Here is a 57,448-nt window from a genome sequence, read left to right as displayed (position 1 = left end):
GACCGACCGCCTGTGGGCATGTCGATGAGGATCTTGCCCACCCGCTGCCCGGCGTCGTGCATGGTGGCGAAGGCGGTGGCGAGTTCGCGCACCCCGAACCGGTGGGTGATGAGGCCGCGCACGGTGTCCGGGTGGCGGGCGATGAGTTCGAGGGCCTGCGGAATCAGACCCTGGCTGTTGCGGCTTCCCAGCAGGTCGATCTCCTTGAACGGCAGCAGATTGAGCGGGAAAGCGGTGGGGCGCACGGAGATGCCGACCTGGACCACCCGCCCGGCGGGGGCCACGGCGGTGACGGCGTTGGTCAGGGACGCCGGCACACCGGTGGCCTCGAGCACGAGCTGCGGCCCGTCGGCGGCGGTGTCGGGCAGCGCCGCGTCGAGCTCGTCCGTGGGGAAGGGCGCGGCGGGGTCGATGAGCAGGGTGTGGTGAGCGCCGAAGTCGCGCGCCAGCTCGAGCCGTCCCGGGATGGTGTCGGCGGTGATCACCGTGCACCCGAGATCCCGGAGGGCCAGGGTGGCGAGCAGGCCGATCGGCCCCGCGCCGAGCACGAGCACGGTCTCCCCCGCGGCGGCGCGACCACGGGAGACGGCCTGGAGGGAGATCGACACCGGCTCGGCGATGGCGCCGAGCTCGGACGGCATCCCCGCGGGGAGCCGGTGCAACCGAACGGCGGAGACGGCGAGGAACTCGGCGAGGCCGCCGTCGCAGTAGCAGCCGAACACCACGAGGCGGCCGCACACGTTGCCACGTCCCTCGCGGCAGGCTCCGCACTCCCCGCAGGGGATGAGGGGATCGACCGCCACCCGGTCGCCGGCGACCAGGGTGTCGACCCCGGGCCCCACCGCGACGACGGTACCCGCGAGCTCGTGACCCTGCACGAGCGGCAACTCGGAGGCGTAGTCGTCCTCGAAGATGTGCAGGTCGGTGCCGCACAGGGCGACGTGGTCGATCCGGACCAGGGCCTCCCCGGTCCCCGCAGTGGGCCGGGCGACCTCGACGTAGTCGAGGGTGTTGGCGGCGACGGTCCGGACGGCCAGCATGGTGCCGTTGCCGGTGACCGTGGTGGTGCCGGTGCTCGTCGCGCCGGTGCTGACGGTCGGGGTGCTCATCGGGCGGCCGCCGATCCGGTCTGCACGGTCTCGACCACGGTCTCGGCGAGGCGGGCCGCCCCGAACTTCGGAGCCCAGGACCGGGTCGTCCGCTCCACGTAGCCTTGCCGCGCGAAGGGGTCGCCCGCCATGGTCGCGTCGACGTCGTCGACGGAGTCGCCGCGGACGACGAGCAGCGCGCCGGGCTCCGGACCGGTGGCGTCGGTGGGCCCGGAGACGACCAGCCGGCCCTCGTCGAACAGCCGCTGGAGGAAGGCGAGGTGGGCCGGGCGGTGTTCGTCGCGTCCGGCGCCGGACCCGGGGGTGTAGCGGTAGGTGACGGTGAACAGTGACATGGGTGACCTCCTGTGGTCGTTGGTCGGTCGGCGCCCGGGCAGCACCGGATGGTGCGGGCACCGGGCGAGGCGTGTCAGGTGGTGGGGACGGGCTCCCCGGCCCGCTCGGGCTGGGAGCCGGCGGCCGGGTCGGTGGCGGCGAGGTCGAGCGCGGCGATGTACCCGAAGGTCATGGCCGGTCCGATGTTGACGCCGCCGGCCGGGTAGTGGCCGCCGAACACGTTCTTCTGGTCGACGCCGACGACGTGGACGCCGGGGATCGGCACCCCGTGCTCGTCGAGTAGCCGGGCGCGTTCGTCGGCGCGCAGGCCGGCGAAGGTGCCGAAGGATCCCTGGCGGACGTGGACCGCGTAGAACGGCGCCTTCTCGATCGGCGCGAGCGACGGGTTCGGGCCGACGTCAGGGTCCCCGCCATAACGATTGAACGGGGTCTGCCCGCGATGGAAGGCCGGATCCTCGCCGCGCCGAGCGTGCTCGTTGAACGCGGCGACAGTGGCCGCCAGCTGCGCTGGATCGATCCCGCACCGCTCCGCAAGTTCCTCGAGCGTGTCGGCCTTGACGAGGTATCCCGAGCGCAGGAACGGCAGCTTCGGAACCGGGCGGGGCATGGCGAAGCCGAAGGGATAGCGGGCCACGGCGCGGGCGTCGGCGATCTGCCAGGCCTCGGCCTGCTCGCCGTCCGGCGTCGCCTCGTTCATGGCGGTCACGTAGTCCCAGTACCCGTTCGCCTCGTTGACGAATCGTCTCCCGTCGCGGCGGACCCCGATAGCCCCGGGCTTCGCGCGGTCCATGATGTGCGGGAACACGCCGCTGCGCCCGTTGCGGTAGGGCACGAGGGAGACCGGGCACCAGGCCGCCGCGGAGGCGCCCGTGGCGTCCAGCACGCCGCCGACCGACCGACCGAGGGCGATGCCGGCGCCGTCGGCGGTGGCCGGCGCGAGAGTGACGTGGTCGTCGGCGTCCCGGTTGTGGGGGAAGAACTCGCGGCGCATGGCCGCGCTCGCGGAGAAGCCGCCGGTGGCGAGGACGACGCCGCGGCGGGCGCCGATCGTGCGCCGACCGCGAGGGGTCTCGACGACAACGCCGCTGACCCTGCCCGCGTCGTCTCGGGTGAGGGCGGTGACGCGGTGGCACACGCGGATGTCGACGTCGGAATCGACGGCGGATTTCACGAGCCGCCCGGTCAGGGCGACGCCGTTGACCCAGTGCTGACCCGCACCGGTGGTGAGCAGGTCGCACAGGTAGCCGAGCACGCGCCGGGCCGAGTGGACCCAGCCGTGCAGCTGGAACTTCGACGCGGCGAGGAATCCCTGCAGATCCGGGCCGGCCATGATGCCCATGCCGAGGAAGGAGGTCTCCCAATACTGGGGTGCCAGGATGCGGCGCAGGCTTCGCGGGAGGGTGCGGCCGTCCAGTGGAGCGGGACCCACCGAGCGGTGCCCGGTGCCGGCGTGCGGGAGGTCGCCGTAGATGTCGTTGATCTTCTCACCCGGGGTGAACTGCAGGACGGTGTGGTGCTGGAAGAAGGAGACCATCTCCGGGGCGCGGCGCAGGAAGGCGTCGACCCTGGTCTCGTCGTAGTCGTCCCCGACGGCGGCCCGCACATACTCCTTGACGTCATCGAGCGACTCGTCGACGCCGTCGGCGCGGGCGAACTCCGTGCGCGGCGTCCACATCCATCCCCCGGACCGGGACGTGGCACCGCCGCAGTGGCGGCCCCGTTCGAGGACGAGGACCCGCAGTCCGTGGTGCGCGGCCGTGACCGCCGTCGAGAGTCCGCCGGCCCCCGATCCGACCACGACGACGTCGAACTCCTCGTCGGTGGGTTCTCTGGGGCCGGCCATCGTGTCGGTCTTCCTCGTCGAGCTGTTCACCGTGCCAGCGTCGTGGCGCGGACCACACCGACACAAGATCTTCCGCCGATTCATTCACGATGGGTCAGATACTGTGTAATCGAAACGACATAGTCTGATATGTCGGACTGGAGCGGGAGGTCGCTGTGGAGGTGCGCTGGCTCGAGGCCTTCGTGGCCGTCGCGGAGGAGATGCACTTCGGTCGCGCGGCCACGCGCCTGCACATGGCGCAGTCGCCGCTCAGCCAGGTGATCCGTCGGCTCGAGCGGGAGATCGGAACTCCGCTCTTCGAACGGAGCACCCGCTCGGTGGCCCTGACCGGATCGGGCGAGGCGCTCCTGCCCTACGCCTACCGCACGCTCCGGACCCTGACCAACGCCGTCGACGCCGCGCGCAGCGCCGAGGGCGTGCCGACCGGCCGATTCACGCTCGGATTCTCCGGGGTGCACAACCACCACACGCTTCCCCGCATCACCCAGGCCCTCCGCCGGGACTTCCCGTCCATCGAACTGCGCCTGGCGGGCGGGGTGCGTACCTTCGACGGCATCCGATCGGTACGCAACGGCGATCTCGACGCCGCCTTCATCGGACTCGTCGGTGACGTCGACGCCCCGCTGCGCGCCCGGGAGATCTCCCGGCAGCACATCGGCTGCGTCGTGCCGGCCGATCATGCCCTGGCCGGACGGGGCCCCGTGGCGGTGGGCCGGCTCCGCGGCGAGCCCTTCGTCATGGGCCCGGTGGACGGCAACTCCTCGATGACCGTCGTGGCGCGGCAGCTGTGTCAGGCGGCGGGGTTCACGCCCGAGGTCGCCCAGACGGTCAGCGACCCCTTCCTCATCCTCTCCATGGTGGCCGCGGGGGTGGGCATCACTCTGGTGAGCTCCGAGGTGGTGCCGATCCTGCCCGCATCCGCCGTCTGGGTGGAACTGGACGGCGAGCCGGTGATCTTCCGGCACGGCGTGCTGTGGTCCGAGGAGAACGAATCGATACCGCTGCGGGCGTTCCTCCGCGTGCTGGACGACGTCTTTCCGGCGCGCCCCGATCCGGATTCCGTTCCCGCGTCCTGACCCCAGGGAGCACCGTCAGCCAGGCCGATTATGTGCCCTGACAGCATGGTCTGTGACTCACTACGTCCTGGAGTTTTCTCGATTCGTGCTCCACGCTCGATGTGTCGCCGGTCACGTCCGGCCGGCACCGTCAATCGAGAGAACCATCCCGGCCGAGCACACGACGGAGTGCGACTCCGGTACGACGCAAGGGGTATCCCCATGAACACGAGCACGGCAATGACGCCGGACGCGGTCCGCGCGGAGAAGAAGCGCCGGAACGCGCGTAACGCCGCCATCTCGGGCTTCGCCGGCAGCGCCCTGGAGTACTACGACTTCTTCATCTTCGCCACCGCCGCGGCGCTGTACCTCAGGGAGCTCTACTTCCCCGGTGCCGGTCCGGCCGGTCAGCTCTTCTCGCTGGCCACCATCGGCGTCGCCTACATCACCCGCCCCCTCGGCGCGCTGCTGTGGGGTCATCTCGGCGATGTGATCGGGCGCAAGAAGGTCTTGATCATGGTGCTGGTGCTCATGGGCGTCTCCACCTTCGTGGTCGGCCTAATCCCCACGTACGACGCCATCGGCGTCTGGGCGCCGATCATCATCATCGTGCTGCGCCTGGCGCAGGGGCTCTCGGCCGGAGGCGAGTCGCCCGGCTCGGCGTCGCTGTCGATGGAGCATGCGCCCGACCACCGGCGCGGCTTCTTCTCGAGCTGGACGATGGCCGGCATCACCTTCGGCATCGTGCTCTCCTCCGCGGTCTTCATCCCGCTCCAGGCGCTGCCCGAGGAGGCGCAGCTGAGCTGGGGCTGGCGCATCCCGTTCCTGATCTCGGCCGTCGTCACGGTCCTGGCGCTGATCCTGCGCCGCACCCTGGACGAGCCGGAGGTGTTCACCGACACCAAGGAACTGAACCTCGTCGTCAAGGTGCCGGTGGTCGAACTCGTCCGCCGCCACCCCCGCACCCTGCTGCTGGTCACGGGGATGAGCCTGTTCACCATGGTGAACACGATGATCAACGTCTTCACCCTGTCCTACGGCACGGCCGTCTCCGGGATCCCGCGGGACGAGATGCTGGCGTTCATCAGCGTGGCCAACCTCGTGGCCGTCGCGGCCCTCCCGTTCTGGGGCCACCTCTCCGACCGCCTGGGACGACGGCCGGTGTTCATCACCGGGGCCGTGGCCCAGATCGTCCTGATCTTCGCGTTCCTCTGGGCCCTGGCCAACGGCGATCCCGGCAACACGTGGCCCGTGTGGGTGCTGGGCATCCTCCTCGTCGCCGGCGCCTACTCGGCGAGCAACGCCGTCTACCCCGCCTACTTCCCGGAGCAGTTCCCGGCCAACGTGCGCTACTCCGGCATGGCCATCTGCCTCATGCTCGGCCTGCTGCTGGCGGGCTTCACGCCCGCCATCGCCGAGGGCATCTCGGGTGCCGAGCACAACTGGGTGGGCGTGGCCGTCTTCTCGGCGATCTGCGTCGCCGTCTCCGGGCTGTGCGCGGCCCTGAGCCGGGAGACCGCCGGGACGCCGACCGCCGAGCTGGGTCTCGGCACCGGCCGCGGCGGCCGCACCATCACGCCGGCGTCCACGGACTCCGCGTTCGCCGCGACCACCCGCCGGGAGGCATGAACCCATGACCCACCCACGACTGCGCATCGGGATCATCGGATGCGGTGCGATCGCCGGCAACCACGTCACGGCCTACCGCGCCCAGCCGGACGTCGACGTCGTCGCCTGCCTCGACGCCGACGCCGGCCGGGCGACGACCTTCGCCACCGACCACGGCATCGCGACGGGCACCGCCGACCTCGAGGAACTCTTCGCCGCGGGGCTGGACGCGGTGAGCGTGTGCACGCCGCACCCGACCCACGAGGCGCTGGTGCTCGCAGCCGCCGCGCACGGCGTGCACGTGCTGTGCGAGAAGCCCCTCGCCGTCGACGCGGCGGCGGCCGAGCGCATGGTGACGGCCTGCCGGGCCGCCGGCGTGCGCCTGGGCGCCGTGTTCCAGCGGCGCTGGTGGCCCGCGGCCCGCCGCATCCGGGACGCCCTCGACGACGGGACCCTCGGCACGCCCGTCCTCGGCCGGGTCGAGGTCCTGCTGCACCGGGACGCCGCCTACTACACGGCCACGCCGTGGCGCGGCACGTGGGCGACCGACGGCGGCGGGGTACTCATCTCCCAGGCCATCCACTACCTCGACCTGCTGCAGTGGTACCTCGGCGACGTCGCCTGGGTGATGGCCGCCGCGGACACCTACCGGCACGGCGAGTACATTGAGGTGGAGGACACCCTCGTGGCGACGCTGCGGTTCACCAGCGGCGCGGTTGGCCAGATCGTGGCCACCACCGCGATGACCCCGGGACTCGGCGAGCGCGTGACGGTCACCGGGGCCGGTGGCGCGACCGTCGGGCTGCTCGAGTACCCGGAAGGCACGCCCGCGATCAACGACGTGTGGGCGGTGCCCGGTGCCGAACAGCTGGATCCGCCGACGGCGGTCCAGCCGGACGTGGACCTGGCCACCATCAACGCCGCACTGGTGCCCTTCCACACGGTGCAGATCGCCGACTTCGTCGAGGCGATCCGGGAAGGTCGGGACCCCGGGGTCACCGGGGAGGACGCCCTGCGCTCGCTGCGCACCCTGACCGCGATCTACGCGTCGGTCCGCAGCGGGCGGCCCGAACGGCCCGACGCCGTCTCGTCCCTCGACGCCGCGTCCACCGCCGTCGCCGAGCGAGCCGTCCGATGAGGGAGATCGGCATCGCCCACCTCAGCCTCCTGCACCTGGACCCGGCGGACCTGGTGACCGTGGCCGCCACGGCCGGGTACGACTTCGTCGGCATCCGGGTCCGTGGGGCCACGCCCGCCGAGGACATCCCCGACCAGTCCCCCGGCTCGGCCGCCTCCCGCGCCGCCGTGGCCCGGTTGGACGAGACCGGCCTGCGGGTGCGGGACATCGAGTTCCTCTCCCTCGACGGGAGCACGGGACGCGAGGCATGGCTGCCCATGCTCGAGGCAGGGGCAGCGTACGGAGCCGACACCCTCAACGTCGCCGGCCAGGATCCCGACCGGGAGCGCCTCGTGGACACCCTGGCGACCCTGGTCGAGGACGCCGCGGGGTACGGCATCGTCCCCGCTCTCGAGGCGATCAGCTACAACGTGATCGCCACGGCCGACGACGCATCTCGGGTCGCGACGCGGGCCGGTGCCCGGGTGATGCTCGACCCGCTCCACCTGGTGCGCGGCGGCAGTTCGATCGCCGATGTCGCCGCCCTCGACCGGAGCCTCATCCCGGTGCTGCAGCTGTGCGACGGGCCGGCAGCCGTGCCGGCCTCCCTGGCGGTGCCCACGCCGCTGCCCCGCGGCATGACCGCCGACGGCGAGCCGCGGAAGGTCGAGTCCCGGGCGCTGCGGCTCGCGCCCGGCACCGGCGAGTTCCCGCTGCGGGAGCTGCTGCGGGCGGTCCCGACGGACACGCCGCTCAGCCTGGAGGTGCCGGACTTCTCGCGGGCGGCCCGGCTCGGTGCCCTCGGCTATGCGGAGCACCTGCTCGCCGCCACGCGCGACCTGCTGGCGAGGAACCCCGAGGAGACCGTCACGCGCTGACGAGTGTCCCCAGCGCACCCGTCAGCCGAAGCCGGTGGCCCGGCCGAGCAGGGCGAAACCGACGAACGCCCCGACGTCGAGCAGGGCGTGGGCGACGATGAGCGGCATCACGCGCCGCACCCGCAGGTAGACGGCGACGAACACGAGGCCCATCACCACGTTGCCGAGAAACGGCCCGAAGCCCTGGTAGAGGTGGTAACTGCCGCGCAGCAGCGCGCTGACCACCAGGATGGCCGGCGTCGACCACCCGAGTTGGCGCCACCGCAGGGTCAGGTACCCCACGACGACGATCTCCTCGAGCAGGGCGTGCCGGATGCCCGAGAGGACGAGCACGGGCACCGTCCACCAGTACGTCCCGAGCGCGGCGGGCACCAGCGCCGTCGTGATCCCGAGCGCCCGGCCGACGGCGTAGAGGGCGAGCGACCCACCGGCCATGACGGCGAACAGCGCCACGCCCTGCCCGGTGTCCACCCAGGGCCGCGTTCCGTCGACCCCCAGGCGGCGCAGCGGCCGGAACCCCGAGCCCGCGAGCAGGAACAGCACGAGCACCACCGGGACCAGGGAGAACCCGATGCCGAGCAGCTGGTAGGTCAGGTCCAGGTACTCCCGGTCGCTGCGGGTCGGGTTCAGGGTCGTGGTCTGCCCGCCGAGCGGCCCCCTGGTCAGCTTGTCGATGAGCTGGACGACGGCGTAGACGGCCGACTGGCCCAGCGACAGCCCCAGCACGATGAGGATCTCGGCACGAAGCCGCCGGCGGCCGGAGCCGGTGGCGATCTCCGCCGCCTCGGGGCGGCCGGTGTCGGTGGAGTCAGCGGGCACGCCCACACCCTAGACGACCGGCGCCTCCTAGGATCGAGTCATGACCGACCACCCCGCTCTCCCCTCGTCCGCCCCGGCCGCCGACCTGCCCGCGGCGCCCGTCGCCCGGAAGGTCCCGGTGGAGCGCACCCACCACGGCGACACCCTCGTCGACGACTACGAGTGGCTGCGGGAGAAATCCGACCCCGAGGTGCTCGCGCACCTGACCGCGGAGAACGCCTACACCGACGCCGTCACGGCCGGTCAGCAGGAGCTGCGCGAGCGGATCTTCGACGAGATCAAGCGCCGCACCCAGGAGACCGACCTGTCCGTGCCCTCCCGCCGGCACGGCTGGTGGTACTACAGCCGCACCGTCGAGGGTGGCCAGCACGCCGTGCACTGCCGGGTGGCCGCGGAGGGCGACGGGTCCGAGCTGGCCCACTGGGAGCCGCCGGTGATCGAGCCCGGCGTGCCGCTGACCGGGGAGCAGGTGCTCCTCGACGGCAACGCGGAGGCGGAGGGCGTGCCGTTCTTCTCCCTCGGCAGCTTCGCCGTCAGCGAGGACGGCACCCTGCTGGCGTACGGGGTGGACAGCGCCGGCGACGAGCGGTTCACCATCAGGATCAAGGACCTGCGCACCGGTGAGCTGCTGCCCGACGTCATCGAGGACACCTTCTACGACGCCCAGTTCCACCCCGACGGGCGCAGCCTCTACTACACCGTCGTCGACGCCACCTGGCGCCCCCACGAACTGCGCCGGCACGTGCTCGGCACCCCGGCGACCGACGACGTCGTCGTCGCCCGCGAGGACGATCCCGGCATGTGGCTGGGCGCGGAGGTCTCCGCCAACCGGCGGTGGCTCGTCGTCACGTCCGGCAACTCGGAGTACAGCGAGGCCCGGCTGCAGCGCCTCGACGGGACGACCACCGCGGACGGCGGCTTCCAGGTGGTCATCGACCGGGCCGACCGGGTGCTGTACGACGTCGAGCCCGTGCTGCTGGACGGGCAGGACCGGTTCGTCCTGCTGCACAACCGGCAGGCGATCAACTCCGCCGTCGCCCTGATGGACCCCGCCGACGCCGGCAAGCCGGTCGCCGAGCAGACCTGGACGCCCGTCATCGAGCACCGCAGCACCGTGCGCCTGAGCGGCATCGCGTCCAACCGCACCCACCTCTTCGTCGCCGCCCGGCGGGAGACGACCGAGCGGGTGCAGGTGCTCGAGCTGGCCGGCCTGGGCACCGCCGAGCAGCGGCCCGAGACGGAGCCGCGGTTCGACGAGGAGCTGTACTCGGCGTCCCTGGTGGGCGCCGAGTACGACGCGCCGGTCGCCCGGCTGACCTACACGTCGTTCCTCACCCCGCCGCGGGTCTACGACTACTTCCCGGCCCTGGACGGTGCCACCGACGACGCCGGCGCCTCCGCCACCCTCGCGCTGGCCCTGCGCAAGGAGACGCCCGTCCTCGGCGGGTACGATCCCACCGCCTACCGGGCGGAGCGGGCGTGGGCGACCGCGCGCGACGGCGTGCAGATCCCCGTCTCCATCGTGCGGCGGGCCGACGTGGAGCCCGGCGGCCGGCACCCGGTGATCCAGTACGGGTACGGCAGCTACGAGATCAGCATCGACCCCGCGTTCTCGGTGGCCCGGCTCTCGCTGCTGGATCGCGGGGTCGTGTTCGTGGTCGCGCACGTGCGCGGCGGCGGCGAACTCGGCCGGGCCTGGTACGAGGACGGCAAGAAGCTCGCCAAGCGCCACTCCTTCACCGACTTCGTCGACGTCACCGACTACCTGGTCGAGTCCGGGTGGGCGGACCCGGCGCGGATCGTGGCGACCGGCGGATCAGCGGGCGGGCTGCTGATGGGCGCGGTAGCGAACCTGGCGCCGCGGACGTACCGGGCCATCGTCGCCGTCGTGCCGTTCGTCGACGCGTTGACCACCATCCTCGACCCGGAGCTGCCGCTCTCGGCGCTGGAGTGGGAGGAGTGGGGCAACCCGATCACCGACCCGGAGGTGTACGCGTACATGCGCGGCTACTCCCCCTACGAGAACGTCGCGCCGGTGGCCTACCCGCGGATCGCGGCGATCACGAGCCTGAACGACACCCGCGTGTTCTACGTCGAGCCGGCCAAGTGGGTGGCCCGGCTGCGGGAGGTCGGCACCGGCACCGAGCCGATCGTGCTCAAGACCGAGATGGACGGCGGCCACGGCGGCGCCAGCGGACGGTACGAGAAGTGGAAGGACACCGCCTTCCAGTACGCGTTCATGCTGGACGCGCTCGGCGTCGTCTGAGCGGCGCTCTCAGTGCACCGCCGGCGTGCGGCCGAGGTCGGCGGACGGCCGGGTCGGCATCCGGCGCACGGGTGAGAGCGCGGCGAGGATCGCCTCGGCGCTCGGCTCGTCGTCCCGGCCCGCTGCCGTCGCGTCCGCGGTCTCGCCGCGCTCCGTCCCCTGGCGCTCGAGGATCATCCCCGCCGCCAGGTCGGCGAGCGCGGGGGCGGTGTGCACGACGCCGTCCCCCTGACCGGCGAGCCAGAAGAAGCCGTCGGCCTCGCCGTCGTACCCCACCACCGGCAGCCCGTCGCGGCCGCGGGTGCGCACGGCGGTCCAGGCCCGGTCCAGGTCCCCGAGCGGGTGGCCGGTCAGCGTCGCCGCGGCGCGGCGCAGGTTCTCGACCGCGGCGGGACTCGGCGGGACGAACCCGGCGTTGCCCGGGGAACCGGCGACCGAGGCGACGAGCAGGCCGTCGCCGTCGGGCCGGATCATGACGCCGTCGCGCACGAAGAGCGGCGTGTCCGGGTCGATCGGGGCGTCGAGCGCGAACACCGCGGCGGTGTGGCGGTGCGGCTGGAGGCCCTGGATCTCGACGGCGGCCACGACGGCGATCGGGTCCGCCCAGGCGCCCGCCGCGTTCACCACGGTGCGGGCGGTGATTCCCTCCTGCCCGGCGCCGATCACCCAGCCGTCGCCGGTGCGGGCCGCGGTGTGGACGTCCGCGACGGGGATGATCTCGGTGCCGGCGTCCAGGGCCAGGTCACGGTAGCGGTCCTGCAGGACGCCGGCGTCGATCTCGAGCGCCTCGTCCGTCGCTGCCGCCACGGTGGTGTCCCGCGCGCCGGCCTGCCGCAGCACGCCGGCTGCGTCCTCGGCGACCGTCAGGCCGCCGGCCGCGGCGAGGTCGCGCACCTGCTGGTCGGCACCGGCGAACACGCGCCGGCGGGGGCGTGCCGCCTCCCCGGCCGGGCCGGCGATCAGGGCGGCCGAGCGGCGCTGCAGGGCACGGAGCACGGGCGGGTCGATGGTCGGCTCCAACTGCCGGGCGGCCCGCGCGGACTGCCGGTAGGCGACGGCGGGCTCCGCCTCGACGATGACGACCTCCGTGTGCGGGGCGAGCGCCGCCGCCAGGGACAGGCCGGTGATCCCGCTGCCGATGATCAAGACGTCGGTGTCCATGCGCCGATCGTGTCACAGGTCGCGCGCCGGGGACACACCCGCGGCGCGGGGCCGCGCTTGTGCCGGTGCGACCCGCTGGGAAGACTGAGCCCATGACCGTCGCTCCCTCGTCCCCCTCGTCCTCCTCCCCCGGGTCCGCCTCGTCCGACCGGGTCGCGCTCGTCGTCGGCGCCTCGCGCGGCCTCGGCCTGCTGATGGCCCGCGACCTGCTCGAGCAGGGTTACCGGGTCGTCATCGCGGCGCGCAACGACCAGACCCTGCGCGCCGCGGCGGCCGATCTCGACCCCTCCGGCGCGCGGGTCCTGCACCGGGTGGCCGACGCCGGGGATCCCGAGTCGATCGCCGATCTGGTCGCGTTCGCCGAGCGGCAGGGCTCGCTCGACGTCGTCGTCCACGTCGCCGGGATCATCCAGGTCGGCCCGCTCGCGGCCATGAACCGCGGGCACTTCCGGGAGGCGATCGACATCATGACGTGGGGGCCGATCAACGTGGCCCTGGCCGCGGTGCCCGGGATGCGGGCGCGGGGCCATGGCCGGATCGGCATCGTCACGTCCCTGGGCGGCAAGGTCAGCGCCCCGCACCTCGTGCCGTACTCGACCGCGAAGTTCGGGGCGGTGGGGTTCACGCAGGGGCTGGCGGCGGAGCTGGCGGGTACCGGGGTCACGGCGACGACGCTCGTGCCCGGACTGATGCGCACGGGCTCGCACCTGCAGGCGCAGTTCGTCGGCGACGTCGCGAAGGAATACCGGTGGTTCGCGCTCAGCGCGACGCTGCCGTTCATCGCCATGACCGCCGAGCGGGCCGCCCACAAGATGGTCGCCGCGACGCTGGCCGGCAAGCCCGTGGCCGCGATCGGCGTCTCGGCGCAGGCGGCGACCCGGTTCGGCGGCCTGGCGCCGTCGATCACCGTGCGCGGCATGGGCATCTTCGCGCGGCTGCTACCGCGCACCGCGGACAGCGGGCCGCACGTCCGCTCCGACGACGCGACGACGGTCAAGGGCCAGGACGCCCGCCGCAGGCTCGCCTCGCCGCTGGTCAACGCGCTGACCGGCCTCGGCGACCGGGCGGCGAAGAAGAACCTGGAGCGGTAGCCGGCCGCCGGGGCGCGTTCCGGCGTCGTTCGGACGCTGACGCTGTCCACCTGATGCGGGCTCGGGAGCGGTGACCCGGTGATGCTCGGCCACCGGGACCGCTCTTGCCGTTCGGGACGGTGTAACGCGGCGCAACGGCAAGAACGGTCCCATTCGCTGTGGGGACGGCCGCGGCCGTCCGGGAACGACGCAGCTCAGCCGCAGGGGTGCCAGACCTTACCGCCCGGTTCGTAGCAGCGCGGACCGTGGTAACCCGGTTCGGGGTCGGCGGGAGCCGGATCTGGAGCCGGCACGACCTGCTGCTGTTCCGCCCACCGGGCGGCCGCCTGCTGACGTTCAGCCTCCGCCGCCTGCTGCGCCGCCGCTTCGGCCTGAGCAGCTTGTTGCGCAGCCGCCCGAGCCGCTGCCTGGCGTTCCGCCTCCTGCCGGCGCTGTGCCTGAGCGACTTGCGCCGCTTGCCTCTGCCGGGCCGCCTCGTTCGCCGACAACGTCGCCGCCGTGGACACTGCCCTCGCCCGGGAGCCCCTCGCGCGGTCGATCAGGGGCGCGAGGTCGGACGCCGCGAAGGCGGCTGCGGCGGCGAAGTACGACGACGGTTCTTCCAGCAGCGACCGAAGCGCCTCGAGCCGGGCGCTCTGCGCGGTCAACGCCTCCGCCGTAGCCGTCGCCGCCTCAGCGGTCTGTTCGCCACCCGCCGCGGTGATGGTTTGACTCAATGCCTGCTGAGCGGCCGGAACAGTGCAGGCCATCGCGGGGTCGAACAATCCACGCTTGCCCGCCGACGCCTCGCTCTGCGCCTTCTTGACGGCGTCGTACCACTTGACGTTCGGCTGGAAGGCGACCGCAACGCCGAGGCCCAGGCGCGCCAGCTCGGTGTTGACGAAGACACCGGTCGGCCCGGTGACGCCGGCCAAGGTTCGCTTGTACTTGTCCAGCCGCTCGACGTCGTAGTCCAGCGACACCGTCGAGCCCACGGGGAGAAGAGCGGTGAGCGCTCGGGTTGCTTCGGGCCCCTGGCACTGCACAGCCTTGTTCGGGTGTTTCGTCTCCGGCGTGTCCACGTTGAGCAACCTGATTCGAGTCACCTCGCCGTGGAGATTCGCGTCGAAGGTATCGCCATCGATCACGCGGACGACGGTCGCGGTGTCGCCCTCCGCGGCGGCGTCCTCCACCATGACCGCCTCGCCGGACGCAATACCGGACTCCGCCACGGGAGCCCCCTGCCCGGACGTCGGTGCGGTACATCCACTGACCAGCAGCACCGCGCTGAGGGCAAGAGCGCCCGACCATGACCTGAAGCTGAACACGCGGTGATCCCCGATCTCGGTGTGGTCCTGAGCGTGCGCGACCGTGCCGCGCCACCCTGCACTCTCGACGCGGAGCCGGCGGCCGTAAGGTCGCCGCCTCCGGGCCGCCGGTGGCGCGTCACCGGGACCGCTCTTGCCGTTCGGGACGGTATAACGCGGCGCGACGGCAAGAACGGTCCCATTCGCTATGGGGACGGCTATGTGCCGAGCGGCACCGGCGACGAGCTAGGCGCGGTGACGCGGAGCCCGGCGCGGCCGGTGGTCTCTCGACGTCGCCGCTGCGGCGTCGCCGGACGGGTTCGACGACGCGGTCCCGTCGGACGGTGTCACGGTCCCGGACGGACCGGTCGACCCGTCGCCGTTCGCCGACGTGGCGGCCGCGTGGCGCCCGCCGCTCGGCGGCGCTCCCACCGACACGAGGTTGTCGTCGGTCTGCGGCTCCTCGACCGAGCCGGCTGACGCCGGGCCCGCCGAGGCCGTGCCCGAACCAGCACCCGCCACCGCCGGCATCGGCCCCGTCATCGGGTGCTCGCGCTCCAGCTGGGCGCCCTCGACGTCGACGTCCGGCAGGATGCGGTCCAGCCAGCGCGGCAGCCACCAGGCGGACCGGCCCAGCAGGTGCATCACCGCGGGGATGAGCAGCATCCGCACGACGAAGGCGTCCACGAGGACACCGAAGGCCAGGCCGAAGCCGATGGGCCGGATGGTCGAGGACTCGGAGAAGATGAAGCCCGCGAACACCGACGTCATGATGATCGCCGCCGCCGTCACCACGGCCCGGCCGGCGTGCAGGCCCCGCTGCACCGCGACCTTCGCCGGGTGCCCGTGCGCGTACGCCTCCCGCATGCCCGAGACCAGGAACAGCTGGTAGTCCATGGCCAGGCCGAACAGGATGCCGATCTCGATGATGGGCAGGAAGCTGAGGATCGGGGCCGGGTCGTGCACCCCGAAGATCGCCCCGAGCCAGCCGAACTGGTAGATCGCGGTGATCCCGCCGAATGCCGCGAGCAGCGACAGGACGAACCCGAGCGTCGCGGTCAGGGGCACGAGGATGGATCGGAACACGAGGATGAGGATCAACAGGGACAGGCCGACCACCACGACGAGGTAGATCGGCAGCACGTCGGCGAGGTTGGCGGAGACGTCGATGTTGGCGCTCGCGTTGCCGGCGACGCCGAAGGTCGCCGTCCCACCGTCGACGCCGACCGAGAGGCCGCGCAGGTCACGGACCAGTTGTTCGGTCGCCTCGCTGTCGGGCCCGCTCTCCGGGACCACCTGGAAGGCGATCACGGTGCGGTCGTCGGACGTGCCGATCGGGGCGACGGCCGCCACGTCCGGCTTCTCGGCGATGGCCCGGCCGAGGGCGATCTGGGTGTCGGTGACGTCGGCCTGGTCCACCGCCGAGGGCAGCTCCGCGACCGCCAGCAGCGGGCCGTTCTGACCGGCTCCGAACTTCTCCTCGAGGGTCTTGTAGGCCTGGTACTGGGTGGATTCGGTGGCCTCGGAGGCGCCCGACGGCAGGCCGAGCCGCATCTGCGCGGCCGGCAGCGCGACGACGACGAGGACGGCGATGCCGGCCACCAGCGTGACGATCGCCCGCCACGTGGCCATCGGCGTCGTGGGTAACCGCGGCGCGGTCCCGTCCCGGCCGATCGCGGCGCGCTCCTTCTTCCGCAGGATCCGCATTCCCAGCAGGGACAACAGGGCCGGCGTCAGGGTGATGGCGATGACGATGGCGACCAGCACCGCGCCGGCGCCGACCGTGCCCATCAGGCCGAGGAACGGGATGCCGGTGATGTTCAGGGCGAGCAGCGCCACGATCACCGTCGAGCCGGCGAAGACGACGGCGTTGCCGGACGTGCCGTTGGCCAGGCCGATCGACTCGTGCACGGACATGCCCCGCTTGAGCTGGGACCGATGCCGGTTGAGGATGAACAACGAGTAGTCGATGCCGACGGCCAGGCCGAGCATGACGCCGAGCACCGGGGTCACCGAGATGAACTCGACCAACCCCGAGAAGGAGAGGGCCGCGAGCGAGGCGACGGCCACGCCGAGGAGGGCGCTGACCAGGGGCAGCGCGGCGCCGATCACGGTGCCGAGCATGACGAGCAGCACGATGGCGGCGATGACGACACCGATCACCTCGCCGGGCCCGAGCACACTGGGCACCCCCTGGGCGATGTCGTGCGACACCTCGACGCTCACGCCGTCGATGCCGGCGTTCGCCGCCTTGTCGCTGATGGCCTGCTTGTCCTCCTGCGGGGTTGCGAAGGTCGACTGGTCGAAGCGGACGGTGCCGACCGCGGCGCTGTCGTCCTCGGAGACGAACCGGATGTTCGTCGACAGGTCCAGCAGGGCCGCGCCCTGCTCGAGCTTCGTCTCCTGCGTCTTCAGTTTCGCGCGGTTGTCGCTGATCTCCTGCTGCCCCGCGGCGAGCTGCTGCTGCTGCGCGTCCAGCTGCGCCTGGGCGCGATCGAGCTGCGGCTGGGCCGCCGCCAGCTGACCCGCGGCTCGCGCCTGCGCCTCACGCTGATCGAGCTGGCGCTGCGCGGCGGTGAGCTGGGCCCGGCCGTCGTCGATCCGCTGCTGGCCGGCGTCGAGCTTCGTCCGGGCGTCGGCGATCTGCTTCCGGCCGTCCGTGACCTGCTTCCGGGAGTCGTCCAGCTGTTTCTGCTGGGCGAACGGATCGATGGTGTCCTTGACCCCGTCCATCGTCTTCAGGTCCGCGAACAGGGCGGTGATCTTGCGCTGCTGGTCGGCGGTGAACGCTCTGCCGTCGTCGGTGGCGACGACGATGCTGCCCGAGCCGCCGGTGGCAGCGGGGAACTTCTCCGCGAGCCGGTCCTGGACCTTCTCGGTGGCCGTGCCCGGGATCGAGATCGCCGAGGAGATGCTGCCGGAGAAGAGGGCGAACGTGCCGCCCGAGATGGCGAGCACGAGGATCCAGCTGATGATCACCAGCCAGTGCCTGCTGGCGCAGAACCGCCCGAGGCGGTAGAGGAGACCGGCCATGCCGTCCCGCTCCTTTCGTGAGTGCTGTCGTGCCCGCGAGGGGCGTGGATCGGACGAGGGGACACCGCGCGGGTTCAGGTGGCGGGCAGGTACCCGTTGCGGACGCTGCCGAGCAGCCGGGTGAGCAGGTCCTGCCAGGTGGCGCGGGCATCGGCGTCGAGGCGCCCCCCGGTGAGCTCCACCCAGTGCCGGGCGATCACGACGACGCCGCTCATCAGCGACTCGACCAGCAGTTCGGCTTCGAGCGGGTCGGCCGCGGGATGACGGCGCAGCACCTCGGCGAGCAGCCGGTCGGTGACCCGGGAGAACGCCGCGTCCGACAGTGGCGACTTGTGGTCCTTCGCGGGCGAGGAGCCGCCGAGGATCCGGAGGATGGTGGCGATGGCGGCGGGCAGGTCGGCGTCGTGCATCGCGGTGGCGATCTCGTCGAACATGGCGGACCGGCTGCCTTCCCTCAGCGGGGTGCGGGCGATGCGGGCGAGGAAGTCGTCGACGACGACGGCGAGCGCGTCCTCGCACACGGTGAGGAACAGGTCGTCCAGCGACGGGAAGTGGTTGAAGACCGTGCGGCGGGAGACGTCGGCCCGCTCGGCGAGTTCGTCGACCCCGAACACCGGGCCGCCCCGCTCGTCGATCAGCTCGCGGGCGGCGTCGACGATGGCGGAACGGCGCTCCGCCTTCTGCGCGGTGCGGCGGTCGAGTGTCGAACGGGTCACGGTCTCTACACTAGGTGCAATCTTGCACTGGATGCAAATAATCGTTTACCGAGACGATTGCCCCTGAATGGTCAAGAGATGCGGCGAGATTCGGCCGCTCAGCGGCTCGAACGCGCATCTCTTGACCACTCAGCGTCGGGCTCGGGCGTCAGACGCCGAGCTTCTCCAGCACGATCTCGCGGACGCGGCCGGCGTCGGCCTGGCCGCGGGTGGCTTTCATGACGGGGCCGATCAGCGCGCCGACGGCCTGCACCTTGCCGCTCTTGATCTTCGCGACGACATCGGGCATCGCGGCGATGGCGTCGTCGACGGCGGCACCGAGCGCGCCGTCGTCGGAGACCACGGCCAGGCCGCGGGCCTCGACGATCTGGGCGGGCGTGCCCTCGCCGTTCAGCGCGTGCTCGAGCACCTGCCGGGCGATCTTGTCGTTGATCTTCCCCTCCGTGATGAGGGCGTCCAGCTCGACGATCAGCGTCGGGGTGGCGCCGACCTCGGTGGGCTCGACGTCGCGGGTCTTCGCGACGCGGGAGATCTCCCCCATCCACCACTTGCGGGCCACCGCGGCCGAGGCGCCGACGGCGATGGTCTCCTCGATCGCCTCGAGCACCCCGGCGTTGACGACGTCGCGGAACTCGGCGTCGCTGTAGCCCCAGTCGGCCTTGAGCCGCTTGCGGCGCTCGGCGGGCGGCTCGGGCAGGGAGGCGCGCAGCTCCTCGATCCACTCGCGGCTGGTGACCACGGGGACGAGGTCCGGCTCCGGGAAGTACCGGTAGTCGTCGGCGTCGGACTTGGGCCGGCCGGACGTGGTGGACCGGGTGTCCTCATGCCAGTGCCGGGTCTCCTGCACGACCTTCTGCCCCGCGTTCAGGACGGCGGCGTGCCGGGAGATCTCGTGCCGGACGGCGTGCTCGACGGCGCGCAGCGAGTTGACGTTCTTCGTCTCCGAACGGGTGCCGAAGACGGTGGCGCCCTTGGGCATCAGGGAGACGTTGGCGTCGCAGCGGACGTTGCCGCGCTCCATCCGCGCATCCGAGATGCCGAGGCCCTTGACGATCTCGCGGACCGCGGCCACATAGGCGCGGGCGAGTTCGGGGGCGCGGGAGCCGGCGCCGACGATGGGCTTGGTGACGATCTCGATCAGCGGCACGCCGGCCCGGTTGTAGTCGACCAGGGAGTAGTCGGCGCCCTGGATGCGGCCGGCCGCGCCGCCGAGGTGGGTCAGCTTGCCGGCGTCCTCCTCCATGTGCGCCCGCTCGATCTCGACGCGGAACACCTCGCCGTCCTCGAGCTCGACGTCCAGGTACCCGTCGTGGGCGATGGGCTCGTCGTACTGGGAGGTCTGGAAGTTCTTCGGCGTGTCCGGGTAGAAGTAGTTCTTCCGGGCGAAGCGGCACGACGGCGCGATCGAGCAGTTCAGCGCCAGGCCGAGCTTGATGGCGGACTCGACGGCGGTCTTGTTGACCACCGGCAGCACGCCGGGCAGGCCCAGGTCGACCGGGGCGACGTTGGTGTTCGGCACGTCCCCGAAGGCGTTGGGGGCGGCGGAGAACATCTTCGTCTTGGTGTTCAGCTCGACGTGCACCTCGAACCCGAGGACCGGGTCGTAGGTCGCCAGCGCCTCGTCGAAGGGAACCAGGGTCTCGGTGCTCACTTCTCGCCTCCGGTCGTGGTCAGGGATGCAGCCAGGTCCGGCGCCTTGTCCAGCAGCGGCCCGCCCCAGCGCCGAACCAGCAGCCGCTCGAGCGCGGCGCCGGCCCGGTAGAGCCGCTCGTCCTCGCGGGCGGGGGCCAGCAGCTGGATGCCGGCCGGCAACCCGTCCTCGGTGGCGAGGCCGCTGGGCAGCGAGAGGCCGGGCACGCCGGCCAGGTTGGCCGGGATGGTGGCGACGTCGTTGAGGTACATGGCCAGCGGGTCGTCCGTCTTCTCCCCCAGCCGGAACGCCGTCGTCGGCGCCGTCGGGGAGATCAGGATGTCGGCCTGCTCGAACGCGGCGTCGAAGTCGCGCTGGACGAGCGTGCGCACCTTCTGGGCCGAGCCGTAGTACGCGTCGTAGTAGCCGGCGGACAGGGCGTAGGTGCCGAGGATGATCCGGCGCTTCGCCTCGTCGCCGAAGCCGGCGGCGCGGGTCGCGGCCATCACGCGCTCGATGGTGAGCGGGCCCTCCGTCGGCAGCGTCCGCAGGCCGTAGCGGACCCCGTCGAACTTGGCCAGGTTGGAGGAGACCTCGGACGGCATGATCAGGTAGTAGGCGCCGAGGGCGTACTGGAAGTGCGGGCAGGAGACCTCGACGATCTCGGCCCCGGCCTCGCGGAGGAGGTCCAGCGACTCGTGGAAGCGGTCCAGCACGCCGGCCTGGTAGCCCTCGCCCTGCAGGTCGGTGACGACACCGATCCGCAGGCCCTTCACGTCGCCGTCGGCCGCGGCCGCGGCGAACGCGGCGACCGGGTCGGCCAGCGAGGTGGAGTCGCGCGGGTCGTGGCCGCCGATCAGCTCGTGCAGCAGGGCCGCGTCCTCGACGGTGCGGGCGACGGGCCCGATCTGGTCCAGCGAGGAGGCCATCGCGATCGCGCCGTACCGGGACACGCCGCCGTAGGTCGGCTTGACGCCGACGGTGCCGGTGACCGACGCGGGCTGGCGGATGGACCCGCCGGTGTCGGTGCCCAGGGCCAGGGGCGCCTCGAACGCGGCGACGGCCGCGGCGGACCCGCCCCCGGAGCCGCCCGGGATCCGGTCCAGGTCCCACGGGTTGTGGGTGTTCCCGAACGCGGAGTGCTCGGTGGAGGAGCCCATCGCGAACTCGTCGAGGTTGGTCTTGCCGAGGATCGGCAGCTTTGCGGCGCGAATCTTCTCGATCACGGTCGCGTCGTAGGGGCTCATCCAGCCCTCGAGGATCCTCGAGCCCGCCGTCGTCGGCTGCCCGACGGTGACGATGAGGTCCTTGATGGCGATCGGGACGCCGGCGAGCCGGTGCAGCGGCTCCCCGGCGGCGCGGGCGGCGTCCACCTCAGCGGCGACGGCAAGCGCTTCGTCGGTGTTGACGTGCAGAAACGCGTGGATGGCACCGTCGACGGCGGTGATCCGGTCCAGGTGAGCCTGCGTGAGCTCGACGGAGGTGATCTCACCGGTGGCGAGCTTGTCCGCCATCTGCGCGGCGGTCAGGGTGATCAGGTCGGCGCTCACGCTCACTGCTCCTCGTCCAGGATGGCCGGGACCTTGAAGCGGCCGTCCTCCTCGTCGGGGGCGCCGGAGAGCGCCTGCTCCTGGGTCAGGGTCTCCCCCACGACGTCCTCGCGGAACACGTTGGACAGGGCGATCGGGTGGCTGGTGGCGGGAACGTCGTCGCCGGCCACCTGGGAGATGGAGGCGATCGAGTCGACGATCACCGCCAGTTCTCCGGCCATCGTCTCGAGCTCGGCCTCGGACATCTCGATGCGTGCCAGGTGCGCCAGGTGCGCGACGTCGTCACGACTGATCTGAGCCACGGTCCTCCTCACAGGGACGGGGTGGGTTTTCCGCCCTCCATCCTACGGCGGCCCCGGCTGGCGGCACGACGGACAGGGGGCGCCGAGCTTCGGCTCGCCGGTCGGTGGGGCGCCGCACCCCGGTCAGTGCCGCGGCGGCCATCACCACGGCCACGCCGTCACGATCGGCCTGCGCTATGGCACGACCGGCCGCCCGGAGCATGAGTGCCGCCGGTCCGCGGGTTGGGGGTCAGCGGTCGCTGTCAGGGTCAGCGGCTGGCAGGGACCGGCGTTGTTGCAACCGTCGGTAGGTCCCCCGATCGCCAGGCCGGCGACCACCGCAAGCACCATCATGAGCGCGAAGGACAACCCCTCGTCCACCCCCGCGGACAGTCGCGTCCGGCGTCAGTCGGCCTTGTCGAGCGACTCCGGCTTGTGCACGGCGTCCTTGCCGGTCTTGTCGCTCTCGACCAGGTACTGCGGGTCGTCCTTGTCGGCGCGGACGGTGCGGCCGGCCGCCTCGGTGTCCTCGGTGATCTTCTTCTGCACCGTCCCCTCGACCGTCTGCCCGTGGCTGTGCCACTCGACCTTCTCGCCCTTGCGCAGGCTCTTCTCGCTCATGACCTCACCGTAACGACATTCGTCTCGATGTTCGAGAGGTCGACTCGTCAGGAGCGTCACCCCTTTCCCGCGCCCTGATCCGACCCGAGAATGACGGTGAGAGCGACTCCATCGTGGGGACTGCGGGAACGGAGCGGGATCATGAAGGTTCTCGTCGTGGGGGCCGCCGGGAGGACCGGCCGGCCCACCGTCGCGCGCGCCGTGGAGGACGGCCACGAGGTCACCGCGTTCGTCCACCACCGACCCGACAACGGACTGCCCGGAGTGCGCCTGGTCGTGGGCGACGTTCTCGACGCGGACGCCGTCGACGCGGCGATCGACGGGCAGGACGCCGTGATCGACACCGTCGGCGCGGCCGTCCCCTGGCGCCGCACGACGCTGGAGACGGACGCCGTCGGCGTCGTCATCGCGGCGATGGACCGGCACGGCGTCCGCCGGCTGATCGTCACCTCGTCGGTCGGTGTGGGTGAGAGCATCGCCTCCGTCGCGCCGGTCCTGCGGGTCTTCCTGCCGACGTTCCTGCGCGGTGCCATGCGGGACAAGGACACGATGGAGGCGGCGGTGCGGGCCAGCGCCCTGGACTGGGTGATCACCCGGCCGGCTCTGCTGAAGAACGGGACGGCCACCGGTCGCCTCCGGGCCATCCCCGCGGGCTCCTCGGCCCGCGCCGGATCGATCACCCGGAACGATCTGGCCGACTTCCTCGTCACCCAGCTCACCCAGGACGACCACCTGCGCACGGAAGTCACGGTCGCCAACGGCTGACGTCCAGTCGTTGCCTCACGCGACGGTTGCGACGGCGTGGGGTCTCGTTCGGGACCGCTCGTGCCGATGCGCCGCGATGAACCCGCGCCGTCGCAACAGCGGTCCCGATCGCGAGCGGGGCGAGTCCACGGACGCCCGCGAGACCGGCCGCGCGCGCGGCGACGCCGCCCCGACCGCCCAACGCGGCACTGGGCGTCAGCGCCGCGAGCCCAGGGCCGTCCGGTACCGCGTCGGGTTCGTGCCGACGAGGGCGCCGAACCGGGTGCGCAGGTTCGCGGCGGAGCCGAGCCCGGACGCGGCGGCGATGCGGTCGACCGACCAGTCGGTGGTCTCGAGCAGCCGTTGCGCCCGCCGGACCCGGGCACGCGTGAGCCACCCGCTCGGGGTGACACCGAGCTCGTCGGCGAAACGGCGGTTCAGCGTCCGGGTGCTGACCGCGGCCGCGCGCGCGATGTCGGACACGGCGACGGGCCCGGCGGCGTGTTCCTCGATCCAGGCCAGGGTCGCGGACAGGCCGACGGCACCGAGCTCGTTGTCCCGGATGTACTGGGTCTGGTCGGCGTCCCGGGTGAGGGGGACGACGGCACTGCGGGCGGTCTCGGCCGCGATCGCTCCCCCGAGATCGCGGGCGACCAGGTGGAGACACAGGTCGATGCCCGCGGCGGCCCCCGCGGAGGTGAGGACTCGGCCGTTGTCGACGAACAGCGCCCTCGCGTCGACGTCGACCGCGGGATGTCGGGCGGCCAGCAGCGCGGCGGCCTTCCAGTGCGTCGTCGCGCGCAGCCCGTCCAGCAGTCCGGTGGCGGCCAGATCGAGGGCCCCGACGCAGATGGACGCGATCCGCGCCCCCCGGTCAGCGGCGTGGCGCAGGGCCCTGGCCGCGCGGGGGTCCATCGGCGCCTCGGGGTCGGCGCGACCGGGCACGATGACGGTGTCCGCCCGGGTGAGTCGGTCGAGTCCGTGCGGCACGGACAGCGTGGTGGGTCCCGCGGTGGCGGTACGCCGCGGGCCCGCGACGATCACCTCGTACGCGGGTGCGCCTCCGGCCGTGAGCGTGCGGCCGAACACCTCCACGGGGGTGGCGAGATCGAACGCGATGACGCCGTCCAGCGCCAGAATCGCCACGGTGTGCATGCCGGGACCCTACCGCACCCGGTGGCGAGATCGTATCGAAGGGTGGCACATCCGCCACTCGTGGGCGATCGCCGCCGACCGTAGCGTGGAGCTCATCCCGAGGAGAGGACCCCGATGCTCGCCCAGATCGTCCTGTTCGACGGCGTCGACCCGCTCGACGTCATCGCCCCTTTCGAGGTGCTCAGCGCCGGCTCCGACGCGCTCGGCGGCGACCTGGAGGTCCGCCTCGTCGGCATCGACGCGGCCGGCCCGGTCACCAGCGGCACTCGCGGTCTGCGGCTGGAGGCGACGGACACGCTGCGCCCCGAGGAACCGGGGATCGTCATCGTGCCCGGGGCGTCCGGACCCGTCGAGGGTGACCCGGACGAGGTCGACACCATTCCGGTCCTGCTCGCCCGGGTGGGCCGGACGGCTCTGCCGGACCTGATCCGGCGAGCGTTCGCCGCACCGGACACCCTGGTCGCCGCGGTGTGCGGCGGCTCGCTGGCCCTCGCCATGGCCGGTCTGCTGGACGGGCGCACTGCGGTGACCCACCGGCTCGGCAACGACGTGCTCGACGCGACGGGCGTGACCGTGGTCGACGCTCGCGTCGTCGACGACGGCGACCTCGTCACCGCGGGCGGTGTCACGTCCGGCCTGGATCTCGCGCTCTACCTGCTCGAGCGGGAGTACGGACCGCGCATCGCGCACGCCGTCGAGCAGCTCTTCGAGTACGAACGTCGTGGCACCGTCTGGCGTGCCGACGGTCCAGCCCCGCTCCCCGTCTGACCAGCCGACCGTTCCCTTCGTCGAAGGACTCCTCATGACCACCCTCCCGGGCCGCTGGGCCCTGACGATGCGAACCCCGATCGGCCGGCTCGAGGCCGAGATGACGTTCGCCGGCGACGACGACGCGCTCACCGGTTCCGCGAGCGCCCCGGGTGAGACGGTGCCGCTGCGGGACATCCGCACCGCGCCGGAGGGCGACGGCGAGCACGTGACCTGGACGCAGACGATCACCCGGCCGCTGCGCCTGACCCTCGACTTCGACGTCGTCCTCACCGGTGACTGGATGGAGGGCCACTCGCGCGCCGGGCGCCTCCCGCGCACCACGGTGACCGGCCGGCGGATCACGCCGTGACGACCGTCCTTCCAGGCGGTGCCCTTCCCGACCGCTCGGACCCCCGCGAACGGAGACACCCGTGACCTCGACCGGGGCCGTCCTGCTCGACACCTCCGTCGACGGCCTGAAGGTCACCCCGAGCGCGCGGCTGCCCTACCAGGCCGACGTCGTCGTGCGGTCCTTCGTGCTCGACCGACCCCACGGCACCGTCATCGTGTACAACTCCCCGGGCATCACGGCCGCCGCCACGGCGATCGAGGCACTCCGGCCCACCCGGCTCCTGATCAACCACGCGCATGAGGCGATGTACGGGCCGCCCGGCCTGGACGTGCCCGTCCTCGTGCACGAGCGGGACCGGGCCGAGACCGCCCGCGCCCTGCCCGTGGCCCAGATCGTCGACGGGCGGCAGTGGATCGACGACGACCTCGAGGCGATCCCCACGCCCGGGCACACCGCGGGCACCACCTGCTACCGCTGGACCCACGACGGGCGCCGGGTGCTGTTCACCGGCGACGCCGTCTGGATCGAGCACGGTGCGTGGAAGGCAGTGGTCCTCGATCCCGGCCTGCGCGACGACTATGTGGCGAGCCTGGAGCTGATCCGGGGGCTCGACGTGGACGTACTGGTGCCGTGGGGCACCACGGACGACGGGCCGCCGCTCGCCCTCACGGACCGGGCGGACTTCCGGTCGCGGATCGACGCGATCATCGGCCGGGTCCGCGCCGGCGGCACCCGGTAGCGGCGCCCGGTAGCGCGACCCGTGGATGGGACCGTTCTTGCCATCGCGCCGGGATCAACCCACGCCATCGACAACAACGGTCCCGATCACGGGGTGGCCCCGTCGACGCTCCGGCGTCAGGGCGACGCGAGCCCGGCGGCGTCGGCGCAGCGGCGGGCAAATGCGTCGAAGACCGGCGCGAAGGCGGCGGCGACCGAGGGGTGCTCGGCCGCGAAGGCAGCCCGCAGGGCGTCGGCCGCCGTATCGGCATCCTCACCCGGGGCCACGAGGTCCGCCCGCATGTCCGGTTCGTCCAGCCAGCGGTCGAGCATCGCCGGCGTCAGTTCGGGGTGGAACTGCAGGCCCAGGGCGCTGCCGACGGTGAACGCCTGCACCGGGCAGCCGGCGGACGAGGCGAGGACGACGGAGCCGTCGGGCGCGTCCACGTTGTCCCCGTGCCAGTGCAGCACCGTCGTCTCCCCCGCCGGGAACCCGAGGCCGGGCACGTCGAGCCCGGTCCGATCGATCTCGTCGCCGCTCTCCGGCGACGACCACGGACCGGTGGCGTGGACCGGCAGCAGTCCCACCTCGTGGGTGGCCCCGGCATGCAGGGCCGCGCCGAGGGCCGTGGCGATGATCTGGTGCCCGAGGCACACGCCGAGCACGGGCACCCGCGCGGCGACGGCCTCGCGCACGAGCTCGGCCTCCCGGGCCAGCCCGGGGTGCGCGGCGTGGTCGGTGGCCCGCATCGGGCCGCCCATCAGCACGACGCCGGCGAGGTCGATGACCGCGGGCAGCGCATCGTCGGGACGATCGATGAGGTGGCGCACCGACAGGGTGAGCCCGGCGGCCGTGAGGGCGTCGCCGATCAGGCCGGGACCCTCCCAGACGTTGTGCTGGAGGACCAGGACGGGCGCGGTCATGCGCTGCGCCAGTAGAGGCTGCCGTCGGTCTCCCGGGTGAGGAAACCGAAGTCGACGAGGGCCCGGCGCAGGGAGGGGACGTCGCGGGTGACGGTGGCGAGCAGCCGGTTGACCTCCGCCTCGGTCAGGACGTCCTCGACGCCGAAGAGCCGGATGGCCAGGTGGCCGAGCAGCTCGTCGCGGTCCTCCGTCCGGCGCGGGACCGCGGTGATGCGGCCCTCGCGGAAGAACCGGTCGACGCCGGTGGGCTGCGGGACGGCGGACGCGGCGAGGGCGGCCCGGAACACCGACCCGTCGACGACGACGGCGCCCCGCGGGTCGGTGGCGAGCAGGCCGGCGTCGGTCAGCTTGCGGGTCTCCCGTTCGTCCAGCCGGTCGACGCCGTGCACGACGGCGCGGCCGTACGCCAGGCGCAGCTTGTCGTTCGCCAGCGCCGCGAACACCCGCTGCCACGGGACGGGCTCACGGTCATTCCTGGGGGAGGTCACCACCCCGTCATGCTAGTCAGCGCCGGCGGGGCCAGGGCTCCCATCCACCCGCGACATCGGCCAGCCGAGCGAGGACGGCGGCGAGGTCGGCCGACGGCTGGTGGTTCGACGACGTCCCGCTCTCGCCGCGGTCCACACTGGCCAGCCGGGTGGTCTGCTCGGTGCCGTCGGCGCTCAGGCGTTCGGTGAAGCCGCCGCCGGCCACGGTAAGGACCGTCCACTCCAGGTCGTCGACGGAGGACTCCAGGGGTTCGTCGCACGCGTCGCACCCGCAGAACGGCGTCAGACGTTCGGTGAAGACGCCGGTCGCGACGACGACGGAAGGGTAATCGGTGTACCGGAAGCGCAGGTCGGCGCAACGGGGCAGGCCGGTGCTGACGACGACATCGCGCACGGTGGCGTGCAGCTCCTCGACGCCGTGCGCGGTCGGTCCGGCGGGCTCACCCCCGCCGTCGCGCACCTCGCACACGAAGGTCGTCGCCAGATAATCGATGAGCGCGTCGGCCACCGTGTGCAGCGGACGATAGCGCTCGATCCGGGTCGTCGCCGAGTACTCCTCGTCGCGCGGCTGCTCGCCCATCGCCCGCGGCGGATACCGTCGTGCGTCCGCCGCGATCGCCTCGTCCACGGCGGGCGGACGGCGGTAACCCGCCGCCACCTCGACCACGTCCGGGACGGCGTCGGGGTCACCGAGGGCGATGATCGGGTCGACCCAGGGCGGGTCGGTCATCCAGGCGTCGATGCTCTGGGCGAACATCGACCGGAGCTGCTCCGGCTGCGGGAAGTCCGCCGGATCCACGCCGGCGTCCACGGCGGTCCGCACCCCGACGAGCATGTCGACGGCGATTCCGGGGTCCATGCCGCGACCGCCGTCCCCCACCATCAGGCCGCTGCCGCCGGACGACGTCATCCATGCACTCCCCTCGCGGACGGCGACCAGCGCGTTGCCCCAGAAGACGGCGGCGCTGCGCCGCAGGGCCGGATCGCCGACCAGGACGTCGGTCAGGTCCCGGACCAGCGGCACGAGCAGGTCGGGGCGCCTGGCGAGCAGCCGGACGTCCTGGGCTCGGCGCGTGAGCAGGTCGGCGAAGGCGTCGTAGCCCGTGGCGTGGTGCACCGTGGGCGGTGCCGGTGCCTCGGCCACGAGCCGGTACTCCGCGTACCCGCGCGGTATCTCCTCCGCGACGGGCAGGGGCCGTGCCGGCCCCGGGAACAGCCGGTGCGACCTCACGCGCCGCCGTCGCTGAGCTCGAGGAAGAAGCCGAGCGCGCGGGCGTCGCGGATGCTGGCAGCGGCGGTGATGCCCTCCTCCCGGTACTGGGAGGAGGGATCGATGCGCGCGACCGCCTCCGTGGGCCGGTGCACCCAGCACCCCGCCTCCTCGGCGATGAGGGCGCCGGCCGCCCAGTCGTGTTCGTGGAGCCCGCTCTCGCGGTACGCGTCCAGCGTGCCGTCCGCCACCAGGCACAGGTCGAGGGCGGCCGCTCCGAGGCGTCGGAGGTCGGCGAAGCCGCTCATCATGCCGCCGAGTTCACCGAGCTGGCGAGTGCGGGACACACCGTTGTAGGCGAAGCCGGTGGCGATGAGTTTGCCGGACCGGTCGGGATCCGGTCCGGACAGTCGCCGGAGCTGCTCGACGTCGGGCGTTTCGACCGAGGAGCGGCGCCAGGCCCCGGCCCCCGCCGCCGCCCAGTACTCCCGCCCGAGGGCCGGGGCGTTGACCACGCCGGCGAGCCAGCGACCGTCCTCGTCGACGACGGCCACCGAGGTGCCGTAGTAGACGATGCCGCGGATGAAGTTGGTGGTCCCGTCGAGCGGGTCGATGGACCAGCGCAGGGCAGGCACAGGACCGCCGACGCCCGTGGCCGCCGTCGTCCGGGAAGCTTCGGCGGGTTCCCCGGCATCCGCGTCGGGTGAGGCCGCATCACCGGCCGCCCCGGAGGTGCCGAACTCCTCACCGCTGACGATGTCGTCCGGCCGTTCCGCGGCGAGCACCGCCCGGACGGCTCGCTCGGCGTCCGTGTCGTAGGCGGTGACCCAGTCCGACGCCGACGACTTGTTCCGCGCCTCCATCCGGTCCTCGTCCCGGCCGGCGAGGACGGCGGCACCCGCGGCGGCGGCTCGCCGGGCGGTGGTGAGCAGCGCGTCGAGGTCCGGCCGGCGTGGACCGCTACCGGCGGTGCCGGCGTGAGGCGTGTCCATCACGCCTCCCCGGTGGCGAGCAGCGTCTCGAAACCGGCCTCGTCGAGGACCTTGACGCCGAGCTGCTCGGCCTTGTCCGCCTTCGTGCCGGCGTTCTCCCCCACCACCACGTAGTCGGTCTTCTTCGACACCGAGCCGGCGGCCTTGCCACCCCGGGTGAGGATCGCCTCCTTCGCCTCGTCGCGGCTGAAGTTCTGCAGCGAGCCGGTGACGACGACGGTGAGCCCGGTGAGGGTGCGCGGCACGGACTCGTCGGACTCGTCCGCCATCCGCACCCCGGCGGCCGCCCAGGTTTCGACGATCTCCCGGTGCCAGTCCTCGGCGAACCACTCGGTCAGCGCCTCGGCGATGGTCGGCCCGACCCCGTCCACGTGGGACAGCTCCTCGACGCTCGCCGCCCGGATCGCGTCCATCGACCCGAACGCCCCGGCCAGGGCGCGCGCGGCGGTGGGCCCGACGTGCCGGATGCTCAGCGCCACGAGCACCCGCCACAGCGGTTGGCTCTTGGCCTTCTCCATCTCCTCGAACATGTGCCGGGTGTTCGCGGTCGGCTCCGGGGGCTTCTTCGCGGTGCCGCGCGTGTAGAAGTAGGGCACCAGCTCGGTCTCGCCCGTGGCCACGCCCTTGACCTTCTTCTCCCGTTCGATCCGCACGTCGGCGAGCTTCTCCGGGGTCAGGTCGAAGAGGTCGGCCTCGGTGGTCAGCGGCGGCGTCGCGGGCTCCGCGGGGGCCGTCAGGGCGATGGCCGCCTCCCAGCCCAGGGCCTCGATGTCGAACGCGCCACGGCCGGCGATGTGGAACACGCGCTCGCGCAGCTGGGCGGGGCAGGACCGGGCGTTGGGGCAGCGGATGTCCGCGTCGCCCTCCTTGGCCGGGGCCAGCTCCGTGCCGCAGGACGGGCAGTGGGTGGGCATGACGAAGTCCCGCACGGGCGGATCCTGCGCTTCGCGCAGGGCAACGACGGGCCCGACGATCTCGGGGATGACGTCGCCGGCCTTGCGGAGGACGACGATGTCGCCGATCTTCACGCCCTTGGCCTTGACGACGTCCTGGTTGTGCAGGGTGGCCATCTCCACCGTCGACCCGGACACCTTCACCGGGACCATCACGCCGTACGGAGTGACCCGGCCGGTTCGGCCCACGTTCACCTGGATGTCCAGGAGCTTGGTGTTGACCTCCTCCGGCGGGTACTTGTAGGCCACCGCCCAGCGGGGCACGCGGGAGGTGTGGCCGAGCCGGCGCTGGGTTTCCAGGTCGTCGACCTTGATCACGATGCCGTCGATCTCGTGCCGCAGGTCGTGCCGGTGCTCCCCGTACTGCTCGATGAAGGCGAGCACCTCGTCGTAGGTGGCCAGGACCTTCGTGTAGGGCGAAACGGGCAGGCCCCACCCGGCGAGCAGGTCGTACGTGGCCGACTGGGTGGTGGCGGTCAGCCCCTCGCGGGCGCCGATGCCGTGCACGTAGACGTGCAGGGGCCGGGACGCGGTGACCTTCGGGTCCTTCTGCCGCAGCGAACCGGCCGCGGAGTTGCGCGGGTTGGCGAACGGCGCCTTCCCGTCGGCGACCATCTGCTCGTTCAGCGCGAGGAAGTCGGCGCTCGGGATGAACACCTCGCCGCGGACCTCGAGCCGCTCGGGCCAGTCGGAGCCGCTCAACCGGCGCGGCACGTCCTCGATGGTGACGACGTTGGCGGTGATGTCCTCCCCGGTGATGCCGTCCCCGCGGGTGGCCGCCCGGACCAGCATGCCGTTCTCATAGAGCAGGTTCACGGCCAGGCCGTCGATCTTGACCTCGGTCAGCCACGCGGGCGCGGGCAGGTGCAGCTGCTCGATCTGGGCCTCGGCGCGGGTGAACCAGGCCTTCAGCTCGTCGAGGGAGAAGACGTCGTCGAGGCTGTAGAGCCGCTGCAGGTGCGTCACCGGGCTGAAGGCGGCGGACACCTCACCGCCGACCTCCTGGGTCGGCGAGTCGTTGGTCTGCAGCTCGGGGTGCAGCGCCTCGAGCTCCTCCAGCCGCCGGTACAGCCGGTCGTACTCGGCGTCCGAGAGCGTGGGCGCGTCGTTGGTGTAATACGCGACGCGGGCGCTGCGGATCGCGTCGACGGTCTCGTCGTACGCGCGCTGCAGGTCGTCTGCCGGGGCCTCGGACTCGGGGATCTCCGCCTCTGTGCTCACGGCAACATTGTGCCGCACCCCACCGACGGAACTGCCGCGGATCAGCCGGTCACGCGTCGGCGTGCGGCAGGTCCTCGAAGCGCTCCTGGATGCCCTGCAATCCCTCGATCTCCTCCTGCCGGGCGGCGGTCCAGTACCAGCCGGCGTCGAGCTTGTGCAGGCTCATGCCCTCGGCGAACTCGGCGTCGTGCCCGATGTAGGCCAGCCGCAGCACGGTGCCGTTCTCGTCCTGCCCGCTGTCGGTGACCAGGCACGGCAGGCCCCGGTAGCGACACTCGAGCCGCATCCGGAAGACGTCGGTGACCTCCTCGGCCGGTACGACGCGACGCCACGCCGGGCCGCGGGTGGCCTCGAAGCCGTCGAGCTGCTCGGCGGCGAGCAGGACGATGCCGTCCCTGGTGACGTCGGCGACGAAGTCCTGGCCCTGCCAGATGGCGTGCCACGCGAGCGTGGAGGGCAGGATCGGCACCCGCGGGACCGGCTCGCCTCCGGCGACCTGCAGCCAGCCGGTGGCGACGTCGGGGTGGACGGCGACCAGGTCCTCGGAGCCGTCGGCGGACACGCGCCACATCTCGGCCCCGGCGGGCAGCGGCGTCTCGTCGAGCAGGTAGACGGGGGCGACGTGGTCCGGCCAGGGGGCGAATCCGGTGCCGGTGTAGGGCGGGTGATCGACGACGGCGGGACTGATCGCGTCGTGGATGACCGGGCCGCGCGGGGGCTGGAAGCGGATGACGTCGACGAAGGGAGCGTTCGGGTCGTAGGGCGAGCCGGGGTAGCCGAGCGCGAACGCCTCGTGGAGCTGGGCCGGGGTCTGCGCGGCGACGGCGTCCTGCGCGCGCAGGACGAACCCGCCGATGCGCTGGAGGCGTCCGGACAGGAACTCGTCGCGCAGCGCCGGGTAGAGCACCTTCTGCAGGACCACGGTGGTGTTTCCTCTCGTCACGCGGACACGGTCGGTGGTTTCACCCTACGGGGCGGGCGGGGTCACGCGAGCGGACCGTGTTCCCAGCGTTCCTCGACACCACCCACCGGGCTCGAGCCCTCGTACCGCTGCACGAGCGACACGACGTCGGCGACGTCGGTCTTCGGCAGCGTTCCCTCGACGACGTCGTACGGGTCGCCGTCGATACCCGGCTGGTCCTGAGCATGGTGCGCCCATGCGTCCCGGGCGTTCGCGAACCCCACTTGCCATCGCTGGTCGTCCGGCTCGCCGTCGATGATGACACGACACCGACTCCACGTTCCCTCCACCTGGACGAGGACGACGTCGCTCACCTCGGTGGCCTCCACGCTCAACTGATGACGGAAGCGGATCGGAGCTTCTCCACCCAGACGTGCCGACTTCCACGGTGATGGCAACGGATCATGGGTCCATCGGAGCAGCCACAACTTCCCTCCATCGGGCACCGCCCCGAGCAACGCATGGCATTCTCCCCGCCAAGTGCCATAGGCGCCCGTCAGAAGACGCCCGTCCCTCGTCGTCCTCATCGATCTCGCTTCCTGCGGGCCGGCACCCGCGGCGGCCGCCGGGTGGCCCTGCCTCGCTCAGCCAAGCGGACCGTACTCCCATCGCTCCTCGGGGTGGCCGGAGAAAGAGCGACCGGCGTACCGCTGGACGTGAGACGTGAACGGCGCGAGGTCGTCCGTGGACATCCACCCGGTGAGGCGATCGCGGGGGTCGCCGTCGATGCCCGGGAGGCGTTGCGCACCGGCGGCCCACGCTCGCGCGCCATCGAGGAACTCCACTTCCCACCGGCCCTCCCCCAGATCCTCGTGGACCAGCACCTCGCAGTCGCGCCACGAACTGGTAACCCGGACGGAGAACACGTCCGTCACCTCGGACTCGTTCACTGTCACGGACTCAGCCCGGCCGTGCTCGTCCGCCACGACGACGTACTCGCCCGGCGACGGCGTCGCCTTGAGCAGCCGACGCCTCCGGCCGGAGTACATGCCGTAAGCGCCGGTCAGCAGGCGGCCGCCGGTACTCGTCACCGATTCTCCTCAAGGACTGTGTCAGCGTGGTGGCGCTGCAGATCCGTCAGCCGAGTGGACCGTACTCCCATCGTTCTTCGGGGTCGCCCACCGGCTTGCCGTTCTCCCAGCGTTGGACGAGGGATCGGAACTCACCCAGGTCGTCCCCGTCGATCCAGCCGGACACCCGGTCGTAGGGGTCACCGTCGATTCCCGGAAGATGCTGCGCGCCGGCGGCCCACGCCTGCGCGCCGTCCCGGAAGGTCACCTTCCACCTGTTCTCGGGCAGGGCCTCGTCGACCAGCACGTCACAGTGCCGCCACTCCGAGCGAACGCTGACCGAGAATACCTCCGGCACATCCGCGGCGGGGACTTCCTTCGTGTTCTCCCACCGTGGCGTCCGACCGGACATGAATGCTCTGCTCGTCCAGCCTTCGCGCGGCTCATTCGAGGTCGAGACCACCAGATAGGTTCCATGGCTCGGCGACACCCGTGAAAGGGCATGGACGACGCCATCCCAGTGTCCGTAGTTTCCCGTGAGCAGACGCTCGCCGACTGACCCGCTCACACCCGCTACAAGGTCCTGCTCAAGCGAGCGGACCGTACTCCCACCGCTCCTCCGGATTCCCCACCGGTTTTCCGTCCTCGAATCGTTGCACATGGGAAACGACGCTCTCGACATCGGCCTTCGGCAGCGTTCCGCCGACCGAATCGTAGGGGTCGCCATCGATTCCCGGCTGGTCCTGGGCGTGATGGGCCCACGCGTCGCGCCCATTCACGAATCCGACCATCCAGGAAAGATCATCCGGCTCGTCGTCGATCACGAGGGCACAGTTGTTCCAGCTGCCGTCCACCTGAACGGTGAACACGTCACTCACCTCGCTGGATTCGACACTCAGCTTGTTGCGATAGCGAGGCGATGACTGCCCGGGGAGTTGAGCGGACTTCCATGGTGGCGGCATGGCAACGTCGCCCCATCGGAGCAGGAGCAACCGTCCTCCGTCCGGCACCGCCCCGAGCAACGCGTGACGTTCTCCCCGCCATGTCCCATACGTACCGGTCAGGAGGCGGCCGTCCCTGCTCTCACTCACAAGCGCACCCAGTCACCCTCATGGAAGATGCCGACCAGTTCTTCCTTACCCTGCTTGTCGATCTTCCACATCTGGGCGCCATTGCGAATCGGTGCATTGGGCTTGTCGATAGAGAGCTCGGGCATGATCTCGGCGCCGTCGACGCGGCTGCTTGTGAGGCCTGTGCCAGTGTTAGGCCACTGAGAGGGATCGTCGGGCATCAGCTCGTTGCCGTTCTCGTCATACAACTGTCCGGCGTCGGCCTCATGCCCAGGAGTGCGATCCTGCAGTAGACCCTCTTGCTGGTCCACCCATTTCTGGTTGGCCGCGTCGTCGATGTGCGTTCGAGACAACCCGACAGCATCCGTGTGGTAACGGATGGCGAGCACTTCATCGATCTCCCGAGAGTCGTAGCCGAATTTCGGGAGGCCATGCACGTCTCGGCCCACGATGTAATCGAGCCGCAGGCCCTGAATGATCTCGTCCACCGTGTGGAGCCCTCGAGAGTCCGCGGCGTGGGTCACGTATCCGCCGATTGTCAGCCGACGATCGTTGGAGGGGTCGAACATCGAGTCGAAGAAGCGGGCGGGCATGATCTTCTGGTACAGCGTCGACTCGTCCCCGACCGGGAACTGGTTGCGCAGGTCGCGGATGAATGCCGCCTGGTCGTGGGGCAGGTCGTAGTAGTACTGGTGCACCCACTCGTTCGGGTGGCCGAGCCGCTGCTCGATCAGACGGTCGACGGCCTGCGCGGTGGCCTCCGGCGGCAGGCTGCCGTCGGGGAGCCGCTCGGCGTCCAGCGCCCGGTAGTCCGCGGGGTCCATGTGGTTGCGCAGGAACCCGTCCGGATCAGCCCAGCTGCGCGGATCCGTGGACGGCGTCAGGTCGTTCAGCGACGCACGGTCCGTGTCGATCTCGTAGCGGCGCCCCTCGATCTCGACGGCGGTCGGCTGCCCCTCCGCGTTGCGGTGCACGATCGGGTCGTCCACCATTCCGGCCGGCTGCGCCGGGGCATCGGAACCGTCGGGCGTCGTGTCGACGCCCGCGCTCGTCGGGTGCTCGCTGGCTCCCGGGCCCGTCTCGGTGCCAGCCGGGTTGCTGTCCCTGTCCGGCATGTGCGTCTCCGCGGTCGAGGGGCCGTTCCCGTGGTCCGCGACGTCGTGCGCGGCTGCCGGCTTGGCCGAACCCTCCGGGGCCTCCGGATGCGTCGTCGACGCGGCCGGCTTCGCCGAGCCCTCCGGTGCCTCCGGGTGCGTGGTCGTCGCAGCCGGCTTTGCGGAACCCTCCGGGGCTTCCGGGTGGGTGGTCGTCGCGGCCGGCTTGGCCGAGCCTTCCGGGGCGTCCGGGTGCGTCGTCGTCGCGGCGGGCTTGGCCGAACCGGCCTCCGGGGCCTCCGGGTGCGTCGTCGTCGCGGCAGGCTTCGCCGAACCGGGCTCCGGGGCCTTCGGGTGCGTCGTCGTCGCGGCAGGCTTCGCCGAACCGGGCTCCGGTGCGTCCGGGTGTGTGGTCGACGTGACGGGCTTGCCCGACGGGGTGCCGTCCTCGGTGCGGACCCCGAACCGCGGCTCGCCCGCCGGAACCGTCCGACCACCGGTACCGGTACCGGTACCGGACCCCGTGCCCGGGTGCGCCCCCGTCGTGCCGGTCGGCCGGGACGGGGTGTCCGCGCCCAGGTGCATCACCGTCGGACGCGTGGACGCACCGCCGGCCACGTCGCCCATCCCGTGGGCCCCAGCGGTCGCCAGGCGCGGGCCGCCCAGGCCCAGCTGGTCCGCCATCGCCGCCACCCGGGTGCTGAGGTTGCTCGTGCCGCCGGAGATCTTCACCGGCAGCTCCGCGATCTTCGTGCCGGCGATCTTGATGCCGTCCGTCGCGATGGTGATGCCCTTGATCTTGAGCATGTTGGTCAGGTCGATGCCCTTGATCGTCACGTTCGCCAGCGAGGAGATCTTCGTCGCGTTCAACACCGCGCCGACCTTGCCGCCGGCATTGGAGATCTCCGCGATCTTGCCCGCCACCGACCCGGTCTTCGCCACCGCACCACCACCGGCCGTCAGCAGGATCGTCGCCAGGTCGAACGTCGTCGCCCCGGCCGCGTACGCCGGGTCCCGCTTCCAGTCGTCCCAGTGGATCGCGGCCTTACCCACCGCGAGCAGCTCCTGACCGGCCTTGTCCACCACGTCCCCATGACCGGTCGCCCGCATCGCCACCTGCGCGATCGGCGAGGACACGATCGCCACGTTCAGGGCCAGCTTCCCCAGCCCCGTCCACGTCGCCTTGAACGTGTCCATGTCCGTCACGTTGACCATGTTCCACAGGCCCTTGACCGTGCCCGTCACCCCGGACCAGACGCCCTTGCCGAACGAGCACACCCCGTCCCACGCGTCCTTGTACCAGGGCTTGTCCCACTCCGTCGGCTTGCCCCACGGGATGTTGCCCTCCGTGGACGCCGCGTCCAACTGCTCCTTCGTGTACCCGTACGCGATCTGACCGGCCTTCGGCCCGTCCTGCGTCACCAACACATACGTCGGGCCGCCGTAGATCGCATTGATCGCATTCGCGCACGTCATCTGCGCGGTCTGCAGGTCCGCATACAACCCGTTCAGGCCGCCGATGATGTCCTGCTCCTTCTTGACCAGGCCCTCATCGTCATCCCAGTCATCCCGCGACCGGCCCGCGATCTCGCTCTCGAACGACGCCGCGTCCGCCTTGATCCCGGCCAGCTTGGTCTTGATCGTGTCGACGTCGTCGGCGAACCCGTCCGTCGCCGTCTTCACCGTCCCGACATCCGTCACCAGATCCGACGCCGCCGTCGTCACCGGCCCGAACGCCGAGAACACCACCTCATCCCCCGGCGCCGAATACACCCCCTGGTGCTGCAACTTCGCCCACGACGACGACGTCGACGACGCCTTCGACGAGAACGAATCCGCCTTCGACTTCAGCGTGGTGCCGGCGGTGCGGACCGTCTCCGGATCCGGCAGATTCTTCTCGAACGCCGCAATGTCATAACTCACGAGCACTCCCCCTGCATCATCGCGCGTTGCGCGGCGTGTCCCTTGCGTCTCATGTCTTCCCGTTCTGGTCGATTCTGCCGCGTCGAGCCTGAAACCATCTATCCCGCCGAACGCGTGCCCGGTTCCGTGTTCGTTATCGTGGCGGCGACGGCCCGACGGAAGGGATCGCCGTGGACACCCCCGCGACATTCGAGAACGAGGACACCCTGTGGGACGAGTTCCCCTACGATCCGTACACCCCTGCCGGCATCGTCTCGACAGCCCACCCCGGTGACCGCCGCATCGTCGGGCGAACCCCCACGGGCGACGTCGTCTGCGTCACCGACCTACCCCGACACTTCTGCCTCGACGACGAACCCGGCAGCCTCACCCACACGATGCAGTTCTTCACCACCCCGCGCACCTACCTCGAGTGGCTCACCGAGACCTGTCGACGCACCCGCTTCACCGATCGTGCTCCCGACGACCCTCAGCAACGCTTCACCATCGCTCTCGGCGCCACCCTCGCCGGCCTGGAATGGGACCTCGACGGCAACATCCTGGTCGAACCACCCGCACCACTGCCCTTCGGCGCTCCTCGACGCAGAGACGAGTTCGTGATCGCGCCCGTCGACTTCACCACCTGGACCCTGCGCCACCGCGACGGTTCCATCCTCACGTCAGAGGAACGCGGGGAGATCCTCGACCGCAACCTGTGGGACATCGCCTACGACGACGGAGTCATCAGCTTCATCACCGAGATCCCCACCACCGGCTGACCCAGCCCCTGCCCACCAGGACGCTATTCCGTCCTGCCCGCCGCATGGTCCCGGACCTTCTGCCGCAACCACTCCGGCAGATGCGCATCGTCGCGGGGAAAAGCCTCGAGGTCAGTGGCGTAGACCTGCGGGTCCACCGGGAAAGGCCACGTCGGCTCGTCGTCGTAGTTGTAGGACGCGTCGGCCTTCCCGGCCGCGGTCACCGTCAGTACGGCGCTGAACCATGTTCCGGATCCGGGTCTGTACATCGCGGCTCTGAGGTCGTCGACTGCGTCGTCGACCTCATCACTGCCTTGAAGCGACTGTCTGTTGCCTTGCTGATCCTCAGCGGTGATGACCGAGGTTTGAACCGCGTGTGTTGCCGACACCCGCATGTCGATCTTCTCGAATGCCGGGGGGATCAAGGCGTGAAGTTGTCTCGCAACGGCGATGAACTTCTCCTGCTCTCCTGACGCATCAGACATTTCTGAACCTGGCACGTTGCCACTCCCCTCCGTTGATCCGGTACTCCGCTCGAATGAGCTGCGGAACGTCTCCATCTCCGCTGAAGCGCGGCCGGACGTTGACTTCGATCGTCGGCCTGGGTGTTTCGTCCAGGAGTCGCCTCAAGTCGCCTTCGAGGTTACCGAAGCTGTGGCCGCTACCCCGGTTGACGTCGCGGAGCATGGCCACGAGGTTGATGTCCTCGGTTCCGCCGCCGAATGCCTTACCCAGCAGGTGCCCGCCCTCGTAGCCGATGCCGCCTTCGCGACCGACCCGGCCGGTGACGCTGGACGAGCGGTAGGCGTCGCCCCGGAAGAGGTCGTCGACGTGGGCCAGGACGGTTCGCGACGATCCGTCGGTCTGGAACACGTGGTTGTCGCCGACGACGTACGTCGTGTCCGGTGCGGGGTCCATGAGGTCCGGATTGAGGTTGCCCTTGGTGCCGTAGTCCGTCTCGACGTAATGGACACGTCCTTCGCCGTTCGTGTAGAACGTGCCCCGGCCCGGCACCTCGTAGGCCGTCGACGGCTCCAGGCCGCCGTCTCGGCCGAACCCCGTCCTCGCCCCCGGGACGTCGTGCGCGGGAACCTGCACGGTGTGCTGCACCTCCGGCCGCGGGTAACCCTCCGGACCGGCGGGACGAGCCGGCTCCCCCGCCTCGTGCGGTGCCGTGTGCTCGCCGGCGTCGTCCGGGCCCGGTTTCTCACCATGACCGTCGGGCCCGCCCTGAGCCGGTCGATCACTCGTCCCGAGGTCGAGCTGGGTCTCGTGCCTCGTCATCGGGGCGTCCTCGAGCGGTGCGCGTCCCGCCGCCGTTTCCGGCGACGCGGCCGCGGGCCGCGACTCGGGCGCCTCGGGGTGCGTCGTCGTGGCGGGCTTGGCCGTGCCGGATTCCGGTGCGTCCGGGTGCGTCGTCGCGGCGGCGGGCTTGGCCGTGCCGGATTCCGGTGCGTCCGGGTGCGTCGTCGAAGCGGCCGGCTTGGTGGAGCCTTCCGGTGCGTCCGGGTGCGTGCCCGTCGTGACGGGCTTACCCGACGGGGTGCCGTCCTCGGTGCGGACCCCGAACCGCGGCTCGCCCTCGGGCACCGAACGGGAACCGGAACCCGCGCCCGGGTGCGCCCCGGTCGTCCCGGTCGGCCGGGACGGGGTGTCCGCACCCAGATGCATCACCGACGGACGCGCCGACCCACCGGTCGCCACGTCACCCAGCCCATGACCACCACCGGCGGTCGCCACCCGCGGGCCACCCAGGCCCAACTGGTCCGCCATCGCCGCCACCCGGGTGCTGAAGCTGCTCGAGCCGCCGGCGACCTTCACCGGCAACTCCGCGATCTTCGTGCCCGCGACCTTGATCCCGTCCGTCGCGATGGTGATGCCCTTGATCTTGAGCATGCTCACCAGGTCCACGCCCTTGATCGTCACGTTCGCCAGCGAGGAGATCTTCGTCGCGTTCAACACCGTGCCGACCTTGCCCCCGGCATTGGAGATCTCCGCGATCTTGCCCGCGACCGACCCCGTCTTCGCCACCGCACCACCGCCGGCCGTCAGCAGAATCGTCGCCAGATCGAACGTCGTCGCCCCGGCCGCGTACGCCGGGTCACGCTTCCAGTCATCCCAATGGATCGCGGCCTTGCCCACCGCCAGCAGCTCCTGGCCGGCCTTGTCCACCACATCCCCGTGACCGGTCGCCCGCATCGCCACCTGCGCCACCGGCGAAGACACGATCGCCACGTTCAAGGCCAGCTTCCCCAGCCCCGTCCACGTCGCCTTGAACGTGTCCATGTCCGTCACGTTGACCATGTTCCACAGACCCTTGACGGTGCCCGTCACGCCGGACCAGACGCCCTTACCGAACGAGCACACCCCGTCCCACGCATCCTTGTACCAGGGCTTGTCCCACTCCGTCGGCTTGCCCCACGGGATATTGCCCTCGTTCGACGCCGCGTCCAACTGCTCATTGGTGTACCCGTACGCGATCTGACCGGCCTTCGGCCCGTCCTGCGTCACCATCACATACGTCGGGCCACCGTAGATCGCATTGATCGAGTTCGCGCACGTCATCTGCGCGGCCTGCAGGTCCGCATACAACCCGTTCAAGCCGTGGATGATGTCCTGCTCCTTCTTGACCAGACCCTCATCGTCATCCCAGTCATCCCGCGACCGGCCCCCGACCTCACTCTCGAACGACGCCGCATCCGCCTTGATGCCCGACAGCTTCGTCTTGATCGTCTCCACCTCATCGGCGAACCCATCCGTCGCCGTCTTCACCGACCCGACATCCGTCACCAGATCCGACGCCGCCGACGTCACCGGCCCGAACGCCGAGAACACCACATCGTCCCCCGGCGCCGAATACACCCCCTTGCCCTGCAACTTCGCCCACGACGACGACGTCGACGACGCCTTCGACGAGAACGAACCCGCCTTCGCCTTCAACGCCGTCCCCGCCGTGCGAATGACCTCCGGATCCGGCAGATTCTTCTCGAACGCCGCAATGTCATAACTCACGAGCACTCCCCCTGCATCATCGCGCGTTGCGCGGCGTGTGCCCGGATCCAGTGGTGGCGCCCGGAGCGTCGTCGGCCTTGGCCTGCTGGGCGCTGGCTGCCTGCTCGCGCGCCGTCTGGGACATCGTCGAGTCCGCGTCGGTGAGGATGGTGACCACCTGGTTCACCGCGCTCAGCGCGGTGCCGGTGCGTCCCACGACGTTGGTGATGTCCGGGCTGAAGGCCTTCTCGGAGGCGCCCTGCAGCGCGGTGCCGATCGGCTCGGCCTTGGTGGCCGTCGCCAGCGCGCTCACCGCCTCGCCGAAGCCGGTGACGAGCTTCTCGTACGTCGTGTACACGCCGTTGACCTCGTTGAGGACTCCCACCACGGCGCTGGTGGACACGTCGAAGGACATGCTTCACTCCTGCGGATACCGGCCGGCGACGGGCGCCGGCGCGTGGACCAGTCGGTGAGCGCTGCGCGTCGGGCCGGCGTCGACGACGCCCGGCCCGGCAGCGCTGTGGAGCGGCTCAGCCGATGTTGTTGACCGAATTCCTCGCCTTGACGCCGGCCTGCGCGGCCGTCTCGTCGTTCAGGCCCAGGGTCTGCTTGACCAGCAGGATGATGTTCTTGACCTCGCCGGCGGCGTTCTTCCAGCGCTGCTCGACGTTGTGGTAGTCGTCGGAGACGCCATCCGCCTGGAAGTCGGCCATCGCCGTGGCGACGTCCCGCTCACGCGCGGCGATCAGCGTCTCGAGCCGACCGATGGTGGACTGGATGTCGCCCTGGACGGACGTGGAGACGCCGGTGTCGTAAGAGATGCGATCCAACATGATTCTTTCCCCTCGTGACGGCGGGTCGGACGCCCGCCGGATGACTGTGGTGGCTGGTGTGGTGCCGGTCAGCGGCGCGACTTGAAGTCGGCAGCGGCGAAGTCTGCCGAGCTGCCCGCCTGCGCGGCGTTGTCCGCGGTCTCCTGGTCGCCGGTCTGGAAGGCGAGATCCATTCCGGACTGGCCCTCGAGGATGGCGCCGAGCGAGTTGTTCAGCTCGTTGGCGATCTCGTCGGTGCGGCTCTTGAAATCGTCGAAGCGCGCGCGGCCGGAGCCGTTGAACTTGCCCTCCAGCGGCGCGACGTCGGCCACCAGCTTGCGGACCAGGGATCCGAGGTCCTCACTGTTGGTGCTCGTCTGGTTGGTCAGCGTGCTCAGGGTCTGCGTCCCCATGTCGAACTTCATGCTCATGTCCGATTTCCCCCTTCAGGTGGTGGCGGGATCCGGTCGATCCCATGCCGTTCTCAACGCTCCCTCCCATGGAATCGGAACCGATCGCGCAGCACAACCACCGGGCATGGGGAGAACTACCCATCCCGATCACCGCGGATGGTCCCCTCGTGGCTCGCCGGGATGGAAGGATGGTGCCGACCGAGCGTCCCTGGGGGAAGGAGATCGGTGGCCGCCGACTACGACAGCCAGCTCATCGAGTCCGTCGCCGTCCGACGCAATCGCCTGCAGACGGCGCTGCTGTACGGGAGCAACCCGCTGCAGCGCCGCTGGTCCGACGGCGTGCGCACCTTCTTCTACAGCGTCGCCGTGGCGGCCCTCGTCGCGGCGGTATGCGTCGGCTACTCCTTCGTGGCGAACCTGCTGGCCGAGCAGAGCGCCAAGCAGCAGCAACAGGAGCAGGAACAGCAGCAGCGCCAGCAGGAACTGGACAAGCAGCGCCAGGGCGCGCCCGCACCGGACCGCACCCGCACCGTTCGCGTCCTGCTCCCGCCCCTCCCGGCGCCCTCCGCCCCGACGATGGAGGTCCTCTGACCATGGCCACGGATCTCACCCGGGTCACCGTGCTCGGCAGTCATCGGCACGCCGACCTGCTGCTGCCCTCCGACCACCCGATCGGGGCCCTGGTCCCCCGCGTGCTGGACCTGCTCGAGGAGCCGGCCCGCGGCCGGGCCGCCGAGAAGCTGCTGGTCACCGGGACCGGGACCACCCTGCCCGCCGACGGCACCCTCGAGCAGGCGCAGGTGCTCGACGGCGCCGTCCTGACCCTCGTGGACCGCGCCGACGCCCCGCCGCCCCCGGTGATCTACGACGTCACCGACGCCGTCGTCGAGCGCACCGACGCGATGGGCGGGGTGTGGACGCCGGCCTGGCGGTCCTCCGTCGCGGCCGTCGCCGGTGCCCTGCTGCTCGCCGGGGTGCTGTGGGTGCTGTCCCCGCTCGCCTCCCCGCCCGGGCTGCTGCCCCTGCTCGGCGGCGCCGTCGCCCTGGCCGCGGGAACCGCCGCGCTGCCGCGACCGGCGACCCGGATCGCGGGTGCCCTGCTGCTCGGCGCCGGGGTCGCGGCCGGGGCGCTCGGCATCCTGCTGCTGCCGGCGACGCCGGCGCTGCACGCCCTCGGGCTGATCGGCCTCGCCCTCGTCGTCCTGCTGCTGCTGACCCTGGTCTCGCCCACCCGTGCCGTGTACCTCGGCGGCGCCCTCACCCTCACCGTGCTCGCGGCCCTGTGGGGGCTGATCTGGGTGTGGACGGCGACGCCGCCGCGGGCCGGGGCGATCATGGGCATCGTCACCCTGCTGGTGCTGGGCCTCGTGCCCAGGATCGCCCTGTCCGGGTCGGGGCTCGCCGCGCTCGACGACCGGCGTGCCGCCGGCGGCACCCTGCGCCGCACCGACGCCGTCGCCGCCATCGCGTCGGCGCATCGCTCGCTGACCATGGGCACGGTGATCTGCGCCGTCAGTCTGGGCGCCGCCCTGTGGCTGCTCGGCTCCGAACGTCGCGAACCGGTGTGGGGGCTGCTGCTGCTCGCCGTGCTGACCGCGGCCACGGCCCTGCGGGCCCGGTCGTTCCCGCTCGCCGCCCAGCGGACCGCGCTCTACGCGGCGGCCCTCACCGGCCTCGTCGCCCTGGTCCTGGACCTGCTCGGCCGCGGGACGGCGCTGCGCTGGCTCGCCGTCGCGGCCCTCGCGCTGGTGGTCGCCGGCATCCTGACCGGCCTGCTGGTCCGGGCGCCCGCGCACGTGCTGGCCCAGTTGCGGCAGAACGGCAACCGCGCCGAGACGCTGCTGATCCTCGCCTCGGTGCCGCTGGCCGTCGGGCTGTTCGGCGTGTTCGCTCAACTGCTGACGAGCTTCGGGTAAGGGGAACGATGAGCACGCACACCGGTGTCCCGTCGGACATCCACGGCGACTTCGAGTCGGTTCGCGACCAGCAGCGGCGGCGCCTGCGCGGCACTCCCGGCGAGAGCTGGGCCGCGCGCGCCGTCCGGCAGGTGACGGGAATCGTCACCGCCGACCCCTATCCGCAGCAGCTCACCGAGGCGGCCGCGGGCGTCCAGGGTGCCGTGACCACGGGCCGGCGCGTGGCCGTGATCGGCACGCGCGGCGGTTCCGGGCGGACCACGACGGCGGCGCTGCTCGCCCGCGTCATCGGTGCCCTGCGGACCGACCCCGTGACCGTGCTCGACGCCGCCGGTGCCCGCGGCACGCTGGCACTGCGGCTGGCCCCCGACCGCGCGCTGCCCCCCGCGCGCGAGGTCCTCGACGCGGCCGGGCGGGTGCCCGCCTCGGTGGCCGACCTCACCGGTGCCCTGGCCCCCGCCGGGCGCAACCTGTGGGCCGCATCGGCGAGCGCCGCCGACGGCGCGCTCGAGGACCTCGTCGTCGCCGCCTCCCGGTTCTGCGCGGTGACGCTGGTGGACGCGCCCGTCCTCCACGGCGACCCGGCCGCCACGGCGGGCTCGCCCGCCGGGTTCGCGGGGGCCCACGCGCTGCTGCAGGTCGCCCCGTGCACCGTCGCCGGGCTCGACGACGCCCGCTGGCTGGCCGGGACCCTGGCCGCCGGGCCGGCGTCACCCCCGCTGCTCACCGTCCTCGTGGACGTCCAGCCGGGCGCGGGTCTGGACGTCGACGCCGAGGCGCGGCAGCTCGACCACGACGGCGTGCCGGCGCTGCCCCTGCGCCACGACCGCCACCTGGCCGCCGGTGTCGAGTTCGACCTGGCGCTGCTGGCCCGCAGCACCCGGCTGCAGGCCACGGCGCTGGCCTCCGCCCTGGTCAGGACCGCCATCGCCGGCGTCCCGGTCACCACCGCCACGCCGGGAGCCGGCACCGGCGGCGGGCCCGGTCCCGGGAGCGCGGCCCGATGAGCGTGCGCCTCGTCCATCGCCCGGGACGGACCACGCCGCCGTCGCGCACGCCCGAGCCGTTCGTGCTGAACGCGCCGCCGCCCGTGGAGGGCGGCCGCGGCGGGATGAACATGATGTCCCTGATCCCGCTGCTCGGGGCCGGGGCGTCCATGACCGTGATGATGCTGTTCCGCGGGTCCAGCCTGGCGGCGGTCGGCGCGTTGATGATGATCGTCACCGTCCTGGCGTCCATCGTCATGCTGATCAGCCAGCGAGGCAGGGCGGGGCGGCAACGGCGCGAGCAGCGCGAGAACTACCTGGACTACCTCGAACGGACCCGCGCCGAGCTGCGTGCCGGCGAGCAGCGGGCGGTGCGGGTCGCCCAGGAGGGCAACCCGGTGCCGACCGCCCTGTTCGACGTCGTCCGCAACCCGGCCCGGCTGTGGGAGCGGCGGCGGGCCGACGAGGACTTCCTGCACGTGCGCCTCGGCACCGGCACGCGGCCGCTGCGGCCCATCACGGTCACCGAGACCGCCGGCGCCCTGCAGCAGACCGACCCGTTCATGGACTCGGAGCTGCGGCTCCTGCAGCGCCGTTACGAGGCGTCCCCCGGCCTGCCGTTGACCGTGCCCCTCGACTCCGCCGGCAACGTCAGCATCGTCGGGGACCGGGACTTCACCCTCGCCGTCGCACGGGTGCTCGTGATCCAGGCGGCCGCGTTCCACTCGCCCGAGGACCTGCACCTGGCTGCCGCGGTGCCCGAGGACCGGCGCGACGACGTCGGCTGGCTCACGTGGTTGCCGCACCTGGCCGACCAGAAGCACGCGCACGCCACCGGGCCGGTGCGCCGGCTCGCCCGCAGCATGGACGAGCTGACCGACGTCCTGGCCGACGACCTGAACGCCCGGTCCACGCTCGCCGCCGAGGCGCGGAAGAACTTCCTGCGCGCCGGCGTCGGGAGCGCGCTGCCGCGACTGCTCGTCGTCTCCGACGCCTTCGGGGAGCTGCCCGGGGAGCTCGCGCTGACGGACAAGCGGGCCACGCCGGGCTCCCTCGGCATCACCACGCTGCACCTGGTGCGCGAGCGCACCCAGGAGCCCTCGGACGTGGGCCTGCGGATCACCCAGACCGCCGAGGGCTACCGGCTGGAGAACCACCTGGCTGACCCGTTGTCGCCCGCCGTCCAGGAGGGTCAGCTGACGCCCCTGCCCGTCGCCACGGCCGCCGCGCTGGCGCGTGAGCTCGCGTCACTGCGCCTGTCGGCGGATTCCCTGGAGCACGAGAGCACATCCGGCACCGACGACTTCCTCACCATGCTGGGCCTGCGGGTGGACGCCACCGAGGAGGACGTGCGCCGGCTGTGGGCCCCGCGCGCCGAGGTCGACTTCCTGCGGGTGCCGCTCGGACCGGACGACCGCGGTCGGCCGGTGCTGCTGGACCTGAAGGAGTCCGCCCAGTTCGGCATGGGCCCGCACGGGCTGTGCGTGGGCGCCACCGGTTCCGGCAAGAGCGAGATGCTCCGCAGCCTCGTCCTGGGGCTGCTGGCCACCCACGCGCCCGACGTGCTGTCCATGGTGCTGGTCGACTACAAGGGCGGTGCCACGTTCGCCCCGTTCGCGGGCGCCCCGCACGTCGCCGGCGTCATCACCAACCTCTCCGACGACGTCGCGATGATCGAGCGCGTGTACGCCAGCCTGGCCGGGGAGATCCAGCGTCGGCAGGAGGTGCTCAAGGCGGCCGGGAACATCGCCAACATCACCGACTACCAGCTGCACCGGCGCGAGCGGCTCGAGCGCGGCGAGCACCTGGCCCCGCTGCCGCACCTCGTCGTCATCATCGACGAGTTCGGGGAGCTGCTCACCGCCCGGCCCGACTTCATCGAGCTGTTCCTCTCCATCGGCCGGATCGGCCGCTCGATCGGCGTGCACCTGCTGCTCTCCAGCCAGCGCATCGAGGGCGGCAAGCTGCGCGGCCTCGACACCTATCTCTCCTACCGGATCGGGCTGCGGACCCTGTCGGAGGCGGAGAGCCGCACCGTGCTGGAGACCCCCGACGCCTTCCACCTGCCGCCCGTGCCCGGCTTCGGCTATCTGAAGGTGGACACCACGACCTACACCCGGTTCAAGGCCGGGTACGTCTCCGGGCCGGCCGAGGACCTGCGCCGGGCGGAGGACGCCGCCCCGGCGGCGGTCGAGCCCGCGGTGGCGCTGGTGCCCCGGTACGCCGCCACGCTCGACGCCGGGGAGTCCTCGGCCGCGTCGGCGGCGGTCGTCTCGGAACACACCTTCACCGGGACCGGCGCGTTCGGCGGCACACGGGCGCGCACCGGCCGGTCCGCGTCGCCCGGCGCCGGTCCCGCCCCGGACGTGCCGGCCGTTCCGGCGGCCGCGGCGGCCGCCCCGGGGTCCGGCCCGTCGCGCCGCACCACGGGCCCCACGGTGCTCTCGACGCTGATGGGCGTGCTGTCCCGGTTCCCGCGGGCGGTCGAGCCCATCTGGCTGCCGCCGCTGCCCGCCGCGATGGCGCTGGACACGGCCGCCGGAGCACCCCAGAGCACCAGCGCGGGCCTGCGCATCCCCGGCGGCAACCTGCGGGTGCCGATCGGGCTGCTCGACGACCCCGCCAAGCAGTGGCAGGGCCTGTGGCAGCTCGACCTCACCGCCGCCGGCGGCAACCTGCACATCGTCGGCGGCCCGTCGTCCGGCAAGTCGACCCTGCTGCGCACGCTCGCCGCGTCGCTGGCCCTCACGCACAGCCCCGCGGAGGTCGGCATCTACGCCGTCGACCTGCTCGGCAGCGCGCTGCTGCCCCTGCAGGACCTGCCCCACGTCGGCGGCGTCGCCGTGCGCACCAACCGCGAGGTCGTTCGGCGCACCGTGGACGAGCTGATGGGCATGCTCGCCGTCCGGGAACGGCTCTTCGAGGAGCGCGGCATCGACTCCCTGACCACCCTGCGCCGCCTCGCCGGCCGTGGGGAGGCGCCCGGCGTCGCCAGCGCCGACATCGTGCTCCTGCTCGACGGGTACGGCCAGCTGCAGGACGAGTTCGAGGACGTCGAGCGCAACGTGCACGCCCTCATCTCCCGCGGCGGCGGGTACGGCATCCACGTCATCGTCACCTCCACCCGGACGAACGAGGTGCGGCTGGCCCAGCAGGCCTTCTTCGGCAACCGGATCGAACTGCGGCTCGGCGAGCCGGCGGAGTCCCAGCACGGCAGGAAGCTCGCCGAGGCCATCCCCGCGGACCGGCCCGGCCGGGCCCTGACCGACGGGAAGCTGCTCGGGCACGTCGCCCTGCCGCGGATCGACGGCGTCGACGACGTCGACACCGCGCAGGAGGGGCTGCGCTCCCTGGTCGCCGACGTCGCCGCCTCCACCGAGGACCGGGCGATGGCCGTGCGCGTGCTGCCCGCCCTCGTCGAGGCGGACACGGTCCCGACGCCGCGACGGCGCGGGCGCGTGCCGCTGGGGCTGCGGGAGAGCGACCTGGAGCCGGAGCTGCTGGATCTGCGCGGTGCCGACCGGCACCTGCTCGTGCTCGGCGACGACGGCTGCGGCAAGACCAACCTGCTGCGCACCCTCACCCGGCGGCTGCGGGAGCAGTACACGTCCGAGGACATCGTCTTCGCCGTGTTCGACCCCCGGCGCAGCCTGGAGGGCGAGATCCCCGACGAGTACCTCGGGGGTTACGCGCCCAGCGCCGCCCTGGCGGAGCAGCTCGCCGGGGCCGTCGCGACCGAGCTCGCCGAGCGCGTGGCCGACGCCGACCACGCCGCCACCGCCCCCGCCGTCGTGCTGCTCATCGACGACTACGACATCCTCACCGCGGGCGGCACCGGCCCGCTCTCCCGGCTCACGCCGTACCTGCCGCTCGGCGCGCAGATCGGCCTGCACGCCGTCCTCACCCGGCGCGTGCGAGGCGCCAGCCGCGGCATCTACGAGTCGTTCTTCACGGCCCTGCGGGACTCCGGCGGCACCGGCCTGCTGATGTCCGGCGACCGTGGCGAGGGCGTGCTGCTGAACGGGCTGCGGGCGCGCCAACTGCCGGTCGGGCGCGCGCAGGTGCTGCGGCCGGGCCGCGCACCGGAGACGGTGCAGCTGTTCCACAACCCGGTGGCCGAGTCGGACGAGGTCGGCGAGGGCACCGTGACCGGTCCCCTCGGTCTCGTCCCGTCCGCCCGTTCCGACGAAAGGAGCCCCTCGTGAGCGCCGACTGGGTGGTGGCCTGCCGGAACCAGCCGGAGCCGGAGAACCTGGTGGCGGCCGTGGCCGCCGTCGCCGGCGACCGGTTCGTCCGCGAGAGCGCCGAGGGGCTGCTGCTCGAGGTGGCGACGGCCGAGGACGGGCCGGCCGACGTCGTGGTGGAACTGCCCCGGCTGATCCGGGTGGGCGCCGAGCCCGGCCGCGTGCTCGCCGGCGCCACCATCACGGAGCTCGGCCCGCCCGCCGACGGCACCGCCGGCCCGGCCGGCTTCCCCTCGCTGTCCCCCACCGCCGAGCCGGTCTGGTGGGTCGAGGTGCACGCCGTCTCGCCCGCGGGCCGGCCCGTCGCCGAGCGGCTCGCTCTCATCATCGGCGGGGCGTTCGGCGGTCACGTCGCCGGGCCACCGCCGGGCCCGGCCGACTCCTCCGACGCGCCGGGGGGCGACCGATGAGCCTGTTCGACTTCACCACCGCCGACACCGCGGTCCTCTTCCAGGACAAGCCGGTGGTGCACCGATCCGCCTGGGTCGACCTCGCCGCCGCACGCGCGGCCGAGGAGGGCCGGTTCCTCGCCCTGATCACCCCGCCGGACAGTGCCCTCACCCTGCCCGCGAACGACCTGCTCTCGCAGCCGGGCCGGCGCTGGTTGGTCACCCGGCACGACGGCCGGTTCCACGACGGCTACACGGGCCGGGTGCACGGCTGGGACGGCGATGCGTTCACCACCGTCGACGAGCTCGCCGAGGAGTTCCTCGTCGCCGACGCCCGGCCGGACGGCGCCCTGCACCTGCGCGCGGACGTCATGCATCCCGCCGCGCACGGAACGCGCGTCGGCGACCTGGCCGAGACGCTGCTGACCCTGCTCACCGGCCAGCCGCCGACCGGGTGGGGCACCCACGAGCCGGCCAGCGAGCCGTGGGACGTGAGCGCGCTGACCGACCACTGCTTCCGCATCTCCCCGCACCGGTCACGCCTCGTCGTGGTCGGCGCTCCGCAGCCGGGCAGCCAGGTGGCCGCGGTCGGCGTGCTGGACGTGCAGCGCACCGCCACCGGCGTCAGCGAGACGTTCGAGCTGCTGGTGGAGGCCGACGACCCGCTCGACGACGCCGCGCTCGGCTACGTCGGCCGCGCGCTCACCCGGCACGCGGTGCGCAGTGCGCTGGTGGGGCACGCCCTCGGACTGCCGGCACTGAACCGGCCGGCCCGGTTCACGGGGGCGTCGGTGCCGGGCCTGGCGGTCTTCGGGCCCGACGCAGTGCGGTCGGCCGGGCCGGAGGCGGCCCGGAAGCTGGCCGGGGACCGGGCCGAACTGGTCGGGCCCTCGGCGGCGCCGTCGCTCGTCGTCGCCTACGACCAGCAGCCCGAGGGGGTGCACCCCCTCGAACAGCACGCCCGCTTGGTGCAGCGCCTCGCCGGCTGAGGCCCTCGGTGCTCGAACTCCGTCGCCTGATCTCCGTTCTTCGGCCGCTTCGGTCTCCGTTCTTCGGCCTTCGGTCTCCGTTCTTCGGTCTCCGTCATGAGTCCGTCAGTTCCGCCCTCGAACGGGAGTCTTTGACCGGGGCATGAGGGCGGAACCGACGGACTCAGCGAAACCCGAGGGCGGAACCGACGGACTCAGCGAAACCCGAGGGCGGAACCGACGGACTCACGGTGCCGCGGCACTCGGTCCCGCGGCGATGACGCCGGAGGCACTCAGTCGTCGATCGGGGTGTCCAGCAGAGCCAGGTCGTCGACCGTGACGAGGTGCGACGTGATGGCGTGTTCGACGAGACGCGCCCGGCGGTTGGACGCCGGTCCCCCGCCCGTCGCCCGCAGCCCGGTGACGCCGACGCGGTCGAGCTTCTCGCAGACGTTGTCGAGCTTGCGGTTGAACTTGGACTGCGACCAGTCGAGGCGTTCCGCCGCCTTCGCCGACGACGGGATGTTGGCGAAGCCGGTGCCCCCGCGGCGCAGGGACGGCTCGGCCAGGGCCAGGATCAGCGCCTTCTGGGTGGGGGTGAAGACCACCATGCCGATCGTCGTCTCGCCCGACGCGTCGGTGGTGCGGGGATCGGCCCGGAACGTCGGCGTGGCGATGTGGACGGCCAGCTCGTAGGTGGTCGCACCGGCGGTGAACACCACCGTCGTCTGCCCGAACACGAGCGGCAGCTGGGCGCCGGGCGCGAGCCACGCCTGCATGCCGCCGGACCCGTCGGCAACGGTGGCGGAGAGCAGCGAGCCGACGTTGGTCAGCCACCACAGCCCGTCGCGGCACACGATCTGCAGGAAGGTCCGGTGCAGGTAGGGGTTGTCGTCGATCCGCAGGTCGCCCTCGCGGCCGATGGTGAAGACGTCCTCCGGCGCGGGGGTGTACCACTCGCCGCAGAACTCGACGGTCAGCTCCGCCATGTCGTCTCCCCCGGTGCGCCGGCGTCCGCGGATCCCCCCTGGACCCGGCTCGACGCGGGAGCGCGGCACCATTGTGACACAGGGCCGGCCCGGCGTCGGGGCGGGCGGCGCGGGCGACCGCCGGTCACGCGAGGTCCTCCAGCGTGGCGGTGACCCCGTCACCGAGGTCGATGCCGTCACCGGACCGCAGGAGCAGTGACCTTCCCTCCTGCAGGCGGCGGGCGGGTTCGCCCGGGTGCGTGAGGACGGTGCCGTTGGTGGAGTGCAGGTCCGTCGCCCGCCAGCCGTCGGCGACCCGCTCGATCCGCAGGTGGGAGCGCGAGACGTCCGCCTGGGGGCTCGGCACGGTGACCAGCCGGACGGCGGCCGGGTCGGTGCCCTCGGGCAGGGCGGGGCGGCGGCCCAGGACGGTGATGCCGCCGTCCAAGGGGACGATGTCACCGGTCGCGAAGACGGCGCGCGGGCCGCCGGGGGTGCTGCGGCGAGCCGCCCTCAGCGCCTCCTGCTGGGCACCGGTGAGCGTCAGCCCGTCGTGGTCCTCCCCCGCGTCGACCGGCTCGCCGCGCGGGGCCGGCGACGCCGGGGTGACGGCCGGCGGGGCGGGGGCCCCGCCGGGTTCTGCCACCGGGACGGCGGGTGGGACGGTCGACTCGGTCGGGGACGTGGCCGCGGGTGCCGGTGGCCGCGCGAAGCGCTCCTCGTCCAGACGCCACGGCACGGCGTCGATCAGGGTTCGGGGACGGGAGGGGACGGGCGGGGCGTCCTCGGGACGCGGTGCGTCGGCGTTCGTTGACGGGGCGAGCACGGGGGCCTCGGCCGGGTCGGGGCCGTTCCCTGCGCCGGGGCCGTTCGCAGCGGCCGGGGCCTCCGGCAGCTCCTCCGGCAGATCCACGGCTGTCACCGGCGTCCGCTCCGCCGCGTCCGCGGTGGTCGTCGCGGCGACCCGGGGCTGTTCCCCGGTCGGCGGGGCGGCGATGGTGTCCGTCGACACGGGCGCGGCGTCGACCGGCGGTTCCTCCATGACGCGAGCCGGTCGCGGTCCGGCGGGGTCGTCGGCCGGCTCGGCAGCGACCGGCGCGGCGTCCTCGGGCGCGGCGTCCTCGGGCTCGACGTCCGCGGACGCGGCGGCGACCGACGTGGCGTCGTGCGCGACGACGTCCACGGCGCTCGGTGCCGAGGCGGCGGTGAGCGTCTCGATCCGGATGCCCCCGGCCAGGGCCGCGCCGTCGACGAGCAGGCGCCAGTCTCGGTCGGATCCGGAGGCGGCGGCATCATCCGTGCCGGTATCGGTGGCCGCCGGGTCACCCGGCAGCTCGACGGTGAACCGGCCGCCCCCGGGCAGGCGGCCCTCCGCCCACGTCAGTGCGTCGACGCCGGAGACGGCCGGGGCGGCGGCGTGCCCGTGGTCGGCGAGGCCGCCACTCGGGTCGATGGCGGTCCGCCGGACCGTGATCGGCCCCCGGACGACCACGTGGGCGGCGTCGTCGTCGAGCCGCAGCACCGCGAACCCGGGCAGCGCGAACAGGTCGGCCGGGACGCCGTCCGCGCCGGGTCCGACGGTGGCGAGGGCCGCGGGCAGTGCGCGCACGACGACGGCGAGACCGTCCGCGCCCTCGAGCGTCAACCGGACCGCCCCGGCGGCCGCGGCGGTCTCCGGGGGGAGCACGACGACGGTCCGGTCGCCGACGACGAGGACCCACCGCCCCGGCGTGTACGCGACCGCGGGTGCCCGGCGGGGTGTCATGTCCGCGTCACCACGATGGTGCGATCGCCCAGGTGCACGAGGGCGCCGTCGACGGCGAGCATCGGCACCCCGGGCTCGACCACGGTGCGGTCGGCGTGCGGCGGTGTGATGGCGGTGCCGTTGGTCGAGCGCCGATCGGAGACCCAGACGCCGTCGGCGTGCGCGGCGAGGTGCGCGTGGGTCTTGGAGATGCTGCGACCGGGGTCGGGCAGGTTGACGAGCAGGACATCCGGTTCCTCGGGCGCGTTGACGGGGTTGCGGCCGACGAGGGCCTCCCCCCGCAGGGTCACGGCGCTGCCGTCGTCGAAGGCCAGGCGCCAGGCGGTGGAGCGGGGCCGGCTGGCCCGGGTGTGCTCGAGGTCGTCCGACGCCGCGGCCGGCGCGGGTACCGACGCGGCGGGCGCGGGTGCCGGTGCTGGCGGCGCCGGTGCAGCGGGTGCCGGTGCTGGCGGCGCCGGTGCCGGAACGGGCGCCGGCGACGCGGACCCGGCCGTTCGCTCCCCGGCCGCGGGCGCGTCGCGGCGGCTCCGGGCACCGTCCCCGGCCAGCGGGTCGCGGCCGAGGGCGGCGTCGACGACCCAGGTGCCGGCGGCCTTGTCGTGCCAGCCCTGCCGCTGCCGGTCGCGGTCCCAGACGTTGGAGACGGTGACGAGCAGCGGCCCGACCACCGGCAGGACGCCGGCGACGGCGACGATCACCGTGCGCACCAGTACCCGCCACCACCCGGGGGCGGCCGCCCGCGCGTCGACCGTGCGGATGCCGACGGTCACGCCGCCGACGGTGCGCCCGCGCGTCGCCTCCCACCACCACTGGGCGATCACGGCGGTCACGGCCAGGCCCGCGCCGGCCGCGAGGCTCGGCGCGCTCGCGCCCTGCGGACCCTGCGCGGCGGCGAGCGCGGCCGTCACGGCGACGACGAGCACGAGGACCAGGGCGTCGATCAACCGGGCCACGAGCCGCTTGCCCGTGGACGCGTTCACCAGGGGCAGGGCTGCCGCGGTGGCCGGCTCGGACGCGGGGGCGGGGGTCGCCGTGCTCATCGGCTCATCTCCGGGGTCGGTGGGGCGGTCCTGCGGGCGGCCGGCGGCGGCGAGGCCGGCCCGGCGCACCCGGTCACGGTGTCCAGCATGCCCGAGCGGGCGTCTCGGAACCACGCCCGCTCTCCCGCCGGATCGAGACCTCCAGGCAGGTCTGTCCCGTGGCCCGGCGCGGCACGACGACGCGGGGCTGGGCGACGCGCACGGGGTCGGCCGAGAAGTCGGTGGCGGTGTAGGGCCGGACCATGTACGAGTCGCCCGTCACCGGCTGGGGGTTGCGCCACGTGAAGACGATGCCGCCGCTGCCGGCCGCCCCCTTCAGTCCGGCCGGGGTGGGCACGGTGCCGTAGATCAGCGGGTCCGCGGGGCTGGGCGACAGCGCGGGTGCGCTGCGCTCGGTGGTCGGTGCCGGGCCCGAGACCAGGGAGACCACCACGACGACGCCGGCGACGAGGATCGCCAGCGCGAGCACCGCCAGGGCCACGAGCCGTCCGCGGCGGCCGGGCGGGCGTTCCCCCACGGACGGGTCGTCGAGGTCCCGGTCGGCCGCGTTCGTCCCGACCGCGCGGTGCTGCTCGTCCGTGGACCGTTCGGACCCGGTCGCGGCACCGGTGCCCGCCGCGGTCGCCCCGCCCGCGGCGACACCGGGGACCCGGCTGATCAGCGGTCCCCCCGGTCGCGCGGTGCTCGGGCGGGCCCCGGCCGCCGAACCCGGGCCGGCCACCGTGTGCTCGTCGTCGGGCGTGCCGATCGAACCGCCGCGGTGCCCCGGCGTGCCCGGCCGGGGACGGCGCCGCACCTCGATCCGTTCGGGGCCGGCGACGTCCGCGGTGCGCGCGTTGGTGGTGCCCTCGGGGTCGATCGAGACGACGCCGCGCACCCGGGTCGCCTCGCCGTCGCCGTCATCGGGCGCGACGGCGACGGGCTCGGCCAGGATCTCCACCGGGGTCACGGCGAGGGCCAGTTCGGCCTGGATCCGCTGCAGGTCGTACGCGAAGGCCTGCGCGCTGGGGTAACGCGACATCGGGTCCTTCGCCATCGCCGTCGCGAGCACCCGCTGCAGTGAACCCGGCACGTCCTCGCGTCTGATCGGCGGCAGCGGCGTGCCGGTGATCCGCCGGATCACCTCGGCCTGGGAGTTGTTCCCGCCGGTCACGGCGAACGGCGAGTGCCCGGCCAGGAGGGTGTAGAGGGTCGCGGCGAGCGCCCAGACGTCCAGTCGCACCCCGTCGACGCCGCCGCCGTCGAACGCCTCGGGCGGGGACCACGGGATGGACATGCCGGCGTCAGAGGTGTCGGCGGCGTCCATGGTCCCGGAGATGCCGAAGTCGGTCAGGGCCGGCCGGTTGTAGTCGGTGACGAGGATGTTGGCCGGTTTGATGTCCCGGTGCACGATGCCGGCGCGGTGCGCGGTCTCGACGGCCGAGGCGACCTGGACGCCGATGGTGAGCACCTCGCTGACGGCGAGCGGGGCCTGCCGGGCGCGCACGTTCAGGCTCGGGCGGGAGCAGTACTCCATGGCCAGATAGGAGTGCCCGGCCGCGGTGACGTCCGCCTCGTAGATGGTGACGATGTACGGGTGCGTGGAGACCTGCGCCATCAGGTCGGCCTCCCGCTCGAACGCGGCCCGTGCGTCGTCGGTGCGCAGGTCCGCCAGCTGCACCTTGATCGCGACCTTCCGGCGCGGCCGGTCCTGCTCGTACAGGTACACGTCGGAGAACCCGCCGGACCCGAGGACGCTGAGGTAGCGGAAGCCGGGGATCTCGGGCGGCGGCGCGGCGCGGCGCGTGCTCACGAGCGGGCCTCGAAGGTCAGCCGGACGTCGTCGCCGAGGTCGACGACGTCGCCGTCGAGCAGCATGGTGCTCTCCCCGCGGCCGAGCCGGCGCGGCGGCTGCCCCGGGCGGCGGAGCAGGGTCCCGTTCGTGGAGGCGAGATCGTCGAGCAGCACGTGCCAGCCGTCCAGCCGCACCCGCACGTGCGAGCGGGAGACGTCGCCGTGGGGGCTGGGCACGGTGACGACGCGCGGCATGTCCGCCCCGGCGCCGCGGGTGACGGCGGGCTGGCGGCCGACGACGAGCGGCCGGTCCAGGGCGATCCGGCGGCCGTCCGTGAGGGTGAACGTGCCGAGCGGCGGTCGCGGCACCCGTCGCGGCTCGGCGGCCAGGGTGCGGCCGCAGCGGCCGCAGTCGGAGGCGGCGGGCGGGTTGGCGTGCCCGTCCGGGCAGAGCCGCGCCAACACGAGCGGGCCGGTCGCCG

51 protein-coding genes (1 of these 51 cut by a window edge) are annotated in these 57,448 nt (G+C 72.5%); 17 read left to right on the top strand and 34 right to left on the bottom strand.

The genetic code is table 11. The features are described 5' to 3' along the window. The 3 genes from IEX22_RS12825 to IEX22_RS12815 all read right to left on the bottom strand — a co-directional run. Positions 1 to 1,109 carry the 5' portion of an alcohol dehydrogenase catalytic domain-containing protein gene (locus IEX22_RS12825; protein ID WP_188668807.1) on the bottom strand. Its footprint begins 4 nt before the window's first position, so 1,109 of the gene's 1,113 nt are visible here — the first part of the coding sequence; its start codon is at positions 1,107 to 1,109; its stop codon lies beyond the left edge, outside the window. Continuing rightward, complete coding sequence (locus tag IEX22_RS12820; protein WP_188668806.1) at positions 1,106 to 1,444, bottom strand: YciI family protein; 339 nt, start codon at positions 1,442 to 1,444, stop codon at positions 1,106 to 1,108. Before IEX22_RS12820 ends, IEX22_RS12825 begins: the two co-directional genes overlap by 4 nt. 74 nt (positions 1,445 to 1,518) lie before the next feature. Then, positions 1,519 to 3,318 (bottom strand): FAD-dependent oxidoreductase, encoded by a 1,800-nt coding sequence (locus tag IEX22_RS12815; protein WP_229660020.1) that lies wholly within the window; start codon positions 3,316 to 3,318, stop codon positions 1,519 to 1,521. A 125-nt stretch (positions 3,319 to 3,443) separates the two neighbouring features. Here IEX22_RS12815 and IEX22_RS12810 point away from each other — a divergent pair, with 125 nt between their 5' ends. The 4 genes from IEX22_RS12810 (at position 3,444) to IEX22_RS12795 (ending at position 7,946) form a co-directional block, all read left to right on the top strand. After that, the gene (locus tag IEX22_RS12810) at positions 3,444 to 4,364 is read left to right on the top strand and encodes a LysR family transcriptional regulator (RefSeq protein WP_306464456.1); all 921 of its coding nucleotides are present in this window, start codon (positions 3,444 to 3,446) and stop codon (positions 4,362 to 4,364) included. A 201-nt stretch (positions 4,365 to 4,565) separates the two neighbouring features. Continuing rightward, complete coding sequence (locus IEX22_RS12805; RefSeq protein ID WP_229660019.1) at positions 4,566 to 5,972, top strand: MFS transporter; 1,407 nt, start codon at positions 4,566 to 4,568, stop codon at positions 5,970 to 5,972. A gap of 4 nt (positions 5,973 to 5,976) precedes the next feature. Then, the gene (locus IEX22_RS12800) at positions 5,977 to 7,089 is read left to right on the top strand and encodes a Gfo/Idh/MocA family protein (RefSeq protein ID WP_188668805.1); all 1,113 of its coding nucleotides are present in this window, start codon (positions 5,977 to 5,979) and stop codon (positions 7,087 to 7,089) included. Then, positions 7,086 to 7,946 carry a sugar phosphate isomerase/epimerase family protein gene (locus IEX22_RS12795; protein WP_188668804.1) on the top strand — a complete coding sequence of 287 codons (861 nt, stop codon included), beginning with the start codon at positions 7,086 to 7,088 and terminating at the stop codon, positions 7,944 to 7,946. Before IEX22_RS12800 ends, IEX22_RS12795 begins: the two co-directional genes overlap by 4 nt. Positions 7,947 to 7,967: 21 nt before the next feature. On the opposite strand, the gene IEX22_RS12790 is transcribed toward IEX22_RS12795, so the two are convergent. Then, positions 7,968 to 8,720 (bottom strand): CPBP family intramembrane glutamic endopeptidase, encoded by a 753-nt coding sequence (locus IEX22_RS12790; protein WP_229660023.1) that lies wholly within the window; start codon positions 8,718 to 8,720, stop codon positions 7,968 to 7,970. Between the two features lie 85 nt (positions 8,721 to 8,805). Here IEX22_RS12790 and IEX22_RS12785 point away from each other — a divergent pair, with 85 nt between their 5' ends. Next, positions 8,806 to 11,031: a S9 family peptidase gene (locus IEX22_RS12785; RefSeq protein WP_188668802.1), complete on the top strand. Its 2,226-nt coding sequence runs from the start codon at positions 8,806 to 8,808 to the stop codon at positions 11,029 to 11,031. Positions 11,032 to 11,040: 9 nt separating this feature from the next. On the opposite strand, the gene IEX22_RS12780 is transcribed toward IEX22_RS12785, so the two are convergent. Then, positions 11,041 to 12,192 (bottom strand): NAD(P)/FAD-dependent oxidoreductase, encoded by a 1,152-nt coding sequence (locus IEX22_RS12780; protein WP_188668801.1) that lies wholly within the window; start codon positions 12,190 to 12,192, stop codon positions 11,041 to 11,043. A gap of 92 nt (positions 12,193 to 12,284) precedes the next feature. On the opposite strand from IEX22_RS12780, the gene IEX22_RS12775 reads away from it, so the two are divergent. Next, the gene (locus tag IEX22_RS12775) at positions 12,285 to 13,283 is read left to right on the top strand and encodes an SDR family NAD(P)-dependent oxidoreductase (protein ID WP_188668800.1); all 999 of its coding nucleotides are present in this window, start codon (positions 12,285 to 12,287) and stop codon (positions 13,281 to 13,283) included. 194 nt (positions 13,284 to 13,477) lie between these two features. Here IEX22_RS12775 and IEX22_RS12770 read toward each other — a convergent pair whose 3' ends face one another. The 7 genes from IEX22_RS12770 to IEX22_RS12740 form a co-directional block, all read right to left on the bottom strand. Continuing rightward, positions 13,478 to 14,590: a thermonuclease family protein gene (locus IEX22_RS12770; protein ID WP_188668799.1), complete on the bottom strand. Its 1,113-nt coding sequence runs from the start codon at positions 14,588 to 14,590 to the stop codon at positions 13,478 to 13,480. 225 nt (positions 14,591 to 14,815) lie between these two features. Beyond that, the gene (locus tag IEX22_RS12765) at positions 14,816 to 17,602 is read right to left on the bottom strand and encodes an MMPL family transporter (RefSeq protein WP_188668798.1); all 2,787 of its coding nucleotides are present in this window, start codon (positions 17,600 to 17,602) and stop codon (positions 14,816 to 14,818) included. Between the two features lie 74 nt (positions 17,603 to 17,676). Further along, positions 17,677 to 18,318: a TetR/AcrR family transcriptional regulator gene (locus tag IEX22_RS12760; protein WP_188668797.1), complete on the bottom strand. Its 642-nt coding sequence runs from the start codon at positions 18,316 to 18,318 to the stop codon at positions 17,677 to 17,679. Positions 18,319 to 18,466: 148 nt separating this feature from the next. After that, complete coding sequence (gene gatB, locus IEX22_RS12755) at positions 18,467 to 19,969, bottom strand: Asp-tRNA(Asn)/Glu-tRNA(Gln) amidotransferase subunit GatB (RefSeq protein ID WP_188668796.1); 1,503 nt, start codon at positions 19,967 to 19,969, stop codon at positions 18,467 to 18,469. After that, a complete protein-coding gene (gatA, locus tag IEX22_RS12750) occupies positions 19,966 to 21,462 on the bottom strand; it encodes an Asp-tRNA(Asn)/Glu-tRNA(Gln) amidotransferase subunit GatA (protein ID WP_229660022.1) in 1,497 nt (498 codons plus the stop codon). Before gatA ends, gatB begins: the two co-directional genes overlap by 4 nt. 38 nt (positions 21,463 to 21,500) lie before the next feature. Next, positions 21,501 to 21,800 carry an Asp-tRNA(Asn)/Glu-tRNA(Gln) amidotransferase subunit GatC gene (gene gatC, locus IEX22_RS12745; RefSeq protein ID WP_188668794.1) on the bottom strand — a complete coding sequence of 100 codons (300 nt, stop codon included), beginning with the start codon at positions 21,798 to 21,800 and terminating at the stop codon, positions 21,501 to 21,503. 384 nt (positions 21,801 to 22,184) lie between these two features. Beyond that, on the bottom strand, positions 22,185 to 22,400 hold the full coding sequence (locus IEX22_RS12740) for a hypervirulence associated TUDOR domain-containing protein (RefSeq protein ID WP_188668793.1): 216 nt from the start codon (positions 22,398 to 22,400) through the stop codon (positions 22,185 to 22,187). A gap of 141 nt (positions 22,401 to 22,541) precedes the next feature. Between IEX22_RS12740 and IEX22_RS12735 the strand changes: the two genes are divergently transcribed. Then, entirely contained in the window at positions 22,542 to 23,165 is a 624-nt protein-coding gene (locus IEX22_RS12735) for an NAD(P)-dependent oxidoreductase (RefSeq protein WP_188668792.1), read from the top strand. Between the two features lie 195 nt (positions 23,166 to 23,360). On the opposite strand, the gene IEX22_RS12730 is transcribed toward IEX22_RS12735, so the two are convergent. Then, positions 23,361 to 24,299: a GlxA family transcriptional regulator gene (locus tag IEX22_RS12730; RefSeq protein WP_188668791.1), complete on the bottom strand. Its 939-nt coding sequence runs from the start codon at positions 24,297 to 24,299 to the stop codon at positions 23,361 to 23,363. A gap of 114 nt (positions 24,300 to 24,413) precedes the next feature. On the opposite strand from IEX22_RS12730, the gene IEX22_RS12725 reads away from it, so the two are divergent. The 3 genes from IEX22_RS12725 (at position 24,414) to IEX22_RS12715 (ending at position 26,140) form a co-directional block, all read left to right on the top strand. Continuing rightward, positions 24,414 to 25,067: a DJ-1/PfpI family protein gene (locus IEX22_RS12725; RefSeq protein WP_188668790.1), complete on the top strand. Its 654-nt coding sequence runs from the start codon at positions 24,414 to 24,416 to the stop codon at positions 25,065 to 25,067. 34 nt (positions 25,068 to 25,101) lie between these two features. Next, on the top strand, positions 25,102 to 25,419 hold the full coding sequence (locus IEX22_RS12720) for a hypothetical protein (RefSeq protein WP_188668789.1): 318 nt from the start codon (positions 25,102 to 25,104) through the stop codon (positions 25,417 to 25,419). A 61-nt stretch (positions 25,420 to 25,480) separates the two neighbouring features. Continuing rightward, positions 25,481 to 26,140 (top strand): MBL fold metallo-hydrolase, encoded by a 660-nt coding sequence (locus IEX22_RS12715; protein ID WP_229660018.1) that lies wholly within the window; start codon positions 25,481 to 25,483, stop codon positions 26,138 to 26,140. Between the two features lie 116 nt (positions 26,141 to 26,256). Here the strand turns inward: IEX22_RS12715 and IEX22_RS12710 are convergent, their stop codons facing one another. The 11 genes from IEX22_RS12710 to IEX22_RS12660 form a co-directional block, all read right to left on the bottom strand. Further along, positions 26,257 to 27,042, bottom strand: coding sequence for a type 1 glutamine amidotransferase (locus tag IEX22_RS12710; protein WP_188668788.1), 786 nt, complete (start codon positions 27,040 to 27,042; stop codon positions 26,257 to 26,259). After that, positions 27,039 to 27,533 (bottom strand): DUF2087 domain-containing protein, encoded by a 495-nt coding sequence (locus tag IEX22_RS15895; RefSeq protein ID WP_229660017.1) that lies wholly within the window; start codon positions 27,531 to 27,533, stop codon positions 27,039 to 27,041. Before IEX22_RS15895 ends, IEX22_RS12710 begins: the two co-directional genes overlap by 4 nt. A 13-nt stretch (positions 27,534 to 27,546) precedes the next feature. After that, positions 27,547 to 28,761: a DUF6226 family protein gene (locus IEX22_RS12700; RefSeq protein WP_188668787.1), complete on the bottom strand. Its 1,215-nt coding sequence runs from the start codon at positions 28,759 to 28,761 to the stop codon at positions 27,547 to 27,549. Beyond that, entirely contained in the window at positions 28,758 to 29,732 is a 975-nt protein-coding gene (locus IEX22_RS12695; RefSeq protein WP_188668786.1) for an inositol monophosphatase family protein, read from the bottom strand. Before IEX22_RS12695 ends, IEX22_RS12700 begins: the two co-directional genes overlap by 4 nt. Next, positions 29,732 to 31,906 (bottom strand): NAD-dependent DNA ligase LigA, encoded by a 2,175-nt coding sequence (ligA, locus tag IEX22_RS12690; protein ID WP_229660016.1) that lies wholly within the window; start codon positions 31,904 to 31,906, stop codon positions 29,732 to 29,734. Before ligA ends, IEX22_RS12695 begins: the two co-directional genes overlap by 1 nt. 49 nt (positions 31,907 to 31,955) lie before the next feature. Next, a complete protein-coding gene (locus tag IEX22_RS12685; RefSeq protein ID WP_188668785.1) occupies positions 31,956 to 32,849 on the bottom strand; it encodes a hypothetical protein in 894 nt (297 codons plus the stop codon). Between the two features lie 41 nt (positions 32,850 to 32,890). Next, positions 32,891 to 33,202 carry a hypothetical protein gene (locus IEX22_RS12680; protein ID WP_188668784.1) on the bottom strand — a complete coding sequence of 104 codons (312 nt, stop codon included), beginning with the start codon at positions 33,200 to 33,202 and terminating at the stop codon, positions 32,891 to 32,893. 249 nt (positions 33,203 to 33,451) lie between these two features. Continuing rightward, a complete protein-coding gene (locus IEX22_RS12675) occupies positions 33,452 to 33,898 on the bottom strand; it encodes a hypothetical protein (protein WP_188668783.1) in 447 nt (148 codons plus the stop codon). Between the two features lie 46 nt (positions 33,899 to 33,944). Continuing rightward, positions 33,945 to 34,445: a hypothetical protein gene (locus tag IEX22_RS12670; protein WP_188668782.1), complete on the bottom strand. Its 501-nt coding sequence runs from the start codon at positions 34,443 to 34,445 to the stop codon at positions 33,945 to 33,947. A gap of 19 nt (positions 34,446 to 34,464) precedes the next feature. Then, a complete protein-coding gene (locus tag IEX22_RS12665; RefSeq protein ID WP_188668781.1) occupies positions 34,465 to 34,746 on the bottom strand; it encodes a hypothetical protein in 282 nt (93 codons plus the stop codon). A gap of 218 nt (positions 34,747 to 34,964) precedes the next feature. After that, positions 34,965 to 37,964 (bottom strand): hypothetical protein, encoded by a 3,000-nt coding sequence (locus IEX22_RS12660; protein WP_188668780.1) that lies wholly within the window; start codon positions 37,962 to 37,964, stop codon positions 34,965 to 34,967. Positions 37,965 to 38,134: 170 nt separating this feature from the next. Between IEX22_RS12660 and IEX22_RS12655 the strand changes: the two genes are divergently transcribed. Continuing rightward, entirely contained in the window at positions 38,135 to 38,722 is a 588-nt protein-coding gene (locus IEX22_RS12655) for a hypothetical protein (RefSeq protein WP_188668779.1), read from the top strand. Positions 38,723 to 38,745: 23 nt separating this feature from the next. Here IEX22_RS12655 and IEX22_RS12650 read toward each other — a convergent pair whose 3' ends face one another. The 5 genes from IEX22_RS12650 to IEX22_RS12630 form a co-directional block, all read right to left on the bottom strand. Then, positions 38,746 to 39,186 carry a hypothetical protein gene (locus IEX22_RS12650; RefSeq protein ID WP_188668778.1) on the bottom strand — a complete coding sequence of 147 codons (441 nt, stop codon included), beginning with the start codon at positions 39,184 to 39,186 and terminating at the stop codon, positions 38,746 to 38,748. Further along, on the bottom strand, positions 39,179 to 41,713 hold the full coding sequence (locus tag IEX22_RS12645) for a DNA/RNA non-specific endonuclease (RefSeq protein ID WP_188668777.1): 2,535 nt from the start codon (positions 41,711 to 41,713) through the stop codon (positions 39,179 to 39,181). The genes IEX22_RS12650 and IEX22_RS12645 overlap by 8 nt, the downstream gene beginning before the upstream one ends. A 16-nt stretch (positions 41,714 to 41,729) precedes the next feature. Further along, on the bottom strand, positions 41,730 to 42,107 hold the full coding sequence (locus tag IEX22_RS12640; RefSeq protein ID WP_188668776.1) for a DUF6507 family protein: 378 nt from the start codon (positions 42,105 to 42,107) through the stop codon (positions 41,730 to 41,732). Positions 42,108 to 42,222: 115 nt separating this feature from the next. After that, complete coding sequence (locus IEX22_RS12635; RefSeq protein ID WP_188668775.1) at positions 42,223 to 42,525, bottom strand: pore-forming ESAT-6 family protein; 303 nt, start codon at positions 42,523 to 42,525, stop codon at positions 42,223 to 42,225. 68 nt (positions 42,526 to 42,593) lie between these two features. Next, complete coding sequence (locus IEX22_RS12630) at positions 42,594 to 42,935, bottom strand: hypothetical protein (RefSeq protein WP_438816628.1); 342 nt, start codon at positions 42,933 to 42,935, stop codon at positions 42,594 to 42,596. A 207-nt stretch (positions 42,936 to 43,142) separates the two neighbouring features. On the opposite strand from IEX22_RS12630, the gene IEX22_RS12625 reads away from it, so the two are divergent. Genes IEX22_RS12625 through IEX22_RS12600 form a run of 6 tightly spaced genes read left to right on the top strand, consistent with a single transcriptional unit; the run spans position 43,143 to position 51,441 of the window. Further along, a complete protein-coding gene (locus tag IEX22_RS12625) occupies positions 43,143 to 43,508 on the top strand; it encodes a hypothetical protein (RefSeq protein WP_188668774.1) in 366 nt (121 codons plus the stop codon). A 2-nt stretch (positions 43,509 to 43,510) separates the two neighbouring features. Beyond that, positions 43,511 to 44,833, top strand: coding sequence for a type VII secretion integral membrane protein EccD (eccD, locus tag IEX22_RS12620; RefSeq protein WP_188668773.1), 1,323 nt, complete (start codon positions 43,511 to 43,513; stop codon positions 44,831 to 44,833). A gap of 8 nt (positions 44,834 to 44,841) precedes the next feature. Next, complete coding sequence (locus IEX22_RS12615) at positions 44,842 to 45,840, top strand: CpaE/TadZ family protein (protein WP_188668772.1); 999 nt, start codon at positions 44,842 to 44,844, stop codon at positions 45,838 to 45,840. Then, positions 45,837 to 50,024 (top strand): type VII secretion protein EccCa, encoded by a 4,188-nt coding sequence (gene eccCa / locus IEX22_RS12610; RefSeq protein WP_188668771.1) that lies wholly within the window; start codon positions 45,837 to 45,839, stop codon positions 50,022 to 50,024. Before IEX22_RS12615 ends, eccCa begins: the two co-directional genes overlap by 4 nt. Further along, a complete protein-coding gene (locus IEX22_RS12605) occupies positions 50,021 to 50,473 on the top strand; it encodes a hypothetical protein (protein ID WP_188668770.1) in 453 nt (150 codons plus the stop codon). Before eccCa ends, IEX22_RS12605 begins: the two co-directional genes overlap by 4 nt. Beyond that, on the top strand, positions 50,470 to 51,441 hold the full coding sequence (locus IEX22_RS12600; RefSeq protein WP_188668769.1) for a DUF6177 family protein: 972 nt from the start codon (positions 50,470 to 50,472) through the stop codon (positions 51,439 to 51,441). Before IEX22_RS12605 ends, IEX22_RS12600 begins: the two co-directional genes overlap by 4 nt. Positions 51,442 to 51,713: 272 nt before the next feature. On the opposite strand, the gene IEX22_RS12595 is transcribed toward IEX22_RS12600, so the two are convergent. The 5 genes from IEX22_RS12595 to IEX22_RS12575 form a co-directional block, all read right to left on the bottom strand. Beyond that, on the bottom strand, positions 51,714 to 52,409 hold the full coding sequence (locus tag IEX22_RS12595) for an FHA domain-containing protein (RefSeq protein WP_188668768.1): 696 nt from the start codon (positions 52,407 to 52,409) through the stop codon (positions 51,714 to 51,716). 124 nt (positions 52,410 to 52,533) lie between these two features. Beyond that, positions 52,534 to 54,153 carry an FHA domain-containing protein gene (locus IEX22_RS12590; protein WP_188668767.1) on the bottom strand — a complete coding sequence of 540 codons (1,620 nt, stop codon included), beginning with the start codon at positions 54,151 to 54,153 and terminating at the stop codon, positions 52,534 to 52,536. Beyond that, positions 54,150 to 55,193 (bottom strand): RDD family protein, encoded by a 1,044-nt coding sequence (locus IEX22_RS12585; protein WP_188668766.1) that lies wholly within the window; start codon positions 55,191 to 55,193, stop codon positions 54,150 to 54,152. Before IEX22_RS12585 ends, IEX22_RS12590 begins: the two co-directional genes overlap by 4 nt. Positions 55,194 to 55,266: 73 nt before the next feature. Beyond that, complete coding sequence (locus IEX22_RS12580) at positions 55,267 to 56,985, bottom strand: serine/threonine-protein kinase (protein ID WP_188668765.1); 1,719 nt, start codon at positions 56,983 to 56,985, stop codon at positions 55,267 to 55,269. Further along, positions 56,982 to 57,448 (bottom strand): FHA domain-containing protein (locus tag IEX22_RS12575; protein ID WP_188668764.1); only part of this gene is annotated, 467 nt, incomplete at its 5' end. The genes IEX22_RS12580 and IEX22_RS12575, both read right to left, overlap by 4 nt.

It is taken from the genome of Tersicoccus solisilvae (assembly GCF_014643255.1).
Taxonomy (GTDB): Bacteria; Actinomycetota; Actinomycetes; order Actinomycetales; family Micrococcaceae; genus Tersicoccus; species Tersicoccus solisilvae.
The sequence above is the reverse complement of the archived record's forward strand: the minus strand, read 5'-3'. Positions and strand labels throughout refer to the sequence as shown.

What these genes read in the sequence shown, in the direction of transcription:
- IEX22_RS12820 (WP_188668806.1), bottom strand. Translation starts at nt 1,444, where the DNA reads ATGTCACTGTTCACCGTCACCTACCGCTACACCCCCGGGTCCGGCGCC.
- IEX22_RS12805 (WP_229660019.1), top strand. Translation starts at nt 4,566, where the DNA reads ATGAACACGAGCACGGCAATGACGCCGGACGCGGTCCGCGCGGAGAAG.
- IEX22_RS12800 (WP_188668805.1), top strand. Translation starts at nt 5,977, where the DNA reads ATGACCCACCCACGACTGCGCATCGGGATCATCGGATGCGGTGCGATC.
- IEX22_RS12795 (WP_188668804.1), top strand. Translation starts at nt 7,086, where the DNA reads ATGAGGGAGATCGGCATCGCCCACCTCAGCCTCCTGCACCTGGACCCG.
- IEX22_RS12785 (WP_188668802.1), top strand. Translation starts at nt 8,806, where the DNA reads ATGACCGACCACCCCGCTCTCCCCTCGTCCGCCCCGGCCGCCGACCTG.
- IEX22_RS12780 (WP_188668801.1), bottom strand. Translation starts at nt 12,192, where the DNA reads ATGGACACCGACGTCTTGATCATCGGCAGCGGGATCACCGGCCTGTCC.
- IEX22_RS12775 (WP_188668800.1), top strand. Translation starts at nt 12,285, where the DNA reads ATGACCGTCGCTCCCTCGTCCCCCTCGTCCTCCTCCCCCGGGTCCGCC.
- IEX22_RS12765 (WP_188668798.1), bottom strand. Translation starts at nt 17,602, where the DNA reads ATGGCCGGTCTCCTCTACCGCCTCGGGCGGTTCTGCGCCAGCAGGCAC.
- gatA (WP_229660022.1), bottom strand. Translation starts at nt 21,462, where the DNA reads ATGGCGGACAAGCTCGCCACCGGTGAGATCACCTCCGTCGAGCTCACG.
- IEX22_RS12740 (WP_188668793.1), bottom strand. Translation starts at nt 22,400, where the DNA reads ATGAGCGAGAAGAGCCTGCGCAAGGGCGAGAAGGTCGAGTGGCACAGC.
- IEX22_RS12735 (WP_188668792.1), top strand. Translation starts at nt 22,542, where the DNA reads ATGAAGGTTCTCGTCGTGGGGGCCGCCGGGAGGACCGGCCGGCCCACC.
- IEX22_RS12730 (WP_188668791.1), bottom strand. Translation starts at nt 24,299, where the DNA reads ATGCACACCGTGGCGATTCTGGCGCTGGACGGCGTCATCGCGTTCGAT.
- IEX22_RS12725 (WP_188668790.1), top strand. Translation starts at nt 24,414, where the DNA reads ATGCTCGCCCAGATCGTCCTGTTCGACGGCGTCGACCCGCTCGACGTC.
- IEX22_RS12720 (WP_188668789.1), top strand. Translation starts at nt 25,102, where the DNA reads ATGACCACCCTCCCGGGCCGCTGGGCCCTGACGATGCGAACCCCGATC.
- IEX22_RS12710 (WP_188668788.1), bottom strand. Translation starts at nt 27,042, where the DNA reads ATGACCGCGCCCGTCCTGGTCCTCCAGCACAACGTCTGGGAGGGTCCC.
- IEX22_RS12695 (WP_188668786.1), bottom strand. Translation starts at nt 29,732, where the DNA reads ATGGACACGCCTCACGCCGGCACCGCCGGTAGCGGTCCACGCCGGCCG.
- IEX22_RS12650 (WP_188668778.1), bottom strand. Translation starts at nt 39,186, where the DNA reads ATGTCTGATGCGTCAGGAGAGCAGGAGAAGTTCATCGCCGTTGCGAGA.
- IEX22_RS12640 (WP_188668776.1), bottom strand. Translation starts at nt 42,107, where the DNA reads ATGTCCTTCGACGTGTCCACCAGCGCCGTGGTGGGAGTCCTCAACGAG.
- IEX22_RS12635 (WP_188668775.1), bottom strand. Translation starts at nt 42,525, where the DNA reads ATGTTGGATCGCATCTCTTACGACACCGGCGTCTCCACGTCCGTCCAG.
- IEX22_RS12630 (WP_438816628.1), bottom strand. Translation starts at nt 42,935, where the DNA reads ATGAGCATGAAGTTCGACATGGGGACGCAGACCCTGAGCACGCTGACC.
- eccD (WP_188668773.1), top strand. Translation starts at nt 43,511, where the DNA reads ATGGCCACGGATCTCACCCGGGTCACCGTGCTCGGCAGTCATCGGCAC.
- IEX22_RS12615 (WP_188668772.1), top strand. Translation starts at nt 44,842, where the DNA reads ATGAGCACGCACACCGGTGTCCCGTCGGACATCCACGGCGACTTCGAG.
- eccCa (WP_188668771.1), top strand. Translation starts at nt 45,837, where the DNA reads ATGAGCGTGCGCCTCGTCCATCGCCCGGGACGGACCACGCCGCCGTCG.
- IEX22_RS12600 (WP_188668769.1), top strand. Translation starts at nt 50,470, where the DNA reads ATGAGCCTGTTCGACTTCACCACCGCCGACACCGCGGTCCTCTTCCAG.
- IEX22_RS12595 (WP_188668768.1), bottom strand. Translation starts at nt 52,409, where the DNA reads ATGGCGGAGCTGACCGTCGAGTTCTGCGGCGAGTGGTACACCCCCGCG.
- IEX22_RS12590 (WP_188668767.1), bottom strand. Translation starts at nt 54,153, where the DNA reads ATGACACCCCGCCGGGCACCCGCGGTCGCGTACACGCCGGGGCGGTGG.
- IEX22_RS12585 (WP_188668766.1), bottom strand. Translation starts at nt 55,193, where the DNA reads ATGAGCACGGCGACCCCCGCCCCCGCGTCCGAGCCGGCCACCGCGGCA.